Source organism: Photobacterium sanctipauli (assembly GCF_003026495.1).
Classification (GTDB): domain Bacteria; phylum Pseudomonadota; class Gammaproteobacteria; order Enterobacterales; family Vibrionaceae; genus Photobacterium; species Photobacterium sanctipauli.
This window is the reverse complement of the sequence record NZ_PYMA01000002.1, coordinates 230,687-288,357: the sequence shown is the minus strand read 5'-3', so window position 1 is coordinate 288,357 and position 57,671 is coordinate 230,687. Positions and strand designations below refer to the sequence as shown.

51 protein-coding genes (2 of these 51 running past the window's edge) are annotated in these 57,671 nt (G+C 43.4%); 27 read left to right on the top strand and 24 right to left on the bottom strand.

Features of this window, described 5'->3' with window-relative positions:
* The 6 genes from C9I98_RS04470 to C9I98_RS04445 form a co-directional block, all read left to right on the top strand.
* A protein-coding gene (locus tag C9I98_RS04470; RefSeq protein WP_036828215.1) for a FemAB family XrtA/PEP-CTERM system-associated protein crosses the window boundary here: on the top strand, positions 1–672 show its 3' portion. The gene continues 369 nt to the left of window position 1, outside the view; 672 of the gene's 1,041 nt are visible here — the last part of the coding sequence; its start codon lies beyond the left edge, outside the window; it ends in the stop codon at positions 670–672.
* Between the two features lie 3 nt (positions 673–675).
* On the top strand, positions 676–1,896 hold the full coding sequence (locus tag C9I98_RS04465) for a TIGR03087 family PEP-CTERM/XrtA system glycosyltransferase (RefSeq protein WP_107271629.1): 1,221 nt from the start codon (positions 676–678) through the stop codon (positions 1,894–1,896).
* On the top strand, positions 1,883–3,301 hold the full coding sequence (xrtA, locus tag C9I98_RS04460; RefSeq protein ID WP_107271628.1) for an exosortase A: 1,419 nt from the start codon (positions 1,883–1,885) through the stop codon (positions 3,299–3,301). The genes C9I98_RS04465 and xrtA overlap by 14 nt, the downstream gene beginning before the upstream one ends.
* Positions 3,302–3,402: 101 nt before the next feature.
* Positions 3,403–5,283: an XrtA/PEP-CTERM system amidotransferase gene (locus tag C9I98_RS04455; RefSeq protein WP_036821123.1), complete on the top strand. Its 1,881-nt coding sequence runs from the start codon at positions 3,403–3,405 to the stop codon at positions 5,281–5,283.
* Complete coding sequence (locus C9I98_RS04450) at positions 5,284–6,516, top strand: glycosyltransferase (RefSeq protein WP_036821120.1); 1,233 nt, start codon at positions 5,284–5,286, stop codon at positions 6,514–6,516. It abuts the gene before it with no gap.
* Positions 6,513–7,697 (top strand): glycosyltransferase family 4 protein, encoded by a 1,185-nt coding sequence (locus C9I98_RS04445; protein ID WP_036821116.1) that lies wholly within the window; start codon positions 6,513–6,515, stop codon positions 7,695–7,697. The genes C9I98_RS04450 and C9I98_RS04445 overlap by 4 nt, the downstream gene beginning before the upstream one ends.
* 68 nt (positions 7,698–7,765) lie before the next feature.
* Here the strand turns inward: C9I98_RS04445 and C9I98_RS04440 are convergent, their stop codons facing one another.
* The 3 genes from C9I98_RS04440 to C9I98_RS04430 are packed head-to-tail and all read right to left on the bottom strand — an operon-like array spanning position 7,766 to position 11,911.
* Positions 7,766–9,157, bottom strand: a complete 1,392-nt coding sequence (locus tag C9I98_RS04440; protein ID WP_051902124.1) for a phosphohexomutase domain-containing protein — start codon at positions 9,155–9,157, stop codon at positions 7,766–7,768.
* Positions 9,150–10,571, bottom strand: coding sequence for a mannose-1-phosphate guanylyltransferase/mannose-6-phosphate isomerase (locus C9I98_RS04435; RefSeq protein ID WP_107271627.1), 1,422 nt, complete (start codon positions 10,569–10,571; stop codon positions 9,150–9,152). Before C9I98_RS04435 ends, C9I98_RS04440 begins: the two co-directional genes overlap by 8 nt.
* Before the next feature lie 32 nt (positions 10,572–10,603).
* Positions 10,604–11,911 carry a putative O-glycosylation ligase, exosortase A system-associated gene (locus C9I98_RS04430; protein WP_051902448.1) on the bottom strand — a complete coding sequence of 436 codons (1,308 nt, stop codon included), beginning with the start codon at positions 11,909–11,911 and terminating at the stop codon, positions 10,604–10,606.
* 395 nt (positions 11,912–12,306) lie between these two features.
* On the opposite strand from C9I98_RS04430, the gene C9I98_RS04425 reads away from it, so the two are divergent.
* The 4 genes from C9I98_RS04425 (at position 12,307) to C9I98_RS04410 (ending at position 17,778) form a co-directional block, all read left to right on the top strand.
* Positions 12,307–13,818: an oligosaccharide flippase family protein gene (locus tag C9I98_RS04425; protein WP_107271626.1), complete on the top strand. Its 1,512-nt coding sequence runs from the start codon at positions 12,307–12,309 to the stop codon at positions 13,816–13,818.
* Between the two features lie 25 nt (positions 13,819–13,843).
* Entirely contained in the window at positions 13,844–15,202 is a 1,359-nt protein-coding gene (locus C9I98_RS04420; protein WP_146153855.1) for a NosD domain-containing protein, read from the top strand.
* 61 nt (positions 15,203–15,263) lie between these two features.
* Positions 15,264–16,283 carry a glycosyltransferase gene (locus C9I98_RS04415; protein ID WP_158262657.1) on the top strand — a complete coding sequence of 340 codons (1,020 nt, stop codon included), beginning with the start codon at positions 15,264–15,266 and terminating at the stop codon, positions 16,281–16,283.
* Positions 16,273–17,778 carry an oligosaccharide flippase family protein gene (locus C9I98_RS04410; protein ID WP_107271623.1) on the top strand — a complete coding sequence of 502 codons (1,506 nt, stop codon included), beginning with the start codon at positions 16,273–16,275 and terminating at the stop codon, positions 17,776–17,778. The genes C9I98_RS04415 and C9I98_RS04410 overlap by 11 nt, the downstream gene beginning before the upstream one ends.
* A 38-nt stretch (positions 17,779–17,816) precedes the next feature.
* On the opposite strand, the gene C9I98_RS04405 is transcribed toward C9I98_RS04410, so the two are convergent.
* The 4 genes from C9I98_RS04405 to C9I98_RS04390 form a co-directional block, all read right to left on the bottom strand.
* Positions 17,817–18,725, bottom strand: a complete 909-nt coding sequence (locus C9I98_RS04405) for a glycosyltransferase family 8 protein (RefSeq protein ID WP_107271622.1) — start codon at positions 18,723–18,725, stop codon at positions 17,817–17,819.
* A gap of 29 nt (positions 18,726–18,754) precedes the next feature.
* On the bottom strand, positions 18,755–19,702 hold the full coding sequence (locus tag C9I98_RS04400) for a polysaccharide deacetylase family protein (protein WP_107271621.1): 948 nt from the start codon (positions 19,700–19,702) through the stop codon (positions 18,755–18,757).
* Positions 19,699–21,462 (bottom strand): arsenate reductase/protein-tyrosine-phosphatase family protein, encoded by a 1,764-nt coding sequence (locus tag C9I98_RS04395; RefSeq protein ID WP_107271620.1) that lies wholly within the window; start codon positions 21,460–21,462, stop codon positions 19,699–19,701. The genes C9I98_RS04400 and C9I98_RS04395 overlap by 4 nt, the downstream gene beginning before the upstream one ends.
* 177 nt (positions 21,463–21,639) lie before the next feature.
* On the bottom strand, positions 21,640–22,752 hold the full coding sequence (locus C9I98_RS04390) for a GNAT family N-acetyltransferase (RefSeq protein ID WP_158262656.1): 1,113 nt from the start codon (positions 22,750–22,752) through the stop codon (positions 21,640–21,642).
* A gap of 375 nt (positions 22,753–23,127) precedes the next feature.
* Between C9I98_RS04390 and prsT the strand changes: the two genes are divergently transcribed.
* The 4 genes from prsT (at position 23,128) to C9I98_RS04370 (ending at position 27,969) form a co-directional block, all read left to right on the top strand.
* Complete coding sequence (gene prsT, locus C9I98_RS04385; protein WP_036816337.1) at positions 23,128–25,890, top strand: XrtA/PEP-CTERM system TPR-repeat protein PrsT; 2,763 nt, start codon at positions 23,128–23,130, stop codon at positions 25,888–25,890.
* A 48-nt stretch (positions 25,891–25,938) separates the two neighbouring features.
* Entirely contained in the window at positions 25,939–26,682 is a 744-nt protein-coding gene (locus tag C9I98_RS04380; RefSeq protein ID WP_036816335.1) for a S1 family peptidase, read from the top strand.
* A gap of 10 nt (positions 26,683–26,692) precedes the next feature.
* The gene (locus C9I98_RS04375) at positions 26,693–27,082 is read left to right on the top strand and encodes a VanZ family protein (protein ID WP_036816333.1); all 390 of its coding nucleotides are present in this window, start codon (positions 26,693–26,695) and stop codon (positions 27,080–27,082) included.
* Between the two features lie 140 nt (positions 27,083–27,222).
* Entirely contained in the window at positions 27,223–27,969 is a 747-nt protein-coding gene (locus C9I98_RS04370) for a PEP-CTERM sorting domain-containing protein (protein WP_036816330.1), read from the top strand.
* Positions 27,970–28,107: 138 nt separating this feature from the next.
* On the opposite strand, the gene mlc is transcribed toward C9I98_RS04370, so the two are convergent.
* The gene (gene mlc, locus C9I98_RS04365; protein WP_036816328.1) at positions 28,108–29,325 is read right to left on the bottom strand and encodes a sugar metabolism global transcriptional regulator Mlc; all 1,218 of its coding nucleotides are present in this window, start codon (positions 29,323–29,325) and stop codon (positions 28,108–28,110) included.
* Between the two features lie 339 nt (positions 29,326–29,664).
* On the opposite strand from mlc, the gene queE reads away from it, so the two are divergent.
* The 6 genes from queE (at position 29,665) to C9I98_RS04335 (ending at position 36,813) form a co-directional block, all read left to right on the top strand.
* Positions 29,665–30,333 (top strand): 7-carboxy-7-deazaguanine synthase QueE, encoded by a 669-nt coding sequence (queE, locus tag C9I98_RS04360; RefSeq protein WP_036816338.1) that lies wholly within the window; start codon positions 29,665–29,667, stop codon positions 30,331–30,333.
* A gap of 229 nt (positions 30,334–30,562) precedes the next feature.
* Positions 30,563–33,370 (top strand): hypothetical protein, encoded by a 2,808-nt coding sequence (locus C9I98_RS04355; protein WP_036816884.1) that lies wholly within the window; start codon positions 30,563–30,565, stop codon positions 33,368–33,370.
* Positions 33,371–33,583: 213 nt separating this feature from the next.
* Positions 33,584–34,984: an asparagine--tRNA ligase gene (gene asnS, locus C9I98_RS04350; RefSeq protein WP_036816882.1), complete on the top strand. Its 1,401-nt coding sequence runs from the start codon at positions 33,584–33,586 to the stop codon at positions 34,982–34,984.
* Between the two features lie 290 nt (positions 34,985–35,274).
* Positions 35,275–35,793, top strand: coding sequence for a DUF2937 family protein (locus C9I98_RS04345; RefSeq protein WP_036816880.1), 519 nt, complete (start codon positions 35,275–35,277; stop codon positions 35,791–35,793).
* A 96-nt stretch (positions 35,794–35,889) separates the two neighbouring features.
* On the top strand, positions 35,890–36,456 hold the full coding sequence (locus tag C9I98_RS04340; RefSeq protein ID WP_036816879.1) for a hypothetical protein: 567 nt from the start codon (positions 35,890–35,892) through the stop codon (positions 36,454–36,456).
* Positions 36,457–36,594: 138 nt separating this feature from the next.
* Positions 36,595–36,813, top strand: a complete 219-nt coding sequence (locus C9I98_RS04335) for a VF530 family protein (protein WP_036816878.1) — start codon at positions 36,595–36,597, stop codon at positions 36,811–36,813.
* A 59-nt stretch (positions 36,814–36,872) separates the two neighbouring features.
* On the opposite strand, the gene thiE is transcribed toward C9I98_RS04335, so the two are convergent.
* From thiE to C9I98_RS04320, 3 genes are all read right to left on the bottom strand, one after another.
* A complete protein-coding gene (gene thiE, locus C9I98_RS04330) occupies positions 36,873–37,487 on the bottom strand; it encodes a thiamine phosphate synthase (RefSeq protein ID WP_036816876.1) in 615 nt (204 codons plus the stop codon).
* Positions 37,488–37,500: 13 nt separating this feature from the next.
* A complete protein-coding gene (gene thiM / locus C9I98_RS04325) occupies positions 37,501–38,325 on the bottom strand; it encodes a hydroxyethylthiazole kinase (protein ID WP_051901840.1) in 825 nt (274 codons plus the stop codon).
* 142 nt (positions 38,326–38,467) lie between these two features.
* Positions 38,468–38,647 (bottom strand): hypothetical protein, encoded by a 180-nt coding sequence (locus C9I98_RS04320; RefSeq protein WP_036816875.1) that lies wholly within the window; start codon positions 38,645–38,647, stop codon positions 38,468–38,470.
* A 186-nt stretch (positions 38,648–38,833) separates the two neighbouring features.
* Here C9I98_RS04320 and C9I98_RS04315 point away from each other — a divergent pair, with 186 nt between their 5' ends.
* The 3 genes from C9I98_RS04315 to C9I98_RS04305 all read left to right on the top strand — a co-directional run bounded on the left by C9I98_RS04315 (position 38,834) and on the right by C9I98_RS04305 (position 41,610).
* Positions 38,834–39,577 carry an enoyl-CoA hydratase-related protein gene (locus tag C9I98_RS04315; RefSeq protein ID WP_036816872.1) on the top strand — a complete coding sequence of 248 codons (744 nt, stop codon included), beginning with the start codon at positions 38,834–38,836 and terminating at the stop codon, positions 39,575–39,577.
* 97 nt (positions 39,578–39,674) lie between these two features.
* Positions 39,675–39,896, top strand: a complete 222-nt coding sequence (locus C9I98_RS04310; RefSeq protein ID WP_036816870.1) for a hypothetical protein — start codon at positions 39,675–39,677, stop codon at positions 39,894–39,896.
* A gap of 523 nt (positions 39,897–40,419) precedes the next feature.
* A complete protein-coding gene (locus tag C9I98_RS04305) occupies positions 40,420–41,610 on the top strand; it encodes an amino acid aminotransferase (protein ID WP_107271618.1) in 1,191 nt (396 codons plus the stop codon).
* Between the two features lie 182 nt (positions 41,611–41,792).
* Here C9I98_RS04305 and C9I98_RS04300 read toward each other — a convergent pair whose 3' ends face one another.
* Together C9I98_RS04300 and C9I98_RS04295 are read right to left on the bottom strand one after the other, a co-directional pair.
* A complete protein-coding gene (locus C9I98_RS04300) occupies positions 41,793–42,098 on the bottom strand; it encodes a hypothetical protein (RefSeq protein WP_036827180.1) in 306 nt (101 codons plus the stop codon).
* A gap of 250 nt (positions 42,099–42,348) precedes the next feature.
* Positions 42,349–42,756, bottom strand: a complete 408-nt coding sequence (locus C9I98_RS04295) for a hypothetical protein (protein ID WP_036827178.1) — start codon at positions 42,754–42,756, stop codon at positions 42,349–42,351.
* Between the two features lie 427 nt (positions 42,757–43,183).
* Here C9I98_RS04295 and C9I98_RS04290 point away from each other — a divergent pair, with 427 nt between their 5' ends.
* Complete coding sequence (locus C9I98_RS04290; RefSeq protein WP_081879042.1) at positions 43,184–43,876, top strand: DUF2982 domain-containing protein; 693 nt, start codon at positions 43,184–43,186, stop codon at positions 43,874–43,876.
* 45 nt (positions 43,877–43,921) lie between these two features.
* Here C9I98_RS04290 and C9I98_RS04285 read toward each other — a convergent pair whose 3' ends face one another.
* The 7 genes from C9I98_RS04285 to C9I98_RS04255 all read right to left on the bottom strand — a co-directional run bounded on the left by C9I98_RS04285 (position 43,922) and on the right by C9I98_RS04255 (position 52,190).
* On the bottom strand, positions 43,922–44,575 hold the full coding sequence (locus C9I98_RS04285) for an MBL fold metallo-hydrolase (RefSeq protein WP_036827175.1): 654 nt from the start codon (positions 44,573–44,575) through the stop codon (positions 43,922–43,924).
* A 129-nt stretch (positions 44,576–44,704) separates the two neighbouring features.
* Positions 44,705–45,253: a peptidoglycan L,D-endopeptidase MepK gene (gene mepK / locus C9I98_RS04280; RefSeq protein WP_036827172.1), complete on the bottom strand. Its 549-nt coding sequence runs from the start codon at positions 45,251–45,253 to the stop codon at positions 44,705–44,707.
* Positions 45,254–45,427: 174 nt separating this feature from the next.
* Positions 45,428–47,107, bottom strand: a complete 1,680-nt coding sequence (locus C9I98_RS04275) for a L,D-transpeptidase family protein (RefSeq protein ID WP_107271617.1) — start codon at positions 47,105–47,107, stop codon at positions 45,428–45,430.
* Between the two features lie 107 nt (positions 47,108–47,214).
* The gene (locus C9I98_RS04270; protein ID WP_342749921.1) at positions 47,215–48,408 is read right to left on the bottom strand and encodes a DUF1513 domain-containing protein; all 1,194 of its coding nucleotides are present in this window, start codon (positions 48,406–48,408) and stop codon (positions 47,215–47,217) included.
* The gene (locus C9I98_RS04265) at positions 48,389–49,399 is read right to left on the bottom strand and encodes an imelysin family protein (protein WP_036822090.1); all 1,011 of its coding nucleotides are present in this window, start codon (positions 49,397–49,399) and stop codon (positions 48,389–48,391) included. The genes C9I98_RS04270 and C9I98_RS04265 overlap by 20 nt, the downstream gene beginning before the upstream one ends.
* 54 nt (positions 49,400–49,453) lie before the next feature.
* Positions 49,454–50,881, bottom strand: coding sequence for a di-heme oxidoreductase family protein (locus C9I98_RS04260; RefSeq protein WP_036822095.1), 1,428 nt, complete (start codon positions 50,879–50,881; stop codon positions 49,454–49,456).
* 82 nt (positions 50,882–50,963) lie between these two features.
* The gene (locus tag C9I98_RS04255; protein WP_420848089.1) at positions 50,964–52,190 is read right to left on the bottom strand and encodes an imelysin family protein; all 1,227 of its coding nucleotides are present in this window, start codon (positions 52,188–52,190) and stop codon (positions 50,964–50,966) included.
* A gap of 273 nt (positions 52,191–52,463) precedes the next feature.
* Between C9I98_RS04255 and C9I98_RS04250 the strand changes: the two genes are divergently transcribed.
* Complete coding sequence (locus C9I98_RS04250) at positions 52,464–52,949, top strand: MarR family winged helix-turn-helix transcriptional regulator (protein ID WP_036822101.1); 486 nt, start codon at positions 52,464–52,466, stop codon at positions 52,947–52,949.
* A 49-nt stretch (positions 52,950–52,998) separates the two neighbouring features.
* A complete protein-coding gene (locus tag C9I98_RS04245) occupies positions 52,999–53,844 on the top strand; it encodes a LysR family transcriptional regulator (RefSeq protein ID WP_107271616.1) in 846 nt (281 codons plus the stop codon).
* Here the strand turns inward: C9I98_RS04245 and C9I98_RS04240 are convergent.
* Both C9I98_RS04240 and C9I98_RS04235 read right to left on the bottom strand, forming a co-directional pair.
* Entirely contained in the window at positions 53,804–54,574 is a 771-nt protein-coding gene (locus C9I98_RS04240; protein WP_036822327.1) for a TSUP family transporter, read from the bottom strand. The two genes, C9I98_RS04245 and C9I98_RS04240, sit on opposite strands and share 41 nt — an antisense overlap.
* A 145-nt stretch (positions 54,575–54,719) precedes the next feature.
* Positions 54,720–55,604 carry a LysR substrate-binding domain-containing protein gene (locus C9I98_RS04235; protein WP_036822332.1) on the bottom strand — a complete coding sequence of 295 codons (885 nt, stop codon included), beginning with the start codon at positions 55,602–55,604 and terminating at the stop codon, positions 54,720–54,722.
* A 203-nt stretch (positions 55,605–55,807) separates the two neighbouring features.
* Here C9I98_RS04235 and cuyB point away from each other — a divergent pair, with 203 nt between their 5' ends.
* Positions 55,808–56,518 (top strand): cysteate racemase, encoded by a 711-nt coding sequence (gene cuyB, locus C9I98_RS04230; RefSeq protein ID WP_036822330.1) that lies wholly within the window; start codon positions 55,808–55,810, stop codon positions 56,516–56,518.
* A gap of 83 nt (positions 56,519–56,601) precedes the next feature.
* Here cuyB and C9I98_RS04225 read toward each other — a convergent pair whose 3' ends face one another.
* Together C9I98_RS04225 and C9I98_RS04220 are read right to left on the bottom strand one after the other, a co-directional pair.
* Positions 56,602–57,390: a TSUP family transporter gene (locus tag C9I98_RS04225; protein ID WP_107271615.1), complete on the bottom strand. Its 789-nt coding sequence runs from the start codon at positions 57,388–57,390 to the stop codon at positions 56,602–56,604.
* Positions 57,391–57,542: 152 nt separating this feature from the next.
* A protein-coding gene (locus tag C9I98_RS04220) for a group II truncated hemoglobin (protein WP_036831876.1) crosses the window boundary here: on the bottom strand, positions 57,543–57,671 show its 3' end. 315 nt of this gene lie beyond the right edge of the window; the window shows 129 of its 444 coding nt (coding positions 316–444); its start codon lies beyond the right edge, outside the window — the gene reads right to left on this strand; its stop codon occupies positions 57,543–57,545.

The following is a 57,671-nucleotide window of genomic DNA, read 5'->3' as shown; positions in this document are numbered from 1 at the left end:
AGTAAAGGGCCATGGCTATCAAATAGCCATCACACTTCGTTCCAGTGCCAGCTGCCCGACAATGCTGATGATATCTTAACGTCTATCAAGCGTAAGCAGCGTGCCGTTATTCGTCATTCGCAAAAAAACGACCTGACCTGGGATAACGCCAGCGATCCAGCAACCTGCTACGACATCTATGCAGAAAGTGTGCGTAACCTCGGTACACCGGTTTTTTCAAAAAAGCTGTTCACCCAACTGAAAGCCACCTTTGGTGATCGCTGTGAAACCTTGGTGATCAACGACAAGAACAACCAAGCTGTTTCTAGCGTGCTGAGCTTTTACTACAAGGATCAAGTGCTCCCCTACTACGGTGGCGGCAAGTTTGAAGCGAGAGATCTAAAAAGTAACGACTTTATGTACTTCCAACTGATGCAGATTGCCCACCAAAAAGGCATGAGCCATTTTGATTTCGGCCGAAGTAAAAATGACTCCGGCTCTTACAAGTACAAAAAGCACTGGGGAATGGATGAACACCCGCTCCACTATCGTGTCGCATTAGTGAAAAGCAAAGCGCTCCCTAACCTGTCACCGAACAACCCAAAGTACAAATACTTCATTAAGGTGTGGCAAAAACTACCGCTTAGCCTTAGCCAAAAAGTCGGCCCACTATTATCTAAGTATCTGGGGTAAATCATGAAAGAGCCATTACTGTATTTATGCCACCGGATACCTTTCCCTCCCAACAAAGGGGATAAAATTGCCAGCTACAATATTCTCAAGTTTTTAAGCCAGCACTATGATATTTACCTTGGCTGCTTTATTGATGATGCATACGATACGCGTTTTGAAAGCGATGTCAGGGCTTTCTGCGCCGATTGTAAGTTCATCACCATTTCGCGTAGCTTTAGCAAGTTAAAAAGCTTAACGGCTCTACTCGACGGTAAGCCAATTACCCTGCCATTCTACTCTCGCAAGGCAATGCAACGCTGGGTTGATGGGGTTATCGATACCCACCACATCAATAAAACATTCATCTTTTCTTCAAGCATGGCACAGTACGTCGAGCACTATAACGACCGGCTTCATACTGTCATGCATTTTGTCGATATCGACTCTGATAAATGGTTACAGTACGCAGAAAAAACCACCGGTCTAATGAAGGCGATTTACCAGCGAGAGCATCGCACACTGGCAAAATATGAAATTGCTATAGCAGACGCATTCGATATCAGTTGCTTTGTGACCCCGGCGGAAACAGAAACCTTCAGGGCGATGGTGCCAGCGTCAACCAGCATGAAAGTACAGCCCCTCGAAAACGGGCTTGATAGCCTCTTTTTCTCCCCTGATGCAGACCATCACTTGGCGGAAAGCTATGACCTTAAAAATGAAAACTACCTCGTTTTCACTGGTGCGATGGATTATTGGGCCAACGCAGATGCCGTTATATGGTTTGCCCAACATGTTTGGCCTTCAGTGATCAAACAAATACCGGATGCAAAATTTTATATTGTTGGCAGCTCGCCAACTTCGGAAGTTAAGGCACTTGCAGCGGCCCAAGGCATAACCGTCACCGGCCGTGTCCATGATGTACGTCCGTACCTCATACATGCAAAGGGTGCTGTCGCCCCTATGCAGATAGCGCGCGGGGTACAAAATAAAGTATTAGAAGCCATGGCAATGGGGAAACCCTTGCTGGTTTCCCCATTAGGTATCGAAGGTATTGATAACTACCCCACCAGCCACTTAACTGTTTCCGAGCATCCCGATGAATCAGTTCAATGGGCGCTCAAAACGCTGACCGAAGAGTTAACGAGTGCTAAAGAGTCAAGGGTTTGGATCGAAAACACATACAGTTGGAACGCTAAACTCTTCCCTCTCTTAAATTATCTAGGAGGTAGCAATGTTGACCAATAAGCCCTATTTGTTATTGCTCCCTTTTGCCGCTTGGCTGCTAATGTTCTATGGTACATTGGCTGATATGGTGAACGTCTGGGGCAATTCCAAAACCTACGAACATTGTTTTCTCATCATTCCAATTAGCCTATGGGTTGTTTGGCAACATAAAAAAGCATTCAAGGCCGCGCCAGCAGGAGTGGCATGGCTCCCCGTCATTCTAATGATAATTCCCGCCTCGCTATGGCTTGTAGGCAGGGCTGCTAATGCTGGACTATTCGAACACGCCGCCGCTGTTTTCAGCTTTCAATTATTGCTATGGGCCATGCTTGGCAATGCCAAGGCCAAAGTCGTCTGGTTCCCCATTGCTTATTTAGTTTTCTGTATTCCCTTTGGAGAGGAGCTGATCCCAAGGCTGCAGATTATCACCGCCGACCTTTCGATATTTTTCTTACAGCTCAGTAATATCCCAGTTTTTCGAGAAGGCTTGTACCTGACCATTCCCAATGGGCAATTCTTCGTTGCCGAAGCTTGCTCTGGTATCCGTTTTCTTATTTCCAGTCTTGCTCTGGGTACCCTTTTCGCCTACCTGCAATTTACGAAAGTATGGAAAAGGCTGGCCTTTGTAGGGTTCTCCTTTATTTTTCCCGTTATTGCCAACGGTATACGGGCTTACGGTATTATTGTCATCGGCTACCTTTCAGACATGAAGTATGCAACCGGCGCTGACCACCTTGTCTACGGTTGGTTTTTCTTCAGCTTAGTGATCTTGTGTATCTTCTTCACAGCCAGCTTCTTTGCAGATAAGCAGGTCAAGTCTGACTCGTATTCCTTGCCCCTAACGTCAAAAGGCAACCTAGAGTCAGCGCCCAAAGTCGCAGGCAGCGCTACTGTGATTTTCTTCTCATTTGCATTATGGGGACAAAGCTTTACCGCAACTTCACAAGCCGTAGAGCAAACGTCGCCACTGTTGACTGAAGCTCTGGTGACGGAGCAATCGAGTTGGGGAATCGACTTTCCCCAAGCATCTCTTTCAACCCTTGCCACCAATGCCAATGGGGATACGTATTTCTATACTGCCCGATACCCGCTGTGGAAAGAAAAAGGCGAATTAATTAGCAGTAGTAATACCATATTCAACAAAGACATCTGGTCAATCGAAAGCAAAGGCAAGCTGCCATTGTCAGATAAAACCAATGCGGCAATGCTTTCTTTGGTTAATGTTTCAGGCCAATCCATTAATGTCATTTACTGGTACTGCGTTAACCGGTATTGCTCGAGCGATCCGGTATCCATCAAGCTGGCCAAAGCCAGCCAACTCATACGAGGAGAAGAAGGGTTTGCTGATGTATATGCAATAGCAAGTAACGGCAAACAAAAGGCCATGCAATACGCTGAACAATGGCAGGCGCTGCTACAAAAGTAAATCAGAGACAAAAAGCCAATAGCTGCAATATCAAGACTAGGCTTATGGAAAGGATAGAAAAAGTAGCAACCTAAATTGCTACTTCTCAGGGAGGAGGCGCTATGTGTGGTATATCTGGGATTTTTAATTTACGTCAGCCCGAGAAAATTGATCAAGGATTGTTGGAAAAAATAAATCGGCAGCAGAGCCACCGAGGCCCAGATGATGAAGGCTACTACGTTGACGACTTCGTAGGTCTTGCTCACCGACGTTTATCGATTATCGACTTATCAGGTGGCCATCAGCCCATTTTCAACGAAGATAAAACCGTCGTAGTCGTTTTTAATGGAGAGATCTATAACTTTAAAGAGTTGGCCGATGAGTTAATTGCACTTGGGCACCAGTTCAATACCTTAAGTGATACTGAAGTCATTGTGCACGCCTGGGAGTCCTGGGGAGAAGATTGCATCACCCGCTTCCGAGGCATGTTCGCTTTTGCCCTTTGGGATCAAAACAAACGCAAACTATTTCTTGGCCGGGATCGCTTAGGAAAAAAACCGTTCTTTTATACAGTTACGCCAAAAGGGCAGTTTTTATTCGGCTCCGAATTGAAAGTGTTATTGGCCCACCCGCAGGTTTGCCGCGACTTGCGCCCTGAAATGGCTGAAGAGTTCTTCATGTATGGTTATGTTCCTGACCCATACAGTGCCTACAAGCATATTTATAAGCTGCAACCGGGCCACTGCCTGACGCTAAGCCCTGGAAGCGATTTAAACCCAATGAAGTATTGGGACTTATCTGCCCCAGCGACCGCAATGAGCTGGGAGCAAACCCAAGAAGAACTCATCGATAAGCTGACAGAAGCCGTTAAAGTAAGGATGGTTTCTGATGTGCCACTGGGCGCATTTCTATCAGGCGGTGTCGACTCAAGCGCCGTCGTTGCCCTGATGGCTCAGTTACAGCAGTCTCCCATCAATACATGTGCCATCGGATTCGAAGACAAATCCTTTGACGAAAGTGACTACGCCCAGCAGATTGCTGAACGTTACCAAACCAATCATACACGGCATGTTGTAACCCCTGACGACTTTCAATTGATCGGTTCTTTAACAGATATCTATGATGAACCCTATGCCGATAGTTCTGCCTTACCAACACTCAAAGTCTGCCAGCTGGCTCGGCAACATGTGAAAGTTGCACTGTCAGGCGACGGCGGCGACGAAATTTTTGGCGGATACCGTCGGCACCGAATGCACCTTGCCGAACAACGCCTTCGAGATGCCATTCCCTACCCTATCAGAAAGCCTCTTTTTGGTTCAATCGGCCACCTTTACCCTAAAGCTGACTGGGCGCCTAGGCCATTTCGCGCCAAAACCACTTTCCAGGCCCTAGCCATGGACACCGTCGAGGGCTACGCTAATGCTATCTCCAAACTTCGAGCCGGTGAGCGCCAATCTCTTTTTAGCCACAGTTACCAATCATCGCTTAATGGCTATACCGGCATAGAAATACTTAGGGAACACGCAAGCAAGCTAACCACGGACGATCCCCTCAAGCAGATCCAATACCTGGATATCAAAACCTGGCTCGCTGGCGATATCCTTACCAAAGTTGATCGTGCAAGCATGGCCAATTCATTAGAAGTTCGCTCGCCACTGCTCGACCATCAGTTCATGGAGTGGGCCTATGGTGTTGACAGTAAACATAATATCAAAGGAACGGAAGGAAAGTACGCGTTTAAAAAAGCCCTCGCCTCGCATGTCGACAGTAATATCCTATATCGACCTAAAATGGGCTTTTCCATTCCTATCTCTGACTGGTTTCGCAACAGCCTCCACTCTACCCTACGCGAACATGTCCTGTCGGAAAAGATGAAAGACAGTGGCATTTTCAAAGTTGAACAGTTACAGAAAATGCTTGATGAACACCAGAGAGGACTTCGCGACCATGGCTCGTCACTTTGGTGCCTATTGATGTTTTCTCAATTCATTGTGAGGCAGTAAATGAAGTTACTTACAATATCCACGCTTTATCCCAATGCCGCTGACCCTAAGCATGGGATTTTTGTTGAAACCCGGTTAAGGCAATTGAAGAAAAAATACCCTGACGTCAAAGTCACGGTCATTGCCCCTGTTCCCTGGTTTCCATTTAAGCATGAGCGTTTTGGCCAATATGCTAAGTTTGCGTCCGTACCCTATTTCGAGCACCGCCATGATATTGCCATTTATCATCCTCGCTATGTCGTGCTCCCCAAAATTGGGATGAATATTACGCCAATCACATTACAAGCTTGCCTCAACCGACAAATCAAGTTGCTGGTACGACACGGGTTTAAGTTTGATCTCATTGACGGCCACTATTACTTTCCTGATGGTGTGGCGATTGCAGCTGTCGCCAAGCAATGGAATAAGCCTTTCACTGTGACAGCCAGAGGCACCGATATTAATTTAATCCCACAATTTAAAAAGCCATTGAAAGACATTAAGCAGGTCTTCCAACAAAGCAACCATAACCTTGCCGTGTGTGAAGCCTTACGGCAGGAAATGATTTTACACGGTGCGGTGCCTTCAACGGTGACCACTTCACGTAATGGTGTTGACCTAACGCTTTTTCGCTTTACTGCAAAAAATGAGCAGCAACAGTTGCGCCAAAAGCTAAAACTGCCCCTTGATAAAAAATTGCTCATTAGCGTCGGCCTATTAACCGAACGAAAAGGGCAAAGTCTCACTATTGATGCGCTAAAAAACCACCCTGATGCGCACCTACTACTTGCAGGTACTGGTCCTGATAGAAAAGCGCTAGAAAGCCAAATTGCAGCTAACAATCTAGGCCAGCAGGTTACTTTCCTTGGTGGGCTGGAACAAGCTAGGCTGGCTGACTATTTTGGGGCCTGTGACGCCTCAATATTGGCGTCCAACCGAGAAGGTTGGGCCAACGTATTGCTCGAATCTATGGCATGTGGCACCCCGGTCATTGCGACCAATATCTGGGGAACACCCGAAATAGTCAAAAGCCCAGAAGCCGGCCTTTTGATTGACCGTAGCAGTGATGCTATATCCAATGGCATCTCCCAACTATTCAATGCACTTCCAAATCGTGACGCAACAAGGCGTTATGCAGAACAATACTCTTGGGATGAAACTTCCACTCAGTTATATAACCTATTCATTGGTATTTTAAGCCGCACCAACCCTATATACAGGCAAGCTGCGGTAGATAAGGAGATCGTATTGTGAGAATCCTCTATCACCACCGAGTCGCCTCAAGGGATGGGCAATTCGTTCACATTGATGCCATCATTAGCGCACTGGAAGCACTAGGGCACGAAGTTATTATCGTCTCCCCAAGTGTCAGCCAGACGACTAACTTTGGTGATGATGGTGGATGGGTATCTAAGCTTCGCAAAACGTTGCCCGGTTTTGTATCAGAGCTTCTTGAGTTCGGCTACAGTTTCTACGACTTCATTAAACTCATTCAGGCAATTCGTAAATATAGGCCGGACGCCATTTATGAACGCTATAATATTTTCTTGCCGTCAGGCATATGGGCCAAGCAACTATTCAACTTACCGCTGATATTGGAAGTAAACTCGCCACTCTATAAAGAACGTTACGACTATACCGGTATCCATTTTCCTATGCTGGCTAAATGGTCTGAATATTACACTTGGCGAAACGCCGACCACCTTCTTCCCGTTAGCCACGTAATGGCAAACTACCTCTATGAAGCTGGTGTAAGCGAAGACCAGATCACTGTGATTCCAAATGGTATCGACCCTGCATTATTCAATACAGAAAATGGCCAGCAACGGGAGCCACGTTTTGAAGGAAAAACAGTCGTTGGCTTTGTTGGCTTCTGCCGAGAGTGGCACCAGCTAGACAAAGTCATGGAAATGATAGCGCAAAGTAATAATCCTAACACCCTACTACTCATTGTTGGCGATGGGCCCGTACTCAATGACCTAAAAGAGCAAGCGAAGAAGCTCAATTTGAGTAACCAAGTACACCTCACAGGCCTAGTCGACCGCAAGGACATGCCCCATTGGCTTGCACAAATAGACATAGCGCTCCAACCCGCTGTAACACCATGGTGCTCTCCCCTCAAACTTATTGAATACCTAGCAACGGGCAAAGCTATCGTTGCCCCTGATGCAGATAATATTAAAGAGTTACTTCGCGATAGCGAGAACGCGTTGCTATTCAAACAAGACAACTTAGATTCAATGCTACCGCAGATTCGCCGGTTAATTGATGACGAAGCCTTAGCCGATAAGATGAAGCGGAACGCGAAGCAGACAATCAAGGAGAAACAGCTGACTTGGCGTCAAAATGGGGAAAAGATCATTTATTTATTCAACACACTCTTATCAAACGAGCTGGCCATTCAGGGAGAGCGCATAAAAACGTCAGAAAAGTAATAACGACTAACATAACGTTGGTATAACACTAAAGCTTATGGTTTCACCGTAAGCTTTAGTGTCAGAATTTAACGGTCTAAAAAGCTCAACAACTCAGTGGTTTTTTCTTCCATCAGTGACTGACAGCCACGCGACTCTACATTGAGTCTTACTAATGGCTCGGTATTAGAAGGACGTAAATTAAACCGCCATTTTTCAAATTCAATCGATATTCCGTCACTTTCATCAATCGAGACCGCATCTCGGCTATAGTGTGCTTTTACTTTGCTTAACACCTTATGTGGTTCAGCAATATGGGAATTAATTTCCCCCGAAGATGGGTAGGCAAGGATCCTTTTCTCTACAGCTTCAGATAACGACATCGACTTAACACAAAGTAACTCAGCCACTAATAGCCAAGGGATCATACCACTATCGCAATAAGCAAAATCTCTAAAATAGTGGTGTGCACTCATTTCTCCGCCATATACGGCATCATGCTCACGCATCATCTGCTTAATATACGTATGCCCAGCCTTAGCCAAAATGGGCTGCCCACCACTCGAGGCTAGGATATCTGTGGTATTCCAATATAGCCTTGGATCGTGAATCACCTTTGCGCCTTGCTGACGTAATGCAAAGGCCTCCGCCAACAAGCCAACGATATAGTAACCCTCAATAAACTGGCCTTTTTCGTCAAAAAAGAAACAGCGATCAAAATCGCCATCCCAAGCTAAGCCAAAATCGGCCTGATGCTCAATAACAGCTTGCGTGGTTGCTGCCCTGTTCTCTGGTAGCATGGGGTTGGGCACACCATTAGGAAAGTGGCCGTCGGCCTCGTGATGGATTTTTATAAACGTTATAGGCACCCCGAGCGAGGCAAGTTGAGACTCAATAGCATCGATAGCGTGACCAGCGGCTCCATTACCGGCATTAGTAACAATTGTCAGAGGCTTAATATTGTCTGGATTGATGAAGGATACTAAATAGCTTACGTATTCAGACAAGCACCCTTTAGTTAATTTCTCACCCTGCGGTAAACAATTATCAAAATGACCTTGTACCGCAACCTTGTGGATGTCTGACAACCCGTTATTTTCCCCAATGGGACGTGCATCACGCCCAACTAACTTCATCCCATTATAATCTGCAGGGTTATGACTGGCGGTTATTTCAATCCCCCCATCGAGTTGCCAGTGTTGGACGGCAAAGTAAACTTCCTCTGTACCCGACATTCCCAAGTCAATAACATCAACCCCATGGTCAACCAAGCCACGACAAACCGCTGCTTTCATTGCTTTTGATGAAAGCCGAATATCAGCACCAACAACAACCTGCTTGGGTTTTACTACCTCCGCATAAGCACGAGCAATCGCATAGGCTTTTTGCTCGTTAAGCTCTTCGCCGACACGGCCGCGAATATCATAGGCTTTAAAGCAGCTCCAAGACTCCGTACAAAGAGTATCAATTTGGTTATTCATACCCCTCTCCCTGTGAATCGATCCTGACAATATCGTCCTCACCTAAGTAGCGGCCAGTTCTAACCTCTATCAACTCCAACATGGATTTTCCCGGATTTTCAAAAGAGTGCTCCGCACCTATTGGGATATAGGTCGACTCGTTTTCACTTACTAGGTAGGTTTTATCTCCGTTTCGTACTCGCGCGGTTCCGACCACTACGATCCAATGCTCAGCACGATTATAATGCACTTGAACCGCGGTTTTTTCGCCCGGCTTAACCTTCACTTTCTTAACATGGTAGCGGTCACCTTCAGTGATAGCGTCATGAGAACCCCAGGGACGAAAAACCTCTCGGTGCTGCAAATGTTCTTGGCGCCCGTCTAGCTCTAACCGAGATACCACCTTTTTAATATCTTGAACTGAGTCTTTATGCGCAACGAGGACAGCATCTTTGGTCTCAATAACGATCAGGTTTTCGATCCCAACCGTTGTCACCAGCCTGTTTTGCGAATAGACATAACAATGATGGCTGCCTTCAGTCATCACATCACCACGAATAGCATTACTGTTATGGTCTTTTTCCGTCACTTCCCATAATGAATCCCACGAGCCAACATCACTCCATCCAGCATCCATCGCAACAACAGCTGCTCGGTCAGTTTTCTCCATCACAGCGTAATCAATTGACTCCGATGGACTTGAAAGAAATGCCTCATTATCAATGCGAATAAAATCAAGATCAGAGTGCTTGCCGTCATAAGCAAGCTGGCAGGTAGCTAAAATTGCAGGATGATATTTATCAAGCTCGCTTAAAAAACTTGATGCTCTAAACAAGAACATACCGCTATTCCATAAATAGCCAGCATTCACATACTCTTGCGCCACTATTTGATTGGGCTTCTCCACAAATGCTTCTACGTGAAATGCACTTGATTGCTCATTCGTTAATTGCCCACACCGAATGTAACCGTAACCAGTTTCTGCTCGATCAGGCACAATTCCAAAAGTAACTAGCATACCTTCAGCAGCTGAAGAAATCGCACGACGAACAGCATCTTGAAAACAAGCAGAGTGCTGAATAACATGATCAGCAGCCAAAACGAGGAGTAAAGGATCTTCACCATTACGCATAGCATGTATGGCAGCTAGTGCTATCGCTGGCGCAGTGTTTCGTCCTTCAGGTTCAAGGATGATCCCTTGGTGATTTGTTGAGTGCTGCCTAAATTGCTCAGCAATAATAAAGCGGTGTTTTTCATTTGAGATAACGATCGGATCGGCACAATTTAACCCATCACATCGAGCGATAGTGTCTTGTAAAAGAGAGCTGCTGCCTGCTAGTGGTAAAAATTGTTTTGGAAAGTGAGTTCGTGATAAAGGCCAAAGCCTTGAGCCTGATCCCCCGGCCATAATGATCGGAATGATGTCCTTATCCATAAACACTCCTTGAACACGTTCATTAAATAAAATTAAACCGCCTCATCACTTAAATTTCGCTTCTTGAGCGCATCACGATGAGAACACTCTAAGGCGAGAACAATGGCAATAAAAATCCAGAAAAACTCAGCATAAGGTAAAGACAATGCAGCCCCACCAAGACAAAAAACAAGCAAAGAAATCTGTAGCATGCTTGCAAGTGAGTACTGCCAGTATAAATCCTCTATATCCTTCGCCTTTTTCATTACATTCCGTAAGGAGAAAATACTAGACACAAGGATCATTAAGAAAAAGAACAAACCAACAAAGCCATGATCACCAAGTACTTGAAAATAAATACTGTGTGCCGCCCAACCTTTATCTGAAGGTGGTGGGGTTGGAATAAACGATAGCTTGTCAAAATCACCCTCAACCGACTGCCATACCTCGCGAGCTTGTAACGCACGAAAACCCGCCCCTAGAACAGGTCGTTCCATCGCCATTAACGTATACATTTTCCAAGCTACAACACGGGTCATAAAAGAACTGTCTTGATCTGCATTTTCAATAGTATTCATTCGCTCTTGCCAAGAATTAGAGACAAGTGCTAAAGCGATAGTGGCAATGATTGCAATATAAAAGGCAAACTGAAGCTTTTTCTTGCTCCCAGCCCACAGTAGAAAAAAGAGAAATGATAAACCAATAAAGCCACCTCGAGACTGAGTACCAAGAACAGTCAATACAAGCAATAAAAACACACCTAAAAGAGTAACTTTAATGAGTTTTGAAAAATCTTGTTTTAGGAAATATAAAACAAGAGGAATAACCATGCAGATTGCAAGTGCGAAATGGTTGTTGTCTGATAAAATATGCGAATCAGGTCCTTTTATATGATGTTCGCCAATGCTCATGATGTATTTAAGCCCTTCAACCACACCGATGAAGCCAGTTGATAAAAGTATACACGCTAATAAAAAGTTAAAATGAAGGCGGCTTCTTACGATTAATAAAATCATAACAAGCATCAAAATACCTTTAAAAAACTTAATCCACTCCGCGTTAACTATCTCAGTGAAACCTATCGTCAAAAAAGTGGTGGCTGATACATGTATAGAAAAAAACACTAAGAAAACTAGTAAAGATGTAAGATAAATACGTTGCTTGTTTTTTGATATGACGTATAACATCAAGGTTATAAGTGAAAAGGTTGAGTTGTAACTGATTGACGAAGCAAAACCGTAAAGCCAATACTTAGGAACAATTAGGCCAGACCAAGTCCATAAACCTAAAGCAATGAAGTTTTTTCTGAATGCAAAAACAAGCAATACGAGAAAAACTGCAAAGAAGGCGATATCTCTCATACCAGTTTCTCATGAGACTTATCATCACAATCAATTTTTGATTGATGGTGTTGATTGATTTCCCCACGGCTATCTTCTTTAGCAGCACTGTAACAAAGCTTAATCAGCACAATTAGACATATCAAAAAAAGTAGAGATTCCATAAGTTAGCACTTCTTCCATGAGCCATATAATTATTATAGTAAAAAAATCACTAATGATATGAAGAACTAACCCCACAAACAGAACGAACCATTTATCCAAAAATCCCAAAACAATAGAATAAATAATCTTAAATTAAAGCAGATCCAAAGGAATAAACCACAAATATAGAATAAACAACCAAAGATAAAATTTACACTATACTACAATAAACATTGAACTATCGTTATTAGAAAAGTTAAAATGGATTTTTAATGAGTTTTTTTAGTAGGATACTGAAATCTAGCTTTTGGATAACATTATCTAAACTACTTAATCGTGGCTTAGCTTTCTTTTGCACCTTGATTTTAGCCAGGATACTTACACCAGATGATTTTGGTATAATTGCATTAGCAACAATAGTGACTGCTTTCTTTGAAACACTGGGTCAACTAGGCACTAAAGAGTACTTATTACAAGAAGAAGCCCCATCTAAAGAGGATATTGATACATCTTGGACATTACAACTAATAACAAAAATAATCATTTCTATTATAATATTTTCATCTTCAGGAATACTTGCGGATTTTTTTAATACACAAGATCTTGAAAATCTGATTAAAGTTCTATCCATAACTCCAACTCTGCAAGGGATAACTAATATAGCTTTTATACTTGAAATTAAAAAATCAAATTTTAAGATAATAACAAAAATAGAGTCAATCGCAAAAATATCATCCGTAATAATCACTCTAACCCTTGCAATGATTTTTAAAAACTATTGGGCTTTTGTAGCAAGCATCATATCTTACCATTTTATTATACTTATATTAAGTTATACTTGCTTTAGATATAAACCAACTTTTAACCTATTAAAAGCAAATAATCAAATTAGCTTCTCAAAATGGACGCTATTAAAAGGTATAACCAATTACATTAATAATAAAAGTGACATTATTATTTTAACAAATTTCACATCTACAAGCTTCATCGGTAATTATAATATTTGTCAAACATTACTACTTACAGCCAAAGAGATCGCTATAACACCATTTTCAGACGCTCTTAACCCTGAGATGGCAAAGCTTATAAATACGAGCAATCATATCGATAAGATCAGTAAATCTTTATTTTCACTAACAATTATAACAGTTCCGTTAACCAGTTTAATCTATATAAATGCAGAAAATATAATCGAAATAACACTTGGTGATTTAGACAAATGGAAAAATGCTGTTGAAATTCTTTATATACTTACACCTATCATAATCACAACAATAATAATTGAAGAAATCACAGATTACCTGACATTAATGTGTAAAGTTAAATTTCTTTTTATTTTTGAAGCTTTTACAGCCTCTACATATTTCTTTACATTATATTACATCTTAACAACCACTGATATTATTTACTTTTTACATGCCAAGATATTTTTATCATTTCTCTTTTTTAGCGTCATACTTATAGCACTGAGAAGATTCTCGAAAATTAGTTTAAAAAGATTAATTTTAAGTTTAACATCGGTAATTATTATTGGCCTTGTTTCAATAGGTTCTACTATATTTATACTTCACAGCTTTGTAAACACTTCATTTAGCTTAATTGAGCTAGGACTAAGCGTATCAATATATAGCATTATATATATAATAAATTTGTCACTCTCATCATTGATTTTAAGGAACTATTCCAATGATTGGCATTTTTTAAATAGTGTATTTATTAATGTAATAAGAGAAGCTTTCAATAGACTAGAAAGAGCACCTGAACATGATAAGAATTATAAATAAGTACTTTTACATATCGGGGGTAATTATGAATATTTTACTTTTAACGTATTTAACGATAGGGGTTTCACTTGATAATTCACTATGGATAACAAATTACACCGATAAAATAAACTCATCAAAACTTAATCTAAACCACAATAAAGAAACATCAGCCCCCCTAGCCTTACTGAATGTAAAAAGTCTTAACTTGCCAACATTAAGTATGGATAATAAAAATGGAGATAACATATCAAATATAGTTTTCGTAAGTAATGAAAATCAATTTATAAAAGAAATAAGTAACATAGAGAAAAGCAAGAAAATAATTTTGAAAAATGGTGTATATACTTTTAACAGCACTAAGCTAAGAACAAATAAAATTAAAAACACACACTCCAAAGTAATAATTACAGCACAGAATGATGGATACGTTGACTTTAAGCTTAATACCATTGAAGGAATACTTATAGATACACCGAACTGGCAGATTAATGGAATTAATTTTAAAGGAATTTGTCCAGATGATAAGAAATGTGAACATGGATTACACATTGTTGGTGATGCAAAAAACATTGTAATTAGCAACAATACCTTTATCGACTTTAACGCCGCAATTAAAGTTAACAAAAAGGATAATCTTTATCCTGATGATGGAATAATAGAATACAATAGATTTCATTTCACTAAACCAAGAAACACAGCTACACCTGTAACCCCCATTAATATTGATCATGCTAATAGATGGCTGGTAAGGAAAAATATCATTTCAGATTTCTCAAAAGCTAATGGAAATAAAGTGAGTTATGCGGCCTTTATGAAGGGAGGGATCTCAGATGGTATCTTTGAACAAAACTTAGTCATATGTAGCAGTGACGGCAAAAATCTTGGTACACGTGTTGGCCTATCGCTCGGTGGTGGCGGTATGAGTAAGACAGCAAGAAGAAATCAAGCAGAATACGAAACTAGAAATTCAGTTATTAGAAATAATATTATCATGAATTGTAATGATGTAGGAGTTTATATTCAAAAGTCGCTAAGTGCTGAAGTTTATAATAATACTATATATAATACTAAAGGAATAGATGTTCGTTATTCTAATTCAACAGCGCTAATTATAAACAATATTCTAAATGGTAAAATAAGATCTAGAGATAAAGCTAAAGTATATAAAGAAAATAACTTAACTATTAGTAAATCATATAGCTTAAAAAAACCAACATTCAACAGTATTTATAAATCACCAAAAGATGGAGATTTTTCTATAATTAGTTCAGATCATATTAATCACTATATTTCTGGATACGTAAAAGTCAGTGATGGTAATACAGACGATTTTTGTAACAATAAGGTCAATGACACCCCATACATTGGCGCAGTTCTTATGAGCACTAATTGCTTCAATTAATTTGACTTTATAGAAAATAATACCATCATTGTAATAGCAACAGTAAATCATGGATGATTATATGAAAATTCTCTTTTTAACCAACCACAAACACCTGCCTGAGTTGTATGGCGGTATGGAGCTTAACACCCATGAGTTATGCCACTTACTCATAAAAAGAGGTCACAAAGTTGCTGTCGCATGCCGACTGGAAGGTGGGTTCACGAAAGTTGGACTCACCAATAAAGTTTACAATATCTTTGGCTATAAATTTTCTAAGGACTACTTTAACCAATATCTGTGTTATCGTTCTTTTGACATGGTTGATAATGTCAAAGTCATTATCAAAGACTTTGAACCTGATATTGTTGTTTTACAAGGCGGGCATAAGCACCTTGAGATACTAAAACAAATAAAATCTTGCCCCGTTGTCGTGTATATACACTCAATTGAAAGTATCAATTATAAAACTGATAAAAACATTTCTTATATTGCAAATTCTAATTTCACTAAAGAGACAGTAAATATAAATTTTGATATTGTAATACCACCAATAATAATACCTAAAAAATATAAGGTATCTAGTAGCAATGAAGATATTATATTTGTTAACCCATCAAAACACAAAGGTTTGGAAGTAGTTAACGGTCTAGCAAAACTTAACCCAAACTTATCATTCAAATACATCGTTAATAGTAAAAAAAATGATAATTCCAGCTACAACAATATAAATAATGTAGAGGTAATAGGGCCTGTTAACAATATGAAAAGCGTATATAGAAGCGCTAGATTATTAATTGCACCAAGTGTTTGGGATGAAACATGGGGAAGAGTTGCTTCAGAAGCACACTGTAGTGGAATTCCTGTATTAGCAAGTAAAACAGGAGGTTTAACAGAATCGGTTGGATATGGCGGTATTTGTGTTCCTAAGAACGCTTCAATTAATGATTGGAATAAGGCTCTACATAAAATAGTTAATCATGAAAATTATGAAAAATTCAAAAAAAGCTCATACGAATACTCACAAAGAAAAGAGATAGATGTAAAAGTTTTAATTGATAAGTTCGAATCACACTTACTTACGAGGTACCATGAAAAATAATGACTTAGGTACAAAGATTATCAAGTCAACAGCATGGAATGTGATCATTAAATGGTCAGAGCATATCATAGCCTTGTTATCAATTATTATTCTTTCTCGAATATTAACACCGTACGATTTTGGTATTGTTTCCATTGCTACTCTTGTTACTATTTTTTTTGAAATATTCAGTCGTCTGGGGACAGAGGAATATTTAATAAAGAAAAAAGATCTTGAGATAAAAGATATAAATTCTGCTTGGACTCTTCAAATATTATTTAAAATAGTAGTCTCACTTTCAATATTCTATTCATCATATATTGCTCCTGATTTTTTTAATGAACCTAAAATTGATTTGGTTCTAAAGGTCTTAGCAATAGTACCACTTTTATCAGGCCTGACAAACATAGACTTAATAATTCAGAAAAGAAATCTTGAGTTTGAATATATTGCTAAATCACTTAGTTATTCAAAATTGTTGTCATTTGTAGTAACAATACTAGTCGCTGCGATTTTCCAGTCATATTGGGCATTTATTATTGGAACTATTACTTATCATGCCTTCCTTTTAATTTTTAGCTATACATTCTTTGAATACAGGCCAAAACTCAATATTGAGTCACTCTATAAACAATGGAGTTTTACTAAATGGACACTTTTAAAAGGAGTTGTTAACTATATCAATGGAAAAATTGATCAAATTCTAATAACGAAATTTTTAAATACATCAACGCTTGGTAGTTACACACTAAGCATGAGGCTAATAGAAACACCATCGTCAGCTTTAATCTCTCCATTAACAAGCGCTGCATTTCCTGGGGTAGCTAGTGTAAAGTCAAATAAAGATCTATTTTTAGACAAAATAAATAAAGTTCTCTTTATAATTATCATTTTTACTTTACCATTAGTCACAGTATTAACACTTTATTCAAAAGAAATTGTACAAATTTTACTTGGAAGCGGTGAAAAGTGGAGTTTAGTGGTAGATATTATTAGTTTACTCTTCCCACTATTAGTACTAAGTACACTATCTGGTAATATTGTAGGATTTATAACAATACTGGGGAAAGTTAAAAATCTCTTTTTAATTGAGCTAATAATATCTCTCGTTAGTACTATCTTACTTTACTATGCTATTGTCTATCAGGATTTTATAACTTTTATTTATACTCGTTATATTGTAGAGGTCATATATCTAAGTGCAAACATCTATTTCCTTTCAATGTTAACAGGGTTGAAGCTACTTAGATTTTTGTTTATTTTATTCGTTTTTTCAACAGTTAACCTTATTGTTTTCAGTTTTATTAATTCTTTAAACATTACATTTGAATTTGATTTAATAACAATGTTTGTTAATGTCACATTGTACTTTTCATGTTATCTCTTTATAGTTTCACTTATCGCTTTTATTTTTAGAAATAAAACCAGTGAATTACACTTCTTATTTACACAAATAAAGCTTGCACTAAAAAAAATACAAGCCTTTATGCTTACAAAGTCATATTCAATCACTTGATTATTCCAAATCCATTCCTATCACAAATAAACTTAAGGCTAGCTTCCTTTTACAAAGGAAACTCTAACAAAACTTTCTACATTCAAAATAATACGCAAGTATTTTTTAACAAAGTTAAGAAATGTTTTGTCTACTGGTCTGTAATCCTGCCATGGTGTTCTAGATAAGTAACTAAAATATTTCTTCTGATAAGGGTGATTACTTGTATAAAACCAAGGTTTAGCACCTACCCCGTTAAAATGAACAATCTTAGCCTGCTCTCTTATTCTTTTTATCTCATTTTTTCCTAATTTTTCATAGGTATTCTTTCTGAAAAATGGGCCTATCACATTATACGTATAATCCAATTTCAGCCTCTTATTAAACAAAACACCATTTAGAGCGTCTTGATCGGGGTATTCAATTGATTTACTATTATCTAATATATAGTTGACGATTTGTGAACGATATTTCTCATCTCTCCACCGTTTTAGATTAAACAGCAATACACCAGAGTTAAAATAATTAAACTCAGGTGGTAAAGGGCAATGTTCTTCACACTCAGCAAATGGAATATCAACAGCAGCTATTACATACTCTTCCAATTCTTGATTGAATAAATCGCTTATAGAATCAACGACAATAGCATCAACATCAATATATAAAACAGTCTCTACTTCCAAATCAAAAAAATCGTCTACCCACAATCTTAAATATATATCTTTTGTATACATTGAGGTTTCAGGCAAAGATTTAATCTTATCATGGTTAAAATCAATAACATTTATTTTAACGTTATCATTTAAACTACCGCATTCAATTATTTTATTTTTAGTTAAATTACTAAGACCAAGCCCTGCAATAACAATATTGAATTGGCTATCTGGGTTATTTTCCACCAATGAAGTAATACACACCCCACAATGCTGTGCATAACTTTCGTTAGTAGTCATCAAAATGTTGAACATATAAATCCCTCACCAGGTAATATAATTTATTATAAGCATTTTGGTAAAAAAGCCATTCCATTTAAGTTGTTATTAAACCAACCTATATAATCTAATACTGATTTCTTGAAATCATCTAACTCTTTTTGGTTGTTTACATACGGTGTCATTCCAATCTTAGTACTTGGAGAGTGAAATGATAATATAAACTCTCTTTGTCCTAACCTTAATTGTGCTTCTGTCACTTCAATCATTTCTGATACTGAAAAGCCTTCAGGTGATAATCTATATTTTTTTATTCTTAATATTTTAGATATAAGAGCTGTTATTTTACTTTTTTCAAATATCTTTAAGCTAGAGGGGTTTTTATTGAAATGATCTTCTATCATTTTACTAAATGATATAATTGAACAAGTATGAGGGATATATGTAATTGTGTTTTCTGAATAAACTTCATTAGAGTAATCAGTAAAGTTTGGACCTCCATTCTCCGTAAAGTTTGTATAGGAACTAATACTTAAATCAACTTTATAGCCTAATGATTTTAGTATTTCTTCACTATTTCTTCCAAAACCATACCTTCCAGCAAGGTAGGTTATAGGTCTTGTACCTGTTTCCTTTTCAATTTCATCTGTTAAGTTTTTTAGCTTATTAAATTCAGATTCTTTTGTTAGATTACCAGGAAACGAAAAGTAATTTTCTACTTCATCATTATCGTCATCATATGGCGGTGTTACCCAAGGGTGCAGGTGTGAAGCAAACTCTATATCTTTTCCTTCTAGCCTTCTAAAGTGATTGATAACTTCCTTTCCATCGGAGCTTTTAATAAAAGGGTAATCCATTGCTAGTGTTACCTTAGCTCCATTATTAATAATATCATCAACGAAATCAATCAATTCTCTCCCATGAGAAACATCAGTATTTGAACGAAAAAAACCTCGATCCCAATTAAACTCTTCCTCCGCATGAATAATAATACTCAACTTAGGTTTTGTCATTTCAGAGCCTCTTTATAAATCGTGGATAAATTTCCAACTGAGTTAGATATTTTCTCATAACAATCTTTAACTACACTGATATCTCCCCCATAAGGATCAATAATTTCAGTTAAGCTTGGATACTGATTATTAAGTAAGTCGGCAGCGCAAAAAGCATTATTTATATCATAATTCTTTTCTAGAATACCTTTGTTTTTGTCATCAAAATAGATAATTATATCATCATGAGATATATCTAATTGCATTAGAGACTTAGATGAGTGCTTACTTAAATCGCAATTTAATAGTAACGCTGCATTTCTTGCTATTTCTGGACTAGACCGAGACTCCTTATTGTGAAAGCCAAATGAGTCTATATCTAGAGTTGAAGAATCACTAAGTGGAAAATTTAATGCAATTTTTTCAGCAAAAGGACTACGCATTATATTACCATAACATAAAAATATAATTCTTCTGTTAGGGTTTGATGAAAATAAGTGATTAAGTTTCTTTTTAGTTCTCCACCTTCTATAAACAGAGTTTACTCGGTTTTTCTTTGTAAATCGCCCTAAAGCAATATTTAATATTTCTTTAACTTCGGAAGCAAAAGGCCTCAAGTCATTGATTCTTAATGTATCTATATTTTCTGTAGGTGCGATGACTTTAGCTATATTAAGTAATCTATAAATCAATATTTTGCTAGATACTTTTTTTCCTAGTGATTGACAGTTTATGTCGAACTCACGTTTGATTTCATAGAGATCTGAGGTTAAAGAACGAGATCTAACGCCAATTCTATAATTATAGTTTATCGATTGTGGCTCTTTATCAAAACATAAAAAGTCAGCGTATACCTTAGGAAAATCTACTCCTGAAGAAATAGCTAGGGGCAATCCACCCCAAAACCTTGCATTGACTTCGATTAGAATCCATTCACCAGTCTCAACATTTCGCCGGAATTCGAACATCGCTACACCGGTTAATTTTGTTTCCTTACATATCGCTTGCGTTGCTTTAAGTAGTTCCGGGTCAAGTGGAGTACTTTCGCGATACGAGCTGCCTCCCCCTGAACTTGGTTCTGCCAAGCGCTTGTAAGAAAATGCTGACTTAACAGTGCCTGAAGAACAGAATACAGATAGTCCTTCGCCCGTTCCTCTAAAATATTCTTCAACTAAGAAATTAGTACTACTCGCATTCGCTTTTATAAAATCTATATAATCTTGATTAGACTTAACCGAAACCACTTTATTTCTTTTGTTTAGAGTTGATATTTCAAAAGATTGTAGCGGCTTAAGAACAAATTTATCACCAAATCGTGCGCTCAACTGCTCATAGTTAGTATTTGTTAAGTCCACAAGTTCACCACGTGCAACCGAAACACCTAACTTCAACGCAACCTGCTTAGTTTTCCATTTATCAAATAAGATATGTAATGCATCTTGATTACATATAGCTAATTTAGTCTTGGGTGGTATAGATCGTCTCTCTACCCATAAGGGATAAATTGCTCGTTCATCACACGGAATAATAAGGTCATACCTAAATCGGTCAATAATCGCTAAAACATTAGTTATCCATTCTTTTTGGGTATAAGCTTCATAGTTGTAATAAAAACATTGTGATATATATTTACTTTTTAATGCAATGCTTGTTCTATCATAGCAAACTACATGAACATCATAACCAGCATTACCAAGTGATCGTATCACTGATAGAAAACTACGGCTATCCTCTCCTATAACGAGCACTTTTAGCGACTCTCTTCCTTGACGGTTTCTCATCACAACTCACTTGTAAGTCTGAAAAATTCAGTTTCTGCATACTGCTAATATGCTTTATCTATATCCCTTGCTGATAGCTTAGTACAAATACCCTTAAATCAGTTTAGCCAAAAAAATGTGCATCATTATACAAGCCACAGCTGATACTAACGCCTTATGAAGGCTATTTTTACCTATTTATGAGATAAACTGTTGTTTAAACTCACGTAACTTTCCTTCAAACTCAAGCCGTTTGCTTGGCACTTCATACTGGCTGACAGACAAAGTGCCTTTCCTATTTGAGAAAGAAGCTTTATACCTTGCTTCACCTGCCATGAAATCATAGGTCTCCAATCCTTCTTCGAGAGCTTTATTTATCAATAAATAATGTGAAACCAATCCAGGTTTAAAATGTGAACTTTTATAGCAGTAATTAATCCCACATAAATAAAAATATATTTTCCCCTTATAATTAAAATTATAAATTATTGAAATTGTTTCATTCCCTACTTTAATGTGATTAAGCTCGACAACTTTATTTTCCACGCCTCTTTCTATTATTTTCTCATGAAAAGCAACAAACTTTTCATTTGTAAAACCACTCTTTATTCCGGCATTCTTCCAACGGGCTAAGTGTAAAGGTTTAGCCTGTAATAGCATTTCTTTTGCCGCATCGATACTACATGCTTTATTAATACTGATCGCCCCTATTTTTTCATAACTCCTAATGCTTCGAAGAATTTGAGAGCGAGTGTTCCTAGAAAGCGATTCAAGTACGGATATTTTTTTGTCCCTCAACTCATCCAAATCAAGTGCATAGTTAGCCGTTTCCCATATTTTACGGCTTTTCAGTCCAAACTCATTAATACAAGAAAATCTATCTTCGTCACTAGCACCGATAACGATTGCATCTAGTCTATCTAGTTCATTAACTAAACGCTTTGCCATCGCTACCCGGATACTTTCTTCATTTTCGGCATCGACTAAAAAATCATTATACTCAATCCAAACCTGATCAAGATCTTGTCGCCCAGTTCTGTGCAAGTAATATTTGGTTTTTATCGCTGAAAGAGGATACTTTGTTGGCTGTTTAACTAACACGCCGAGGCCAACAATTTTATTGTTTAGCCTTGCTTCAATAACATAAAATTCGTTAACAAAGTTATCAATCCATGTGCCTATCCATAGCCATGACAAGAAAAAATTTCCTGTTGATCGTTGCTCTAAATCACACCATGCTTCCTCTAGCCATGCCTGGTTTGGATTTTTGAAGATTTCACATTGTATAGTGTTACGCTTTCTATTAGACACAATTCTTCCTTTAATCATCTATTTCAAGCAAAACAGTCATTTTTCAATATCACTCTATAAATGATAGACTCTAAATTGAGCAACATTCATGTATTGTCATATCATTCTATATCCATGTAACTAATAGTATTTCTTCATTAATTTATCTAATAAAAATCCACCTTTCCTTGAAAAACACTTTTATCGCCAATCATTTTCCACCTAACCCACTGTTATATATAGACTTGATACATTTTGATTTACCTCAGCCTGTGCTACATAGCTTAAGAAATTTGTGTAGTTATCCCGTCCACTCTCTTCTATAGCAGTAATTTGTCAAAATTTTACTATCCTAGGTAAAGGAGTGTTTATTCGCAAAACTGGGAATTGGTTATTATGATTAATACTTTTGTGCGCAACCTTGGCCGCATTGCTTTTGTAGCCATCTGCTTTTCCGTTACTTCATGTAGTGATATCTCTTCTGAAGAATACACCGATAGAGCATTATCTTCCCTTGCAGATAACGATCAAAATGCAGCTATTATTAACCTTAAAAACGCTATCCAAGCAGATAGTAAAGCAATGGAACCTAGGAAATTACTCGCCGATATCTACCTCCAAAGAGGAGACTTTTCTTCAGCAGAAAAAGAGTTTAACCGCGCGATAAGAAACGGAGCAGAACGAGACATCATAGAACCTTTGTTAGCCCGTGCACTACTACGTATGAACGATTTGGAGGCTTTGACCCAGCTTGTAGATAACTCACGTACTAACAGCCCAGAGGTAATGACGGAGTTGTTATCTATCAAATCACTCAGTTTGCTACAAAATGGCAAAGTTGATGAAGCCGAATACACATTAGAACTCGCAACAGAATCAGGTATTGATACTTTATACTCTTCCCTTAGCCAAGCGAGTATCGAGGCTGAAAATGAACAACTGGATTCGGCCATAAGCATTGTCACTGACATGGCTTCGCTTCACCCTGAAAACAGCGATGTATGGCTATTGCTTGGCCACCTAAATACTGCTGCTAACCAACACGTAACAGCGGTTGAAAGTTACAAAAAAGCTGTTGAGCTCTCACCTGATGCCGTTCATTACACACTATTCCTTGCCCAGGCTATGGTTCGTGCTGAAAAGTATCAAGAAGCAGATAAGTATGTCAGTTATCTGCTACAACTCTCCAGCTCACACGTACTGGCAAATGAGCTTAAAGCAGCAATTCAGTACAATTTGAAAAATTTTGATGAAGCAAAAAAACATGCTGAATTAGCAATTAATAACGGTTCGCAAAATCTGAGTGTTTACCTAATCGCAGGTGTCACATCTTATTCGAATGGGCAGATAGAGCAGGCAAATAACTACTTTACTAAAGTTGTGCCATTTGTACCTAATGATCACTTTGTTAAGCGAATGTATGTTTCCACGCAATTCAAGCTCGGACAAATTGATGGGGCATTAAAGACACTCGAAGGATTCGATTTATCATCCGAAGTTAATAGTGACTTTATTTCAGCCATGAGTGTCGAGTTCGCCAAGATTGGCCGAAATAGTGATGCTCTCGAGTTAGCAGAAAAAGCCAGCTCCCTTTCATCCAACAGTAATGATCTTCGATTAGGTTTAGTTAAACTAGCCAACAATGATACAAGTGGTATCGACAACTTACAGCAAATATTGTCGGTCGATCCCGCTCTCCCTGAGGCAAATCTGGGGTTAGCCTACTACCACCTAAAACAAGGAAACAACGAAGCTGCGGAACAAGTTGTTGATGACTGGCTTGAAGCAACCCCTGAGGATATTAATGCCATTCTAATCAAAGGCCTCATTACTCTAAAGCAAAAAGATTACGACAACGCAAAGTTGCTCTTCTCTCAAGTGTTAAGCACTGATCCTGGCAATGTCTCTGCCGCCATTGCGCTTGCACAGATAGAAGCGGCAGAAGGTGACACACAGTCAGCATTTGATAAAACGCTTAGTTTAGCTGAGCAAACACCTGATAATTTCGTTATCGCAAAACATCTATTCAAGTATGCCGCTGAGCTTGACCAAGTCGATCAGGCACTTAAGTTTTATCAAACCAAGACTGACCAAAGCCCTGAAAACGTCAACATGAAGTTAGTCTTGGCACGGGCTTATGGCGCAACAGGTGGTATGGATAAAGCGATATCAATCATCAATGGCTTAACCCCGTCCCAACAGTCAGCGCAAAGCTGGGGGTTACTCGTACTTTTTCATCAAAACCAAAAATCTTACCGCAAAGCATTACAAGCATCTGAGAAATGGCTCGAAGTCGACCGCTTAAACCCTCAGGCCTATATAAAGACAATCCAACTTAGCGAGTTAACAAAAAATTATAGCAAAGGGATAAAGGTCGCGGATGAAGCCCAAGCGCTATTTAGTGACCAGCCTGGTTTCAACTTGATGAAAGCCGGATTGCTAATACACGACAACCGATTAGCATCAAGCCAAAAGATTCTTAATGATCAACCTGACGAAATTAAGAAAACGCCGTATTTCCTTCGTTTGCAGGCTAAGATTTACCAAAACAACAAGCAATACAGTAAAGTCGTAGAAGTACAAGAGAGCCGCTATCGTGCGCAACAGAATTTACAAACCGCTAAAGATCTTGCAGATGCCTATGTTGCGAATAACCAAGCCGACAAAGCGGCATCTTTTCTGAAAAGCGTCATTGAACAGTATGGAGAGGCCGCCCAGCCACTTTCCTTGATGCTTGCTCAACTACAACTTGATAGCAAACCCGATGAGGCCATAGCGCGATATGAAGCTATCATACAACGTGAACCAAATAACGTCATTGCCTTGAATAATGTTGCTTGGCTTTACCTGGAAAAGCAAAACTATACCCAAGCCTGTCAGTCGGCAGAAAAAGCTTATGAGTTAGCTAAAACGCTGCCAGAAGTACAGGACACATATGGTTTCTGCTTGCTTAAATCAGGCAAAACCGAACAGTCTTTACAGCCGCTTAAAATGGCATATGAAAACCGCAAAACTAACATTGAGATCAGCTTGCACTATGTGGAGAGTTTGATCGAAAACGATAAACACATTGAGGCAAAATCGATTTTAAAAGGTATTGCGCCTTCAGAGCCTCACCACATTGAACTAAAAGATAAGCTACAGCAGCTAACTCAGTAACCATATCCCCCTTAGAGGTATAAGCCTCTAAGGGGGAGGGAGTATTTGATGAAATGGTTTTACTCTATTTCCATTCTATTTATCAGCATTTTTTCTACGCCCACTTTGGCTGGGTTGCCCGAAACAATCAAAAGTATCAAGCCTTCTATCGTCGGGGTAGGTACATACAATAAGCTTTCGACACCTAGAGCCCAGCTGCGCGGTACGGGGTTTGTTGTAGGTAATAATTTAATTGCGACCAATGATCATGTCGTTGATAGCAAGCATTTAAAAGGGACCGAGAGCTTTGTCGTGTTTATTGGTGTTGGTAACCAACCTGAAGTAAGGACAGCTAAGGTCATATCCCGCGATCGTAAGCACGACCTCGCGCTATTGAGCGTATCAGGCCCTTCTCTACCCGCAGTCAAGTTATCTTCACAATCAGTTCAAGAAGGTGAATTATATAGCTTTACTGGCTTTCCGATCGGCGCGATTCTCGGATTATATCCAGCCACCCACCGAGGTATTATCTCCAGTATTACACCTATCGCCATACCAGCTAACACAGCGAAGCAACTTTCAGCAAAACAACTAAAGCAGCTGAAAAAACCATATTATGTGTACCAATTTGATGCAACGGCATACCCGGGTAACAGTGGAAGCCCTGTCTACCACCCTGAATCGGGTGAAGTCATTGCTGTTATTAATAAAGTACTAGTTAAATCAACACGTGAGTCAGCAATATCTTCACCGAGTGCCATCACATATGCGATTCCCATCAAGCACTTGAAAAACCTGATAGCTAACCTGTAGCGAGCGTTCAATGATTAATCATCATCATGGTTTGATTGCTACTGTCATCTTTATTTTCTATACCGCCCTGATTACTCATCTCTCTTTGATTGGTGGGGCTCAAGATGGCGACATTATGGACTTCGACCAATACGGCATTCTTTTATTAGATAAGATTCTGCATTTAGGGGCTTATTGCTGTTTTGTCTTAATTGCACATTTTATTTTTGTTCACCTGCGTCACTTATTATGGCTATCTCTCACTCTTTGTGGCTACGGACTGCTTCTTGAGTTCATACAGTCCAGTTACATACCAGGCCGGGAAGGATCATTACTTGACGCAATATCTAACATGCTTGGTGTAGCTATTGGATTTATCACTGTCTTTTTTTATCGTAAGTTAACTCAACTCACGTCATAGCAAGAATGTCAGCATTTTTTACATTCGTGCTAGCAAACCATCACTGCTTTCTCCTAACCGGTTAATATATCAAGCATTAATTTCTTGGCCTCTATATTGCTTTATAAATACCACAGGCACCCAATAACCAAGGATTCACAATGAAAAATATATTAATTGCGGCAGCATTAATGGGAGCAACATTTAGTGCCAATGCAACCTTATGGGTTTTTGATGATTTTGAAGTTAATCATGGTACGGGCCCAGACCTATCAAGTATTGGTACCGGTTACCATTCGGGTTCAACAACTGCCAATGTTAGTGGAATTATGGGAGGACAGCGCGATGCCGAACTTACTGTCACCCAAGCCGGTAGCGACTTCTTTGACTCAACAATTATGGCCGGTGACCCTGATTACCCATACCTATCTTGGTCAAATGGTCCTGGTGCCCTTTCAAAAGTCGAGATTATTTATGACGGCAGCTCAAGTGATCCAAAAAATGCAATGTCACATTACTCGAGTGTCAATAATGTCAATAACCAAGGCCTAGGCGGTATTGATATCAGCTTGCACACTGACTTTTACTTTGATGTCGTATACAGTGATCTGGCAGGCAGCTTCAATTACTACATTCAGGTTTTTGATACATTTGGTATGAATCAGGTCGTTACCGGCACAAATAGTGCTGGTGCAACCGGTATGGTTTACCTTGATTTAGACTTGTTTGATTCTGTTGATCTGATGAATGTTGGCGCGGTAGCTTTTGGGTTTATGAGCATTGCAGAGGGCGCAGATGTTGCAATCGATTCTTTCGGGGTAGTTCCTGAGCCATCCATGCTCGCCGTATTCGGTGCAGGACTATTTGGTTTCGGATTTGTTGGTAGTCGTCGTAAGCGTACAAATTAGTTTTTTAAGTTGACCATGTTAGTTGTACTTCTCAAAGTAACAAAAAAACCAGCCGATGGCTGGTTTTTTGATTTTTCCAAGCAAGAAATTACGTACTTCTCTTTTCAATTCTCTCCAATACCACGACTATGCTAATTCTTACCCTTCTTCGATAAGCTTCATCAGCAAGTGACCGTCGTACATCGCCTGTTTCACTAGTGCCGCTCCCGGCATCGTTGCCTGGGTATAAAAGCAACTTTGCTCAATCACTAAGTCCCGGTTGTACACTGGCAGTGACTGGGTCCTGACGCATTCCATAATGGCCGGATACAGAACCTCTTTTGCTCGGTTGAATTCACCACCAATCAAGATTTTCTCAGGGTTAAACAGGTTAACCATAATGGCAATGGCCTGACCTAGGTTATGGCCAAGTTCGACAATAATCTGCCGGGCAAGTGTATCGCCATCGACGGCGGCATCACATATCTTCTCGATTGTGAGTGTTTTACCGTGTAGCGAAGACGGGTGGCCTTCTCGAAGTCGCTGCTCAACCTGCTCTAACACCGCCTTCAGGCTTGCAACAGTTTCTAAACAGCCATGGTTGCCACAAAAGCAGCGCTTACCATATGGCTTGATTTGTATATGGCCCAACTCACCAATATTGCCAATGCGGCCTTGAAGCACGACATTATCTAACACAATGCCTGCCCCTACCCCATGGTAAATAGAGATCAAAATAGAGTTGGCCACATCACGGGAATTACCAAACAGCTTTTCAGCAAGTGCCCACGAACGCGTATCGTTGCCGATAAACACAGGCAGACCCGTTGATTCATGGATAGCCGGCCCTAGTTCTAGGTTGTGCACATCATAATGTGGCATTTGCAGAACCACACCTTTGTCTGCATTCACCAAGCCAGGCAATGAAACAGCAATGGCGGTGATACGATCGAGTTCACTGACATGATTAGCAAAGAAAGTGTCTATTTCAGTTAACAGTTTTCGCAATACATCATCTTGTTGCAAGACTTCGATATCTTGGCGTTCTTCGACCAGAATATCACCGCCTAACTCATGCAATGCGATAGTCAGGTATCCTCGACCTAATCGCAGCGATAGGAATTGCCACCCCTCATTAGCAGGCACGAGACCGACAGCTGGTCGCCCTCGGCTGGCTGATTCTTGAATGTTGGTTTCTTTAATCAGGTGCGCTTCAATCAGCTCACGGGTGATTTTCGTAATACTAGCAGGCGCTAGCTGACTACGCTTAGATAACTCAATACGCGAAATCGGCCCGTACTGATCAATAAGCTTGTAGACGCTGCCGGCATTGTTTCTTTTGATATGGTCAATATGACCAGGCTGAGCGACATACATGCCTTTACTCCAAACGTTAGGTGCCAATAATAAAGTTAAGTTTAATTTTTTTACTTTGCGAAGTAATTGTGAAGCTGAATATTCAAAGTCCGTGATATTGGTCACGATGAATCATGTAATAACCTCAATTTTTGTGCATTTGCCCGCATGCCAGTGGTAAATTTCCCGATGTTTTTTTGCTCACAAAATTTATCCAATTTTATTATTGATACTAATCACTTATTCGCCTTACTACGTATAATCGCGCCTATCTTACCAGATTTAGCCAAGACAGATTTTTCATGAAATGTCATAATAGCGGGCTGCATAAATCAAGTTCAATCCACCATGAGGTTAGCGGTGTATAAAATTAACGAAGTCTTTGAAACGATTCAAGGTGAAGGCGTTTTCACTGGTGTGCCTGCCATTTTTGTCCGTCTACAAGTTTGTCCTGTAGGCTGTGCTTGGTGCGACACTAAGCAAACTTGGACGGCAGAGCCGCAAGATCACGTTTCAATTAATGACGTTATGGCAAAAAAGGCTGATTCTCCGCGATGGACTGAGCTAGATGCCGATGGCATCGTGGGGCTATTGCAAGCACAACAATATACAGCCAAACATGTTGTTATTACCGGTGGCGAGCCATGCATTTACGACTTGCTTCCGCTGACAACTGCGCTGGAAAGTGCAGGCTTCCAATGCCAAATTGAAACGAGTGGTACGTCTGAAGTTAAGGTGACCGAGCAAACCTGGGTAACGGTGTCACCAAAAATAAACATGAAAGCCAAGCTTCCAGTAATTAAAGAAGCGTTGGAAAGGGCAAATGAAATAAAACACCCTGTTGGGACCCAAAAAGACATTGAGCAACTTGATGAACTCATGGCAGGTAAAAATCTTAAAAAAGATGTGGTTGTTGCTCTTCAGCCTATCAGCCAAAAGCCTCGCGCTACCGAGCTTTGCATCGAAACCTGCATTCAACGCAACTGGCGACTATCGATTCAAACCCACAAATACCTTGCTATTGCCTGACACCTAACGTTAACGCTACATTCTTGCTGAATGTGAAGCGAGAGTCTTAATTCTTAGACTCTCGCTCAATATTCGAGACATGTCTTCTATCCTAACTTTGTACCGCTCCACCATTCCTATAATTGACTCAGTTACTCAAAACAATGACCCCGTGTTGCCTAGAAATATTGGAATAATTCTGTAGCAACCGGATAAAAAAATACAAAACGATATGTACTGGGGAAAAATTATGCGCAGTTATCTGGGATATTGCCTATTGGCTGTCTGCAGCCTATTTTTAACCGCCTGTGGTGGGGGAAGCGACAGCCCCGAGGAAACCAGTGGCCCACCGGCTCCTGTCCTTACTAACTTCACTGTGTCAGTGGACTTGCCCACCCCCCTCGTACCTACGGCAAAAGCCCCCAGCATAAGCTTTATTGGTAAGGCTTATGCCGATGCGATTACGACGCTAAATGAGGATAACTTTGCGGCAGTCTGGTTAGATGACAAAGGGAAAATCATCGAGCAAATTGAAATTACCAATTGGGCATCTCAAGATGATGGTACCTACACCCTTACTGGTAATCTCAGGGTTCGTATCAACGCCGTTTTGCTTGTCGACCTTGCCGGCCAGCCCCAATTCACTATCGGTGAAGCACTTCCTGAAGGCTTGTACATGGTACCTTTAGCCAGCGAACGCTTGGCTCTCACCCTCGAGTCTTCCCTTGCATACTTAGCCCTGACTCAGCGTGTTGCTGCCGATGGGAATTGGGGGGTATTTACCGAAGCATTTCAAAACGGCTCGGGAAGTAAAAATCTTTTAGCCTACCTCGACTTACAAGAAGTTGCTGAAGACCTGAGAGACACGTTGTTCCCAAAAATCGGGATGGAAGGCCTCACCCTGAAAGATCTCATGTCACTGTCGATCGTCAAGTCAATGATGAAAGGACGAATCGAGCGCTTTTTTACTGAACAAGAAGCCATTGAAGCAAACATTCAAGCAATATTAACCGACGGCTACTGGCAAGTAAGTACCTTCAATAACAATAACGGTAGTGGCATTAGAAGCGATGTAACTCGTTATGATGGTAGCGAAACCACTATTGTGGAATCTCGTTGGGAAAAATCAGGCAATGAAGACATTAATCTATCGGAGTTCTTTACTTACCTCAGTGGCACGACAGCCTTTGGCTCGGAAGACATCAATAAATTTGTCCTAACCGATGAAGGTTGGATTCCTCTATTTAGTTACCTAAAAGTCATTAGCGCTTTACCTGCATCTGCACTGATGACTGATGCCGGCTTATCCCAAGGGGATGAACTTGGTGTGATCTTAAGTGCTGGTGTTTATTCACTACAAGCCAAAAAGATGCATGATTTTCTGTCCAGTAAAGAAAACCATCATATCACTCGATACATCCAGCCAAATCAAACCTTTAGCGAAGGTGCTTCAGGCTTCTACTTTACCTGGCGCCCACAAAACGAAACCTACCTCCTCTGCGACTTCAGCAATAACCAAGATACCTGCCGAGTCTCGCCTATCAGCACACCTGAAGCGGCATACACAAGCTTAAATGATGTGATTAGTGCTTTAGAAGACACTGGACCTGATATTACCAATGTCAACGGCTTCAAATTAAGTGATAACGTGGTTGTAGAATTTATCGACGATGGTGCCTTTACTATTCGCTATTGGACCAACATCGCTGGCGATGAGTGGACGATTCAAGAACTAGGCGTTTGGTCGAGTACTTCCTCTGGGGGAAAATCGCTGCTCCGTTTCGATGTCCCTATCGTTATAAAGCAACTCGCGGATAGCTACCCTTTTGAAAGCTTAAACTTGTTCTTAGTTGAAGGTGAAAATGGCTTTGTCAACATCGGGGAAACGTTACTCGATAATGGCGAATTCAACTTTGCCGGTTTTGACAACGATGCTCAAAGCCAAATTTTTGCCGCAGCCAGCCGAGATAACCTCCCCGCTTTCGATCTGTGCGCCTTTGGCAATACCTCATCAGCCAACGAAGATTTATTCCTGAATGCAGTAACCGAATGCGGCGGGGATGAACGCTTTACGACATCAAGAGTTGATGACTTGGTGGACAAAACCCTTGTCCATATTTCCGAGCAAGGTGAAATCACTGCGGAGCGTCTACTCGCTGATAACTCTTGGGAATATTTTGTTGATACGATCGCGCAGCCTGCGCCTAGCCGCAGTTGGTCGCTGAACGAGTCTGGTTACTTAACTTTGCTAGACGACACGAATAGCCCAGAAGAGTTCACCTATTGGGCAATGACCGCCTATGACTATACGATGAACTTGCTGGCGTTAAAATCTTACGAGTCAACACCAACCGCAAACATTATCGACAGCATAATGCGCAAGGAATATGCGCCGGGTGAGCTAGCCAACTGCGCGACACAAGACTCAGGATGGGATTCGACAACTGCGACACCGATTGCGAAGCGAAGTGTTACAGAATACCAAAACCAAGTCGAGCAATGTAAGGTCATCTGGTTTGACCGCAATCCAGTCTTTACCGAAAAACTGCTCATTGGGCAAACAAACAACAATGCTGATGACATGGCGATAACATTCGCCAGTGATAATAACCGCTATTTGCAGCTAAGCGATACTTTTGATGGTGACTTTTTCGAAGGCCGCTACCTTGACCAAAGCGGCTGTGGATTTGACTTTGCCATCCGCTGGCAAATAGAAGAAGACGGCACGCTTTATTATGAAGCCGTTGACGGTTCGATGAACGAACGTATCCAGATCACCGACACCGATGGTTTGCAGCTTGCCATCAAGGCGTTCAACCATCAAAACCGTTGGCAGACCGATGAGACACTGTCGTTTGCTGCCGATGAAGGTGAAATGTGGAGCGATATCGTCACCCTCATTCCGGCAAGTGATGTGCCTACAATCACTATCATTCCAGAACCAGAGCCGGATCCTAATGCGCCTCCACCTGCAGAGGGTGAAGAAGAAACGGGGCCACCGGCTGGCACCATTCTCAATGACGGTGAAGTATGTGCCTTTCCTCCGCCAGCTCCCTAAGCACTAACCCGGAAAAAGCCCTAAATGGGCTTTTTCTCATTCACATGAACAAATATCGACCAGCCAAGTATAGAATTAGCGTAATTAGTCCATCTATTTGGCCTTACATTGAATATTCAGGCTTGATGCTTGACGTAAGACAGGTAATATTGGTTCTTTGGACTGTATCTTAAAGCGCACTAACAAAGTGCCTTAACGGAGAATAATTTAAACATGACTTACGCGCCTGTAACAGACGTACTAAGCGGTAAGCTAGCGGTAGACAGTGAAGTCACTGTTCGCGGCTGGATCCGTTCACGTCGTGATTCCAAAGCTGGAATCTCTTTCCTTGCCATTTATGACGGCTCTTGTTTCGACCCGATTCAGGCCGTGGTCCCTAATGAGTTAAATAATTACCAGAATGAAGTGCTTAAGCTGACAACTGGTTGCTCTGTTGAGGTTACTGGTAAGATTGTTGAATCACCAGCGAAAGGCCAGGATTTTGAACTCGCTGCGACAGAAGTAAAAGTCGTGGGTTGGGTTGAAGATGCAGACACTTACCCAATGGCGAAAACCCGTCACTCTATCGAGTACCTGCGTGAAGTGGCTCACCTACGCCCACGCACCAACGTGATTGGCGCGGTTGCCCGTGTACGTAACTGCCTGTCTCAAGCTATCCATCGCTTCTACCACGAGCAGGGCTATATCTGGGTATCTGCTCCACTGATCACCGCTTCTGACTGTGAAGGTGCTGGTGAAATGTTCCGCGTTTCAACGCTGGACATGGAAAACCTGCCACGCACAGAACAAGGCAATGTTGATTACAACGAAGACTTCTTCGGTAAAGAAACATTCCTAACTGTATCAGGCCAGTTGAACGCAGAAGCGTATGCTTGTGCTATGAGCAAGGTATACACATTCGGCCCGACTTTCCGTGCTGAAAACTCAAACACCAGCCGCCACCTAGCGGAATTCTGGATGGTTGAGCCAGAAGTTGCTTTCGCTGAGCTTGACGACGCAGCTAAGCTAGCAGAAGACATGCTGAAGTACGTATTCAAAGCCGTACTTGAAGAGCGCCGTGACGATCTTGAGTTCTTCGCACAGCGCATCAACAAAGACGCAATCACCCGTCTAGAGCAGTTTGTTTCTTCTGACTTCGCACAGGTTGACTACACTGACGCAATCCAGATCCTGAAAGATTCTGGCCGTGACTTTGAGTTCGATGTTGAGTGGGGCATTGATATGTCTTCTGAGCACGAGCGCTACCTAGCAGAAGAACACTTCAAAGCACCTGTTGTAGTGAAGAACTACCCGAAAGACATCAAGTCTTTCTACATGCGCTTGAACGACGATGGCAAGACAGTAGCTGCAATGGATGTTCTAGCGCCGGGTATCGGTGAGATCATCGGTGGTTCTCAGCGTGAAGAGCGCCTAGAGCTACTTGACCAGCGTATGGCTGAGATTGGCATCGACCCAGAGCACATGGACTGGTACCGCGATCTACGTCGTTACGGTACTGTACCTCACTCAGGCTTCGGTCTGGGCTTCGAGCGTCTGGTCTCTTACGTAACAGGTATGGCAAACATCCGTGACGTGATCCCGTTCCCACGTGCACCGCGCTCTGCAAACTTCTAATCAGCATTAGAAGAAAAAGCCTATCTCACATAGGTCATACTATTTCACAGGACGAGCTTGATGCTCGTCCTGTTTGTTTTTAGCCTGCACTCATCCCAATCCCCGCTTCTGCGAACCCACGTCTCTATCTTCCACGTACTTATCTTCCACAGCCGACCAATACTTTTGACATCAACCGAACACTCTACACCAGCAATGCGCTATATATTAATATAGCGGTTAAGTTTCAGAGGTTTGGGCTGCTTTCCTCAGCTTATTAAAGCAAGAGGAAGTCGCAGCAGGGAGGCAACATGATAAAGCGGATAATCGATAGGCTAATTTTTGGCGGGCTGTTGGTTGCCACGCTGCAAATCCCCATGCTCGCAGACCATTATTTGCAGTACCTGTCAGGCTTTTACGACGCGACCAGCCAACAAGTAAATGCATACCGCATCAATGCACGCCAACATGGTTATAGCAGTGCCGAAAGTATGATTAACGCACTTTTGCAAGAATCAAATGCTGTGGTTCGGTTTGATGCAAAGCAAAAGCTTGAAATACTCAACCAGCATCAAGGGTTAGAGCAGGCAATAGACACACTTTCAACCGGACATCTGCTAGATAAAGCACTGTTTATGTTTAACCCAGCCAGGTTTGACGAGCTACAACGGGTACTTGCTCACTATACACCAGGCATTCCCATTGACATTGAGAGTATTGCCATTTGTATAGCAATGGCGCTAGGGCTTAACGCTACTCTTTATTTACCGTTGATGTTATTTCGTCGCCAGCCGAAAAACAGCGCCCAGACAACCGCATCCCAAAGCTAACCGCTGCTAGACATAGACTTACCCATTGGGTTGGAATAAGCTTACGCCAAACTGCTTAGTTCGTTTAAGCAATACTACTAACCTATAGAGCCTACTATGATCAGAGAAGCCACCTTCGAGTCTTCAAGTCGCTGGAGCAAACCTTTCGTTTCAGAAGTTGCTGAAATTATTAACTTGCTGAAAGAATACGGTTATGACGGTGCAACCCTCGCCCGATTAACAGGCTTACAAGAGAAGAAAATCTCAGACTGGATGTCTCGCTACAAGCGTGAGCCGGAAATCGTCTCAAACATCCCTTACCCATGTTGGTGTTTCCTGGCTGCACTTGCTGGTCGCCCTAATATTCAAAATAGCGGCCAACCCATTGAGGTCGATGCCAGAAAAGTCATGCGTGCATTCAAACCAACTGCATTCAAAAATTGCAGTGCATTTGAAATGCCGAGCGAAAAAGAGTTTAAACGTGTTATCGGTGAAAATACCTTCACAGGTATAACTATCGATAGCCTTTGCGACGCTTTTCAATGGAAACCAGCCCAACTCGCCGAAAGCCTGACAAAAGGTACTTTACCTTTCTTGAATTGGTGCTTGATCCTGATGCTTTGCGGCTTCAATGTTCAAAAGATGCTGTTAAACCAGCACGAGGGAGAGATTTCCCTCAACTAAACGCCGATGGCTAAAGAAGCACATTACCAGTGGCGGTATATACCGCCGCTTATCATCTCTCTCTCGGTTTTTAGGATTTAATCATCAAGGCCGAACTGGTATAGTGCCGCCTCCTGAATTGACAACGAAGCAGACAGCATGAACCACCAGCCCAACAACCCATTACACGGTATCACCCTACAAACCCTACTCGGTGAACTTGTTGACCACTACGGCTGGGAGGAGCTTGGTGAAATCACTAAAATCCGTTGTTTCCTTAATGAACCAACGATTAAATCAAGCCTGAAAGTACTGAGAAAAACACAGTGGGCAAGGGAAAGAGTCGAGCAACTCTACATCGACACTTTCTTTATTTAGGTTTATATAAGTGGAATTCAGTCTGGCCAATGATATCAACCAGACTGAAAAAAGCAGGCCTAGCGCATCAAGGCAAGCAGGCTTTCACTGGCTGCCTTCGGTGACTCAGCGTGGCAAATCGCAGAAACCAGTGCAATACCCGCGGCTCCCGTATCAGCAATCGCCTTGATATTGCCCTCGTTAATACCGCCGATAGCAACCAAAGGCAATTGACTGGTGACTACCGCTTTCGCAAGGCCATCAATGCCCCAGGCGTGAACCGTATCGGTTTTGGTTGGCGTTGGGAAAATAGCGCTCAGACCCAAGTAATCAACCGGCAGGGATTGCGCCGCTTCAAGTTGCAGTTCGTTTTCGACCGACAACCCCAAAATCTTATCATCGCCAATGAGACGGCGTGCCAACTCAGCTGGCATATCCGACTGCCCAAGATGCACGCCATCGGCATCCACCGCCAGCGCCACATCGACCCTGTCGTTAATGATCAGTGGCACGCCGGTGCCTGATAGCAAAGACTTCAGCACCTGGGCCCGTTTGATAAACTCACGCACATCACCATGCTTCTCACGCAGTTGTACCATAGTGACCCCACCGGCAACCGCTTCTCGAATCACAAACTCAAGCTGCTCAAGATCTTGGTTTTCGTCAGTAACAAGATAAAGTTGATAGTTATACATTTTTCAACGGTTCTTAATTAACGGCACGAATACGCAAGCGTTCACGCAAAATCGTCTCATCAAGCTGATATAAGGCATCAAGCAAGTTGAGCTGCAAACTCCCCGGCCCTGCTGACTTCTCAGCGGCAATTTCACCTGCAACTCCTAGCACAGCAGTGGCGGCAAGGCCTGCGTTTTCACCAATGGCAGCAAAAGCCCCGGTTAAAGCCGTGTGGGAACAGCCCATGCCCGTGACAAACGGCATCATCTCATGGCCATTTTCCAACGCTATGACCGAGTCTTTCGTCACGACATAATCTGTTGCGCCAGAGATCACTACAGTACACAAATGTTCAGTAGCCAGGTGTCGGGCCGCATTAACCGCTGCATCGCTGCTATCTAAGGCATCTACCCCCTTAGACTGCGCTTGCTCACCGGCAAGGGCTATCACTTCAGATGCGTTACCACGAATAATCAAGTTATCCGCTAAAGCCGCAATATCACGCGATGCCTTGGTACGTAGTTGACTGGCACCGCAGCCCACAGGGTCGAGTACAACTGGCTTCTTATTCGCATTCGCCTGCTCAACAGCATGGATCATACGTGGCAACCAATTGCTATCTAATGTGCCGATATTGATAACCAAGGCACCAGCGAATCCCATCATTTCTGCCATTTCCTCACGGCTATGAGCCATGATAGGCGAAGCCCCCACCGCGAGCAGTGCATTGGCAGTGTTGTTCATCACAACATAATTGGTCACGTTAACCACCAAGGGCTTTTGGTCACGTAACAGCTGCAAGGCATCAACAACCGCCTGTACCTGCGCCGGCACCTGTGAATAAGTGTCTGTATTCATTTCCAAGATCTTGTCCTCTACATCCTCGACAATTTGCCTTGATTATACAGAAACAGCACAGAGATGTTGGCGACAAACTTTCGGGCTGTGACCTTATTATCAATCGATTAGGCTATTGAAACTTGTCAAATCCTACCGTTCATTACAGCTGATTAATGGCATCAATATCTTCCTGTGGCAGTACAATCGCTTCGGGTGCAACAACTTCCCCACTACTTGTAGTCTCGATGTCATCCCCTGGAGCCCAGTCATACCCATTACTCGCCGTAGAACAACCGTACAATAAGCCGACACACATACCTAAAAACAAGACTCTTTTCATAACGTCACCTCTTGATCATCAAACGATCAACTTCATCTGATGAGATACTCCAACGCCGTTAAGAAAAGCTTAGCCATGTATAGCTCAACCGGTTGTCTAGTTTTTGTTCGCTTTGGCGGGCGAGTCACAGTAATCATTCATCATTTTGATATTAAATAACTCATCAGACCACAATGGTAACTTGTTATGAACAAAGCAATTCAGCATCACCACGAGCGGCATGTTTTATATGTAAAAATCAATCGGCCAGAAGCAAAAAATGCACTCAACCAAACCATGTATGAAAAGCTAGCGATTGCCATAGAGCAAGCCGACAGCGCGAAAGAAGTCCGTGCCATCGTCTTAACGGGGCTACCCGGCATTTTCTGTGGGGGCAATGATATTAAAGACTTTGTAGCGATGGCTGAAGGAATGGCAGACTTTGCTGGTGGCCGCTTTATGAAAGCATTAATTAATTGCGATACCCCTTTAGTTGCTGCGATAGATGGACCTGCCATTGGTATCGGTACAACCATGCTGCAGTTTTTCGATTTCATCTACTGCTCACCTAAAGCGTTATTCAAAACCCCATTCGTCCCATTAGGGCTATGTCCAGAAATGGCCTCCAGCGTCCAGCTGGCCAAAATTATCGGCCATCGCAAGGCTAAATCGATGCTGCTACTTGGTGAAGCAATGGATGCCCCGGAAGCGCTAAAGCTTGGCTTTATCAATGCAATCAGTGATGATCCGGAACAAGCTGCGACCAAGTGCGCCAATACCATCAGCCAATTACCCCCTAAAGCAATGCGCGTAACCAAGTCGATGCTCACCTCTCCAGAGCGAGATAAACTACTTAAACTCATTAAGCGTGAAAATGAGCAGCTGATGCATCAAATTAGGCAACCAGAAGCTAAGAAGGCATTCAACGCTTTCTTGGAAAAAGACAATTAACTCTAAAGTTGAATTTGATCTACATCAATTATTGACAACGTCTTTCTCCACAACTAAAGTTGCATTATAAATACAACTTTAGTTGCGGAGGTCCACAATGAACGTCTTTAAAAAAGTATCCATGCTCGGTGGTAGTGTCATGCTAATCAGTTTATCGATATTAATCACAAGCTTGTTGATTAGCTTTCCACTTGCTGATCACTTTACCATTATTCAACAAGCCATCGCACACATCACAACCATTGTCATTGCGGGGGTGTTTAAGGTTGGGTATGTCATCTTTATTGTAGGGCGTTATGAAAGAGGACTGTCCATTTAAAGGGGTGAAAAGATGGGCGCGCTATCGAGTCATTTTCAGTGGTCCTTGCGGCAAATAATCGTGTAACAGCCATGTTTTAGCAACTTATCCAACCAACTCAACTGAAAATAGAATTTCTCTATGTTTTCACCCTCAAGCTAGGCCAGTTTCATCATATTTGTCCGCTTTACATCGGACTACAACCTTATGCAAATCAACCCCCACCATCTGTGATCAATTTCAAACCAAAAGGGTTGACCGATAAAGCATGTAATAAAATTACGTATTTTTATATTTTAATTACCTAATCTTGCATTTAAATAGCGCCTTAATCTGCACTTTGTTAAACATTTTGTTGTAACTTTACCTAATTTGTAATTGTACAATATTCATACAACCCACCTCTTGGTTATCTAAAAGCTACAACTATTGAGCACTATGAATTTTTATTTGGTGTAATTGTTACAATTTCTTGTCAAGGGGCAGCCGATAAAGGTATAACTAGCGTAATGACCGTTTATTTTTACCAGCATGGATGATGACAATGTTTGAGAAAATTTCTGCCGCTCCCGCCGACCCTATTCTTGGCCTAACTGAAGAGTTTAAAAAGGACACTCGCCCGGAAAAGATCAACCTTGGTGTGGGTATCTACAAAGATGAGTCAGGCAATACACCTGTACTTGCGACTGTTAAAAAAGCAGAGGCAATCCTGCTTGAGAAAGAAACGACGAAATCATATCTAAGCATTCCAGGTACTGCTGAGTATGGCCTAGCCGTGCAACAACTTCTTTTTGGTGCCGACTCACCAATTATCTCTTCAAAGCGCGCGCTAACCGCTCAAGCTCCAGGTGGTACAGGGGCACTTCGCCTAGCTGCCGAATTCATCAAACGCCAACTTGGTGATGTAAAAGTCTGGATCAGCAACCCAACTTGGGCAAACCATAACGGTGTTTTCGCAGCAGCTGGTCTAGAAACTGTTCAATACAGCTACTACAACGCTGAAACCAAAGACATGGACTTTGATGCTGCGCTAGCAGACCTTGCTAAAGCTGCACCAGGTGACATCGTGCTACTCCACGGTTGCTGCCACAACCCAACCGGCATTGATCCAGTTGCTAGCCAGTGGCAACAACTCGCTGACTTGTGTAAAGAAAAGCAGCTACTGCCGATGTTCGACTTCGCGTACCAAGGCTTCGCTGCTGGCGTTGAAGAAGATGCTCAAGGCCTGCGTATTTTTGCAGACAAGTGCGAAGAGCTACTTGTGGCAAGCTCTTTTTCTAAAAACTTCGGTCTTTACAACGAACGTGTTGGTGCCTTTACCCTAGTTGCCAAATCGAGCGAAGAAGGCAATACGGCATTTAGCCAAGTGAAGAGCATTGCCCGCGTGATCTACTCTAACCCTCCAGCGCACGGTTCAGCTGTTGTCACAGAAATCCTTAACGATGCAGCACTGCGCGCAGAGTGGGAGCAAGAAGTGGCGGCAATGCGCGATCGCATTCAGGAAATGCGTACCTTGTTCGTTCAAACACTGAAGGATCTGGGTGTAGACACAGACTTCAGCTTCATTGAACGCCAAAACGGCATGTTCTCGTTCTCTGGCTTGAACAAAGAGCAAGTAAACCGCCTAAAAGAAGAGTTTGGCATCTACATTGTAGGTTCGGGCCGTATCAGCGTCGCGGGTATGACAAAAGCAAACATGCAACCGCTATGTAAGGGTATCGCAGCCGTACTCTAATCAAACGTCAAGCAATACATACGCAAACGGGCCCTTGTAGGCCCGTTTAATTTTTCATACTCATCCACAATCCCTGTCTAATCATCAAATACCTATACACACATTTTTTCTTCCTGAATAGTATTCTGTTGCGCTTTACTCTCCCCTAAGAATCTTTTTTACTTTCTACTGTTCTTACTTCTTCAGCCAGATTTATCGAGGGGCAAGACGTTGCAAAAAAGCTCCCTCTCATATTGATGCTCTAATTGCTCTCGCCAAGGTTTCTTCGATACAGGCACTAGATAAAAGGTTTCACGAGAAGTATCGGTTACAAACGCCATACCATGCTGCATGAGCTCATAATGGATATCATTCACAAACCCTAATGAGAAACTTTGCCTACCCGTAAGCTGATTAATATCACGACGAGTCAGACATACCCCTTGTTCCTCTTCAGAGAAGCGATTGCGCAACCAGTCCGAAAACTCTCTTGCACTAATCATTGTCATACATTGCCTCCACGTTCATACGTCCCTGAAAACAGAATGTAAAATAGAAGTCTATTCTTAATAAGTTATAGCAGAGATGAGACGTAACGACAGTTGAAAGCAGGAGAGAAGACAATTATGGTGCAAAAAATGCAGGATTAAGACAAGATGCCTAGACAGTCAGGTAAAGATTAGAAAACAATCAGAAAAAGAGTATGCGCAGGGAGTTGCACCCGCCCCTGCGGTACGCAGGAACGGGTCTGGCGAGCCATTAAAGCGCTTTGTAAAGCACCTTGTTGCCTGCCAGTTGGATACGCTCAACCAAACCTTCTTCGGCTAGTTTCTTAAGCGCACCAGTTGCCCATGAAGCCGCTTTCGCGTCTTCCTGGCCAGCTTGAAGGCCGATACCCTTAGGGTTGATGCCTTCAGCATTCTTAACAACAATATCCAGCACTTGCTGCTGCTTTGGAGTTAAAGACACTTGAGCCGCAACAGGTGCCGCTTCAACTGGCTTTTGCTCTTCAACAACAGGTTTCGCCGCTGGAGCAGCTTTTACTGTTTCTGCAGTTGGTGCTTTTTTCACAGCAGGTTTCGCTGCTGCTGGTTTTGCTTCAACTACAAGGCCCTTAAGGCGTTTTTGTAGCTTAAGCTGAACTTTACGTTTGTGAGAGATTCTCATTAAATTTCCTACTCCGTTGCACTACTTTCAGTCACCACTATCTATCGAGCGACCAAGTTGGACGACCCGACATATCCAGCGGGAAAAAGTAAGCGCGTGTTATACCAAGGATGTCAGAGAAATGCCAGCAAACGGTTATTTAAGCCGCAACAAAAGATGATTTTACTCAAAAATAAGCGACAAGCTCTCATTTTAGTACTTTTTATCCGTTCAGAAAAAATACTAAAAGTTGAGTATCTTTCGTGAAGATGAAGCTATCTGTCGCTAACAGAAGCCTACTGTATATAAAAACATATACAAACCTAAGCACTGTATAAATTTCGTCTACTGATCGTTTCTCGACGTTTTGTGGTACTAATCGGTAAGTGACAAAATCGGTACCTGATGCCTCTGTGCACGAAACTTGATGGTGGCTCATAATTAAATCATGAATGCCAAAATAGAAACCCAGTACATCCGCCCCCATACTTTTGCCAACGGGCGGCTGCTATACATACTTGGCCTTATCGGTGCTGCACTTGCAGGCATCATTAGTTTCAGCTGGCCGCAAGTTGCGCCAGCTGCAGTTGCAATCCTGCTAATCGCATCTTGTATACTCGCCCTTGTCGGCTACAAAGCCAATCAAGGCCCTGAACTGTCTTTTACCCTTACCTTTATGCATCTCCAGTTCCACTCGCACTATGGGGGCTGGACTGCCCGTTGGAACAATATTGACCGTATCGGCCAAGCGTCGGTAGAAAAAGAAGGGTGGTATCAGCCAATCCCTTGGGTGGGGGTTAGACTTAAAGATTACCAAGCTTTCATTGAAGCGATATGCCCGCGTGTCGCCACCAAACTACTGATGGATCAGCGCCCGCTACTCATTATTGCCCACCGCAATGCTGGAGAGACAGAAGAGCAAATCGAAGACATACTGTTCGACGATCGCCACTACCATTTAAGCTCGGGTAAAACACTAAAAGGGCTGCAAGCCATGTTGGCCAACCGCATGCACTACAATCGGCGTTATCTGGGCTATGACTTTTTTATTTCGGAGGATGTGCTCGATCGCCCAGCCGCAGAGTTTGCAGGTTTGGCGAGGAACTATTTGGCAAGGTGCCGCGGTTTACCCGACATGTAAATACGGCACCAAGAAGGTGCCGTATGATAAGAAATAAGCAAGTGCTTAGTACAACGGCATTTCATCCGCCACAAACGGGTTGGTGATACGCTCATGGCCGAATGTCGACAGTGGACCATGGCCCGGGACGAAAGTCGTTTCGTTACCCAGCGGCCAAAGTTTGCCTTTGATTGAATTGATCAATGTCGGGTGGTCGCCACGTGGGAAGTCAGTACGGCCAATACCGCCCTTGAACAGCACATCCCCTACAAATGCAATTTTAGCCTCGGCATTGTGCAATACAACGTGGCCCGGAGTGTGGCCTGGCGTATGAAGTACATTCAGCACTTGGTTGCCCACTTGAACAGTATCGCCTTCATCCAACCACTGATCAGGGTCAAACGCTTCAGTCATTGGAAAACCAAACATTTCACTCTGGCGCGGCAAGCCTTGCAGCCAGAAAGCATCGTCTTTATGAGGACCAATAACCGGTACACCGAGTTCTTCAGCTAGCGGTGCTGTTCCACCCACATGATCCAAGTGGCCGTGCGTCAAAATCAACTTGGTGACTGTTAGGCCAAGCGATTGCACTTTCTCCTTAAGCAGGTGAATGTCACCGCCTGGATCAACCATCGCCGCTTCTTTGGTTTCATCGCACCAGATGATGGAGCAGTTTTGTTGGAATGGTGTAACAGGCACAATTTCAAACTGAAGGCTCATTTGCATTTTCCTAGCAATTACATAACTGGCGGCAGAATACCACAATATCAATCTGGATAAATACAGCAAAGCCGACGACTACCAAGAGAGGAGAGGCAGAAGTCGGCTTTGTAATTATTCGTTAATTTGTTACCAGCGGCGTACTGGGCCTGTATCTATGTGTACAAAACCGCTCTGAGGGTAATACCCCACACCACCAAGTCGCAGCTCTAGGGCTGCATTACGTATACGGGACAATGACACGCCTTCCAAATTGAAGTCAATGGCCTGCCCTTTCATATGATAGCTTTTGGTGGCTACCCCGCCATTTTTCTGCAACGCTTTATTGGTTGCAGGCGAACGGTACCCCGAAATAATCCGCACTTGCCCTTTATGCCCAAGTCCAGCTTGGATATTGGTGATTGCATCGAACAAACGTCGGTCCATGTTCGCCACTTCGTTACGGCGAAAATCACGGCAAATATGGTTAATCTTTTGCAACTCTTCCTTAAGGTAGTAAGTCCCATCGAAATATTCACTTTCTAGCTCTTCACGAGTATGAATATTGGTCAGCGAAATCTTACGCGTGCTTCCTGCTTTATAGGGGCTTGCAAGCGCCACTCCAGGCACAAGGCTTGCAGCCAAAGTAAGCCCGCCAGCAACCAGCAGCTGACGACGCTTGTAATCAATTCCAGACATAACTAAACGAACACCACTTTCTTGTACTCTCTAGGCATTCCTCAACAAGCGAAGCGGTATACCCAAACACGAGAGGCAAGATAACGTTCAGTATTTGTTCAGTCAAACCCTAAAAAGACAAGGTTTTGACTAAATTCAAGCCAAAACCTGCCTAATTATTGACTGCAAAGCATTTTATTCATTGTAAAGACTTGTAAATAATTCCTGATTTTGAGACATCACAACAAATTTGTCATAGTCGTAAACATCATTTCGATAGTTCACTAAACCTTGGTTATCCACCCAAGCTGTCTGATATATGACGTGTACTTTCACATTCCCCTGCAGGCCAACTGTCTTGGTTTTTGTACGCGCCTTAAGTTGATTAACCCGTTGCTCAGGAACGCCGGAATGATTAAGCAAGATCATCGCCAGATCTTCGGCATACTCTACCCGGACACAACCGGAACTAAATGCCCTTTCATCTTTGGCAAATAGGCTCTTCGCGGGGGTATCGTGCAAGTAGATTGCATTGTCGTTTGGCATATTGAATTTGAAGCGGCCAAGCGCATTTTTGCGCCCTGGTTTCTGCCTCAAGCGGTACGGAAACGACTTCGCATTGACGATACGCCAATCAATGGTATGGATTGGGATTTGCTCCGAGCTTGTCCAGCTTCGGATCACGGCAAACCCATTGCGATGCAGATAGCCGCGGTCACGTTGCGCCTTTGGCAAAATATCCTTGCGCATGATCGACATCGGTACATTCCAGTATGGGTTAAACACAACCGACGACATATTGGAGGTCATCAAAGGCGTACGCCGCGTCTTGCGGCCGACAATCACTTTGCTATCCAACACATGTTTGTTGTCCAACCATAAGCTCATTTCGTAATTAGGGATGTTGACGATTAGCACCGAGCTTTGCGGCTCAGACCATAAACGCGTTCGCTCTGCATTCAATGCCAGTACCCGAACACGGGATCGGGGGGAGATTGCCAACCAATAACGTGTTTGCGGGCCTATCACCCCATCAGCTTTCAAGCCATGGCGTTGCTGAAAGCTCTTTATCGCATTCGCCAAATCAATATTGTAGGTTTTCACCCCGGCGGCACGAATTTGCTCAGCTTCGAAGTCGCGTAGGTCTCCTTGGCTCTCCAAGATAGTGATCAAGCCTTCGGGGTTTTGCAACCTTGTCCCCAAACGGATGATCCCCTGCTGGTAAAATCCCGGCCAAGATTGCTGAGTGGCTTGCTCTTGCTTTTCAATGGCATGGATAAGCTGGCTATAGCTATCACCCATTGGCTTCATAGCACTCACGAAGTAGCGAAGCTGCTCTTGCTCAATGGCACTGAGCAAGCGTGCGTTATATGCATCAGACGGGGCAGGCAAGCGTGCATCAACCCCTGCGCCAAACAACCACCCCCGGCCATAAGCCGGCATGCCTTCGACATAGCTCATGTAAGCAAATAAGGTATCGGAAGCGAGGAGGTCATACTGCCGCCAATCGTTGCTTTGCTTATAACGCTTGAGCAATTTATAACGATTTGAAAAGTCTGCACTGACACCTGAAAGCGCAATGATACGAAGTTGCTCCTCAAACTCACTGGCAGTAAATGTATCCTGCCATAAGGGAACAAAACCAATCGCATGATAGAGCTCTGCAAGTTTATCGACATAGCGAATAGCAGCAATGTTATTGGCGACCTCATGCACCCATTGCTGCGCTTTTTTATGCTGGAGAATATCGTCTGAGAACTGCTGCTCTATCTCAGTTTGCGTGGATAATGGCTGAATAGGTTGGATTTCTTCAGCCAATAACGTCTGAGAATAAGCAACTACGAGAACAAGGCCGATACGGCTTAGCTTTGTCATTGCCAACTGACTCCTCATCACCATTATTCTAATTATGGCAAATTCAATAAATGACGGACTAAATTTAGCCGCCAAAGCCAGCATGCAATGTTTCAATTATTCAAATATCAGACCGATAAATTGGGCGTATTGATAATATTCCAATGATTGTCCCACATAACAGGCCCTTGGAAGCTTGCTCTGTTTGCCGGAGGCTTCACTGAAACAACTTTGCCCGCCCCCGATCCCACCAGCCAGCGATTGTCCAGCACGCCAACCCCCGATGCATCGATAAGAGGGGACACCGACACCAGCTCTCGGCTTGACGCCCGCCATATGCCATAACAATTTCCCCGTGGCGAGGTAGCCAACAGGTAACCGTCAAGGCTAGAAATGCTCGCGATGTAGTGATTAAAACGAAGCCACTCCTCATCTTCGGCAATTAAGCTCTCAAACCGGCCACCACGGCGATGTAAAGCCACCAGCGGCACAGCACCTTCAGGCTCGCCTCGATATTGCTGGCCACAGGCAACTTCACCGGTATCTGTCAGGCTCAAGTGACGGATACTCAAACGCTTATCGGCCAACTCTGCTTGTTCAACCAACTCACCACTTCGCCGGTCCAAGTAAACTAGCGCCGGTTGCATGGTCTCGATGTTTAGCGGGGTTCTTCCTCGGGTATGGACACCACCGACACCAATAGCCAAGGTATTATCATCAACGAGGATCACTTCATGTGGACCAATACCAAAACCGGTGAACTCGGCGACTTTTTTTATCGGGTGAGAGGTTGTCGATGGTTCTAGCTCATACACCCCTATCACCCCCTCGCTGGTTGCCGTTTTACCTTCCGTGGCATAAAGCAAACGCCCATCTGGCGAGAATACGCCGTGGCCATAGTAATACCGATTTTGATCGGCAAGACGTAATGGCCAGGTTTCACCAGTGCGATAGTCAAACACCTGCAAATAAGTGCCCGGCCTGCGACTAAAGGCTGCGGCAAGCGAACCTTCGGTCTGGACCGCAATTCCATGGCCCCGCGCAGGCAAGTCAAACTGATGGACAGGATGACCATCTGGCGTGGCAACAACCGCGCCAAATTGACCATTCGGATAACGGCTACACCCAATAATGGCCTGCTCGACATCAAGCCTATTGGTATGGGTCTTGGTATGAGTATTGGCATCGATATGGCGTGCCATCGATGATGAGCGGCTTTGGCTACAGCCACCCAAAACGCCGGATAACGGTGCCAGTGCCAAGCCACCCAGCGCCCCCCTTAGCAGCCTACGCCTAACAGAATCAGTCACCATCGGTTGCATTAAACCCCACTACGATACCAAGCTCCGGTGCCACCTCATCTTGCAACGCAATTTGAATGTATTCCAACCCGTTGAAAATTTTAAGCAACTCACGATAGCCTTCTGGCGTTTTGAGCATTGAAGTCATGCTTGCATGCTGCGGCCAGCTGGCCAGCAAGGATTGAAATTGCTGGTCGATGCGATCCGCCGTACCGCTATATCCCCGCTCCCGAAGCATGGCATCCAATCCCTTTCCTTCAGCCAAGTACAAGCGATGCATGGCTTGTGTACTCGCCTGCAAATTGGCCAATGATGATCCCGAGCGCCATGACTCCGCTTGATACGGCTTGGGCGAGCCAGGCTTGCCCATCGGGCGGGTCAGCTTTTTGATACTGTAATCAAGCTGGTTATTCAACGCACCGAGGTATTCAGCCAAAGCCAACTGAGGTGTCATCTGCTGCCATGGGTTCGCCTGCCAAGCCGCTTGCAGTTGCTCGCTGCTCGCGGCTATTTGGCCAGCAACAGCTGTGGCCAATTGACAGCCCTGCGGCTGTTGTAAAGCGCTGGTTTGATCAAATAAAAACCACTCAGCAGCGCCCAACCCTTGTACCGCGACGCTTTGCTCAGCAATCAATGGTGCCGTCCAATGGGTACCCTGCTTTAGCAACTGGTTGAGCTTGCGCCCGGTCGTATTTTTCTTATCAGGCCAGAATTGGATTTGCCAACTCAATGCCAATGCTTGTTCACTGCCCTTTTCGCGGCCTTGAAACACCATCCAATCCAGCATTGCCTGTTGCCAAGCCTGCTGGGCGGCAAGTAGCGATGCCTCCGAATACTGTTCACAAAGCGCTTTGGTTAACCCGGACAATTGTGCGGTAGATTCAGCGAAAGCTTGTGCTGCTTGCTGGTGCTGGACAAGCAGCACGTCTTGGGTGGTTTTCGCGTCTGTTTGGCACCCCGCAGTCGTTCCCACGGCCAATAAAGCCAAAGAGGCTAAAATCTGCTTTTTCATGCTATTTTCCCGCTACCTGTTTCTTTAACACCCATTTTCCTATTACCCATTTCTTTATAGCGACTCAAGGAAAGCGACCAATGCAGTGCGGTTTTCTTTCGTTAAAGCCACTACCTTGTCACGGCTTTGTTGGGCTTCGCCACCATGCCACAGTACCGCCTCCATCACATTGCGTGCCCTGCCGTCATGCAAGAATGTGGTATGCCCGTTCACTTCTTCGGTATAGCCAAGCCCCCATAACGGCGCCGTACGCCATTCGCGTCCGTTGGCAAGGTACTCTCCTCGGTGATCAGCCAAGCCTTCCCCCATATCATGAAGCAACAGATCGGTATAAGGGTTAATCACTTGCTCTGACAGTGCTGGCAAATCGGCACTTTTTGCAGTTTTGATCTGGGTGCGATGGCAGCTTTCGCAGCCAATGTCTTTGAACAAGGCTTCACCTGCTTTCACCTGAGGATCATCGATATTGCGTCTTGCAGGCACTGCAAGGTGGCGTGAATAAAACTCGACAAAATCCAGTACGTTTTCGCTCACTTCAGGCTCGCCACCATTTGGCAGTTCCTGACATACGCTCTGATTGGCTGTGCAATTTTCAGCTGGGAATAAATGGCTCGTTAAACCCAGATCGCCATTAAACGCCGCCGCATTCTGCTGCATTAATGTTGGCTGCCCGGCTTTCCAACCAAAGCGCCCAGCCACCAGTTGCTGCTGCTCCACATCCCATACTTGGTTAACTTTGCCAGAGATGCCCTCGCCATCTTTGGCCTGTTGTTCGGCAATATCAAACAACGTTTTATCCGGGATCTGCTCCAACAAACCCAAGCCAATCATCGGCGGCGCAACCCTCGCCGACATCATGACGTCAGGGTGCAGAGGCCCATAGTTCAGGTCAGTAATGGTCATGATTGGCTTGCGTAGTGTCACGACCTCGCCATCGGCGAAAGTGACTGGCACATCAGCGTAGCTCAATGAGATCTGGCCTTCAGGCTTAGCCCCTGACAGCGAAAAGTCTTGTAACTGGCCGCCATATACCGGATCAGGGATGACGCCATCATTGATAATCGCGCGCTTCTGCTCGTCTGTAACAGCAGGGATACTTAAACGTACCAACATGGATACCGCATTCGTATCACCAGCCTCTGGTGGATGGCCCCGCCCATCTTTGATGTGACAATTCTGGCAACCATTGGTATTAAACAGTGGTCCCAGCCCATCACGCGCATCGGTAGTGGCTGGCGCCTGCACCCAAGGGTTACGGAAAAAACTATTGCCCACACTAAAATCAAGGCGCTTTGACAAAGGAAGGTTTGCGGCAGGCAATGAAAAGGCATTCGCCCCTGATTTACGCACTGTGGTATCACCACCAGATTTCATTATTCTAATTTGCTCTGGGGTTAACGGTTTGGCTGGTTTTTCCTGTGCGGCAAATGTTGCAGTTGAAAGCAACATTGGCACCAACGACAAATAACAAAGTAACTTCATGGCTCACATACTCTTTACTACAGCAAAAGGGCTCGCTGGCATTAGCCGGCAGAGCCCTTAATTCGCATGTTTACAAATAAAATCAGAACTGATGATCAGCGGTGTCTGGGTTAAGGTTACTTACGCCCAAAATGCCTGCAGCTTGCTCAATGCTTGCCGTCTGCTTAACCAGAGCCATAATCGACTCGTTCACCAATGCATTACCCGCCTTGTTACCGGAAGCAATGAGCTGATCAAATGACTGATCTTTCTTCTCAGCCGACTGGACTAGGGTGTAAACCTGTGAACGTGCGCTATCGAATTCCGCTTGGATAGCTTGAGCGGCTTGCTTATCCTTATTGGCAACCAAGTCATGAATGCTCGGGCCAGAAACCAACTCACCGTTTACGCGCATGTAAGTACCGGTATAAACGTTGTAGATCCCTTGCTCGTTGTAGTAATGAGAGTTGTGGGTGTTGTCAGAAAAACAGTCGTGCTCATCTTCAGTCGAGTTTGCTTCAAGCGCAACCTTCATACGCTCTCCCGCCAGTTCGCCTAACGATAGCGACCCCATGCCAAACAGCATTTTACGCAAACCGTTATCAGCTGAGTCAGCCAATAGTTCTGCACGGTAGTTTGATGCCACATCAGCAGACCACTGCTGCTCCATCCAGCTTAAATCCGTTTGCAGCAATTCAGATGCCGCTTTCAGGTACTCGCGGCGACGGTCACAGTTACCATTGGTACATGCTTCGCCATAGGCAAAGTCAGTGTATTGGCGCTCACCGGCTCCCGCTTTCGTGCCATTGAGGTCTTGGCCCCACAACAGGAATTCAATGGCGTGGTAGCCCGTCGCAACATTGGCTTCCGAGCCGCCAATTTCATTCAGCTCAGCCAGTAACTCAGGGGTGATTTTTTCAACATCAAGCTTGGTGTTACCAACCTGAATCGCCTTATTGGCAATAATGTTCGCCTTGGCCCCTTCGTTACCCAGTTCGTACTGGTAATCGTCGGCCACATAATCAATAAGCCCTTCATCAAGCGGCCATGCATTCAGTTGGCCTTCCCAGTCATCAACAACCGCATTGCCGAAGCGGAACACTTCCGACTGCTGATAGGGCACTCGGGCTTGTTTCCAAGCTTGGCGCGCTTTATCTAAGGTTGCTTGCGAAGGCGATGCAATGAAAGCATCAATGGCTTTATCAAGAGATTGGGCTGTGCTTAAAGAATCACTGTATACCGCGTGAGCAATATCAGCATAGTGTTCGACCACCGCATCTTTGGTAGGTGCAGCATGAGCAAAAACAGGCATTGCCAAAGCAGATGCCATAATCAAGTTAAGCGGGAATAGAGTTTTCATTATCGTTTTTCGTCCATGTGAAAGCTGTTTATGCATTCTCAAAATCGATGATCTAAGTGAGAATTATTTTCATCACAAACATAATAGACAAAAATGTAACAAGTTGTAAACCCAAGCTGATTGCTCACCAATAAATCATAGACAATTGTTAGCTCACGCGTGAGTGCAACATTCTGAAAACTAACACTTCCAACTTGTGCCCGTTTGTTGTAATTTCGCCGAACAATATTTCAGGAGAGTTTTATGGACAAGCACGAAGAAGTCCTGATTGCCCTTCGACAGATCATTCGCGCCATCGATCTGCATTCGCGCAAGCTAAATAAGGTCGCAGGCTTAACGGGACCACAGTTAGTATTAATGCGTGCTATCCGCGATTCTGGTGAAGTGACTATCAGGCAGCTTTCTAACAACACCAATATGAGCCAAGCCACGGCCACAACGATTCTGGACCGCTTGGAAAAGCGCGAGCTGGTTGTTCGTGAGCGTAGCAAGCTCGATAAGCGTAAAGTCCATGCTTATCTTACTGAGCAAGGCAAAGAAGTATTGGCGAAAGCGCCACCGCCACTGCAAGAAGATTTTGTGGCACGTTTCCAAAAGCTGGAGGATTGGGAACAATCACTACTGCTCTCTTCCGTGCAACGCATATCATCGATGATGAATGCGGAACACTTAGAAGTCGCAGCAATGCTTGAAGTAGGTAGTATTACTCAGCAAGAAGCTGGCAACTAATACACTTTAGTCGCCAGACAATTCGCTTATCATCAGCAGGAAAACAACGTTGTTACTCGAAGGAATTGAAACACTCTTGGTTCTTGCTGAAGAAGGAACGATGAGCCGGGCAGGAAGCCGACTCTACCTAAGCCAAAGTGCAGTCAGTAAACGAATAGCAAAGCTTGAAAAACGCTTAGGCAAGAAGTTGATAGTACCGGCAGGTCGGCATATCAAACTCACTGCCGATGCCCTTGCACTTATCGATAATATTGGTCCGAGTTACAAGGAGATCAAAGGGCTGATATTTGACCACCAGCAACTGGAAGATCATTCCCTTATCCGTATCGCCTGTTCAGAAACGCTCGTAGCTGGGTACCTGTCAAAAATGATGGGTGAGTACATCAAGCGCGATCCGTACATCAATATCAGTACCCACCATACGCCCATCATTGTTGAAAAAGTGCAGTCAGGGGATGTTGCCGTCGGCTTCTGCGCAGGTCACTTACCCCCCCAACATGGATTGGCTGTTACACACCTTTTTGACGAGCCGTTTTCAGTCGTGAGCCAACAGCCACTCAAGCAACAGCCTAGCCAGCTCTTGGTCAACGATTTAAAAAACCCGGCAAATGCAAACCAAGTCAGTTCATTACAAAAAGCAGGCATTGCCCCATTGATGGAAATGGACTCTTACACCGCCGCAGCCCAATTGGCATTAGGCGGTGTTGCGGCAGCCTTGGTGCCCATCTCAATCGTGAATACCCTAAACATCGCCCCGCACCACTGCCATCACTTTCCGTTTATGGATGTGCTCACACGCCCCGTACAATTGTGCTACCGCCAGAGCAGTTATCAATCAGCTCGTACCCGCCGTCTTATTGAAACCATTGCGGATTCTGTTCAACTAGCAATTTAACAGCCATACACATTGAAGTGATCACCACCATAGGGCGTATCAGCTTACGGCCTTTAGAAATCACCACTTTGGCTCCCATACGAGCACCAATAAAACCGCCGACGGCCATCACAAGGCCGATCTCCCAAATAGGTAGCCCAGCGAAGATAAAAAATAGCAGTGCCGCGAAGTTAGAAGTGAAATTCAATATCTTGGTTCTAGCCGTCGCTTCTACCAGACCAAATTGGGCAATCGCAACAAAGCAGATGGTGTAAAGCGCCCCCGCACCTGGGCCAAAGAAACCATCATAGAAACCAATGCTTGTGCCTACCGTCAACGCGAATACATTGTCAGATAACTTAGGTGTACCGCCCCCCTGACCAACTTGGGGCGCAAACAAGAAATACAACGAGATACATACCAGCAGAATAGGAATAAGTTGGGTTAACACCCCTGCATCAATTCGCTGGACTAATTCGGCACCCAGCGCCGCGCCGATAAAGGTAAACACAATGGCATTGCGCATTTCACGCAAGCTAACCAAGCCATTTCGAACAAAGTATAACGATGCCGAAAAACTACCAAATGAGCCCTGTAATTTGTTTGTCGCCAATGCCTGAGTGGGTGGCACGCCAGCAGCAAGCAGTGCAGGCACGGTAAGCAGCCCGCCACCACCAGCAATGGCATCAATAAAACCAGCCAACCCAGCTACAAGAAACAACAAACCCAATACTTCGAACGACAACTCCATTTAGTGCTTTCTCTTTGGTTAAATAAAATTTGGGCTAAAAAATACCACTCATCACGGCTTTCGAATAACGAAACCCAGGACGACAACCTATTCCAGATAGGAATCAATCATTACCAAAACCATTTCGCAATATTGCGCAAAGCACTTACTTGTTCACATGAAGCCTTAGCGCCTGCCACACTTGCTCGCCAGCAGGGTGCAGCCGTGCTTGATAGCGGTAGGCATAATAGGTAATGGGCAACCGGAGAGATTCATCCCCAACGATGGCGACCTTCCCCTCTTGTAGCTCTTGCTTGATCGCGTAATCCGGTAGCCAAGCGACCCCTACCCCCTGTAGCGCTAATGACTTTAGCAAATCAGTCATTGAAGAGGAGAACACGGGCTGGAGGTTGACCTTATCCCGCACCACCTCAACTTGCCGTCCCATATAAGAACTCGGGCTATAAGCCAACCATGGCACTTCCCGGTTACTGCTAAGTCGGTATAACGCATTGCCATCACTATCGCATGCGCTGACAGGTAGCAGCTCGGCCTGGCCAATTTGCAAAGACTGATACGGTGGCAATCGAAGCAGCTCATCGTCAAACGCCAACAGCAAATCACAGCCTCCCTCTTGCAACTCTTCGATGGCGTCATCAACATCAATCGCTTCAACGCTGAGGATTGGGTTATGTTTACCCGCACGCAGCTCAGATTGGATAGAGGGAACCAAGCTCGTTGCCAGGGAGTGGGCCGCAGCCACGCGTACAATATTGCCGCCTAGCTTTGATAAATCTGATAATTGCCCTATCCCATCCATCATCTGGTTGATCAAGGTTCTGGCGGTGATACGGAACAATCGACCACTGGCTGTCAGGGCAACCGGGGTCTTGCTGCGATCAATCAACTCGGCACCAACCGTTTGCTCCAAAGCCTTGATCCTACGACTAAATGCAGGCTGGGTTACATTGCGCTTCGCGGCGGCCAACGAAAAATTCCTGACCTCAGCTAGCACCAAGAAGTCTTCCAACCATTTACTTTCAATATTCATAACGCAGACACGCAACCCAACACAAAAGGAAGAGCCAGTATAGCGAAGGCAACGGGGCATAAAGAGCAGTTTCAAGCCATGGAGATCACAATTTTGGCACAAAGTCATACCGATTATGCATAGCTGGCTCAGCAACGGCATTTCTCAACGACTTAGCACTCCCCTATAGTGAACTCAGTTGAAAATACTGTAGGAACAATAATATGAGCAGGAAATTAGGTATTTTAGGCGGGATGGGACCGCTAGCCACAGTCGAATTCATGCAAAAAATAATTGCGCAGACACCTGCCAGCAGTGACCAACAGCATATTCCCATGCTGGTTAGTAATAACCCGCAGATCCCCGATCGCACCGCTTTTTTGATCAGCAACGGGGAAGATCCTTACCCTGTGCTCAAGCAAGGCATGGAACAACTTGAACAGGCAGGTGCTGAATGTATCGTGATACCATGCAACACCGCCCACTACTGGTATCCCCGCTTGAGCAATGGCTGCCGAGTTCATACCATTAGTATTTTGGACAGTGTGGTTACTGAGGCGCAGCATCGCGGATATCGAAAAGTCGGTATCATGGCCACCACCGCCACCATGACAACCCGCATGTACGAAACTAAATTAGCACAGAAACAAATTGCCTCGGTGGCACCCAACCCGGTTCAACAAGAAGCAGTCATGGCAGGGATCTATGCCGTGAAGGCGGGTGATGTGGAGAAGGGGCATCAGCTGATGAAGCCGGTGTTCGATGATCTGATCGAAAAAGGCGCCGATGCGATTATCCTAGGTTGCACAGAAATCCCTGTCGCGCTGGCAGAAACCGTCTATCACCAACCGCAACAGTGCCTTGACTCACTCGATATTCTGGCCAAAGCCTGTATCGAATGGGCAACAGAAGACAGTGTTGAGTTGGTGGCGTAATGCCATAAACATCAAAACACTGTTCACTGGATGTCAGTTGGCTAGCTCATAGCAAAAAAAAACGCGACAAGCGTCATAGAGCACTACACGTAAGAGACTATCGTATCAATCCAGTGGGGGTTCTGCTCTACCAGCAGTTTCACTGCCATCACCATCGATACCATCACAACCAGAGGGCGAATAAGTTTTCGTCCTTTGGTAACAACCACTTTCGCGCCAAGGCGTGCACCGATAAAGCCACCAAGTGCCATTATCAAGCCTATTTCCCAAATAGGTAAGCCTGCAAAAATGAAAAACAACAGAGCAGCAATATTCGAGGTAAAGTTAAGCACTTTGGTTTTGGCTGTTGCTTCGACTATCCCCAGCTGGGCAATCACCACAAAACAAACAGCAAACAGTGAGCCTGTACCCGGGCCAAAGAAGCCATCGTAGAAGCCAATGCCAGTACCCACCGTCAAGGCAAAGCCAACCTCGTTGAGCTTTGGCTTTCCGCCCCCTTCACCGGTTTCGGGCGCAAATAAAAAATATAGGGCAATGGCAACTAACAATGCCGGGATGACCTTGGTTAGCGTACCGGCGTCCATATACTGGACAAGCAAGGCACCGGCGGCAGAGCCGACAAAGGTACACAAGATAGCCAGCCGCATATCTTTTAGCTTGACCAAGCCATTGCGGACAAAGTACAAGGTGGCGGAAAAACTACCAAAAGAGCTTTGCAGTTTATTGGTCGCCAAGGCTTGTGCTGGCGGAATACCCGCCGCAAGCAGGGCTGGCACTGTTAACATACCGCCGCCGCCCGCCAAAGCATCGATAAATCCGGCTAAACTTGCGACAAAAAACAATGCCGCCATCATTTCCAACGAAAATTCCATTACAACCTAAGCAACCTACTGCAAAACCACTATGGCGCTACACCATAGCAAACCGCCCAAAACACAGGCGGCATAGATTACTCATTCGCTGAATAAATAAAAGCAAAAAATGAAATTATTTTCAGGCTGGCGATGGCAAGCACCAAACCGGCTCAGGTGCGATTTCGGCACATCTCGGCAGGGAATGAGAGCTGGACCATGACATAGCGTTTGAATACTTCTTCATAGTCTTGATCATCAAGCGCTTTTTGCATGCATAGCAGCCAGGCTTCTTTTTCTGC

Excerpts from the sequence above, each read along its gene's own strand:
- C9I98_RS04465 (WP_107271629.1), top strand. The coding sequence starts at position 676 with ATGAAAGAGCCATTACTGTATTTATGCCACCGGATACCTTTCCCTCCC.
- xrtA (WP_107271628.1), top strand. The coding sequence starts at position 1,883 with ATGTTGACCAATAAGCCCTATTTGTTATTGCTCCCTTTTGCCGCTTGG.
- C9I98_RS04455 (WP_036821123.1), top strand. The coding sequence starts at position 3,403 with ATGTGTGGTATATCTGGGATTTTTAATTTACGTCAGCCCGAGAAAATT.
- C9I98_RS04450 (WP_036821120.1), top strand. The coding sequence starts at position 5,284 with ATGAAGTTACTTACAATATCCACGCTTTATCCCAATGCCGCTGACCCT.
- C9I98_RS04440 (WP_051902124.1), bottom strand. The coding sequence starts at position 9,157 with ATGAATAACCAAATTGATACTCTTTGTACGGAGTCTTGGAGCTGCTTT.
- C9I98_RS04435 (WP_107271627.1), bottom strand. The coding sequence starts at position 10,571 with ATGGATAAGGACATCATTCCGATCATTATGGCCGGGGGATCAGGCTCA.
- C9I98_RS04430 (WP_051902448.1), bottom strand. The coding sequence starts at position 11,911 with ATGAGAGATATCGCCTTCTTTGCAGTTTTTCTCGTATTGCTTGTTTTT.
- C9I98_RS04425 (WP_107271626.1), top strand. The coding sequence starts at position 12,307 with ATGAGTTTTTTTAGTAGGATACTGAAATCTAGCTTTTGGATAACATTA.
- C9I98_RS04420 (WP_146153855.1), top strand. The coding sequence starts at position 13,844 with ATGAATATTTTACTTTTAACGTATTTAACGATAGGGGTTTCACTTGAT.
- C9I98_RS04415 (WP_158262657.1), top strand. The coding sequence starts at position 15,264 with ATGAAAATTCTCTTTTTAACCAACCACAAACACCTGCCTGAGTTGTAT.
- C9I98_RS04410 (WP_107271623.1), top strand. The coding sequence starts at position 16,273 with ATGAAAAATAATGACTTAGGTACAAAGATTATCAAGTCAACAGCATGG.
- C9I98_RS04405 (WP_107271622.1), bottom strand. The coding sequence starts at position 18,725 with ATGTTCAACATTTTGATGACTACTAACGAAAGTTATGCACAGCATTGT.
- C9I98_RS04400 (WP_107271621.1), bottom strand. The coding sequence starts at position 19,702 with ATGACAAAACCTAAGTTGAGTATTATTATTCATGCGGAGGAAGAGTTT.
- C9I98_RS04395 (WP_107271620.1), bottom strand. The coding sequence starts at position 21,462 with ATGAGAAACCGTCAAGGAAGAGAGTCGCTAAAAGTGCTCGTTATAGGA.
- prsT (WP_036816337.1), top strand. The coding sequence starts at position 23,128 with ATGATTAATACTTTTGTGCGCAACCTTGGCCGCATTGCTTTTGTAGCC.
- C9I98_RS04380 (WP_036816335.1), top strand. The coding sequence starts at position 25,939 with ATGAAATGGTTTTACTCTATTTCCATTCTATTTATCAGCATTTTTTCT.
- C9I98_RS04375 (WP_036816333.1), top strand. The coding sequence starts at position 26,693 with ATGATTAATCATCATCATGGTTTGATTGCTACTGTCATCTTTATTTTC.
- C9I98_RS04370 (WP_036816330.1), top strand. The coding sequence starts at position 27,223 with ATGAAAAATATATTAATTGCGGCAGCATTAATGGGAGCAACATTTAGT.
- mlc (WP_036816328.1), bottom strand. The coding sequence starts at position 29,325 with ATGTATGTCGCTCAGCCTGGTCATATTGACCATATCAAAAGAAACAAT.
- C9I98_RS04355 (WP_036816884.1), top strand. The coding sequence starts at position 30,563 with ATGCGCAGTTATCTGGGATATTGCCTATTGGCTGTCTGCAGCCTATTT.
- asnS (WP_036816882.1), top strand. The coding sequence starts at position 33,584 with ATGACTTACGCGCCTGTAACAGACGTACTAAGCGGTAAGCTAGCGGTA.
- C9I98_RS04345 (WP_036816880.1), top strand. The coding sequence starts at position 35,275 with ATGATAAAGCGGATAATCGATAGGCTAATTTTTGGCGGGCTGTTGGTT.
- C9I98_RS04340 (WP_036816879.1), top strand. The coding sequence starts at position 35,890 with ATGATCAGAGAAGCCACCTTCGAGTCTTCAAGTCGCTGGAGCAAACCT.
- C9I98_RS04335 (WP_036816878.1), top strand. The coding sequence starts at position 36,595 with ATGAACCACCAGCCCAACAACCCATTACACGGTATCACCCTACAAACC.
- thiE (WP_036816876.1), bottom strand. The coding sequence starts at position 37,487 with ATGTATAACTATCAACTTTATCTTGTTACTGACGAAAACCAAGATCTT.
- thiM (WP_051901840.1), bottom strand. The coding sequence starts at position 38,325 with ATGAATACAGACACTTATTCACAGGTGCCGGCGCAGGTACAGGCGGTT.
- C9I98_RS04320 (WP_036816875.1), bottom strand. The coding sequence starts at position 38,647 with ATGAAAAGAGTCTTGTTTTTAGGTATGTGTGTCGGCTTATTGTACGGT.
- C9I98_RS04315 (WP_036816872.1), top strand. The coding sequence starts at position 38,834 with ATGAACAAAGCAATTCAGCATCACCACGAGCGGCATGTTTTATATGTA.
- C9I98_RS04310 (WP_036816870.1), top strand. The coding sequence starts at position 39,675 with ATGAACGTCTTTAAAAAAGTATCCATGCTCGGTGGTAGTGTCATGCTA.
- C9I98_RS04305 (WP_107271618.1), top strand. The coding sequence starts at position 40,420 with ATGTTTGAGAAAATTTCTGCCGCTCCCGCCGACCCTATTCTTGGCCTA.
- C9I98_RS04300 (WP_036827180.1), bottom strand. The coding sequence starts at position 42,098 with ATGACAATGATTAGTGCAAGAGAGTTTTCGGACTGGTTGCGCAATCGC.
- C9I98_RS04295 (WP_036827178.1), bottom strand. The coding sequence starts at position 42,756 with ATGAGAATCTCTCACAAACGTAAAGTTCAGCTTAAGCTACAAAAACGC.
- C9I98_RS04290 (WP_081879042.1), top strand. The coding sequence starts at position 43,184 with ATGAATGCCAAAATAGAAACCCAGTACATCCGCCCCCATACTTTTGCC.
- C9I98_RS04285 (WP_036827175.1), bottom strand. The coding sequence starts at position 44,575 with ATGAGCCTTCAGTTTGAAATTGTGCCTGTTACACCATTCCAACAAAAC.
- mepK (WP_036827172.1), bottom strand. The coding sequence starts at position 45,253 with ATGTCTGGAATTGATTACAAGCGTCGTCAGCTGCTGGTTGCTGGCGGG.
- C9I98_RS04275 (WP_107271617.1), bottom strand. The coding sequence starts at position 47,107 with ATGACAAAGCTAAGCCGTATCGGCCTTGTTCTCGTAGTTGCTTATTCT.
- C9I98_RS04270 (WP_342749921.1), bottom strand. The coding sequence starts at position 48,408 with ATGCAACCGATGGTGACTGATTCTGTTAGGCGTAGGCTGCTAAGGGGG.
- C9I98_RS04265 (WP_036822090.1), bottom strand. The coding sequence starts at position 49,399 with ATGAAAAAGCAGATTTTAGCCTCTTTGGCTTTATTGGCCGTGGGAACG.
- C9I98_RS04260 (WP_036822095.1), bottom strand. The coding sequence starts at position 50,881 with ATGAAGTTACTTTGTTATTTGTCGTTGGTGCCAATGTTGCTTTCAACT.
- C9I98_RS04255 (WP_420848089.1), bottom strand. The coding sequence starts at position 52,190 with ATGGCATCTGCTTTGGCAATGCCTGTTTTTGCTCATGCTGCACCTACC.
- C9I98_RS04250 (WP_036822101.1), top strand. The coding sequence starts at position 52,464 with ATGGACAAGCACGAAGAAGTCCTGATTGCCCTTCGACAGATCATTCGC.
- C9I98_RS04240 (WP_036822327.1), bottom strand. The coding sequence starts at position 54,574 with ATGGAGTTGTCGTTCGAAGTATTGGGTTTGTTGTTTCTTGTAGCTGGG.
- C9I98_RS04235 (WP_036822332.1), bottom strand. The coding sequence starts at position 55,604 with ATGAATATTGAAAGTAAATGGTTGGAAGACTTCTTGGTGCTAGCTGAG.
- cuyB (WP_036822330.1), top strand. The coding sequence starts at position 55,808 with ATGAGCAGGAAATTAGGTATTTTAGGCGGGATGGGACCGCTAGCCACA.
- C9I98_RS04225 (WP_107271615.1), bottom strand. The coding sequence starts at position 57,390 with ATGGAATTTTCGTTGGAAATGATGGCGGCATTGTTTTTTGTCGCAAGT.